A 53292-nucleotide genomic window follows, 5' to 3' on the forward strand; every position below is an offset into this window, starting at 1 on the left:
ATGAAGAGCTTCAGAAGATGGAGCAAACGCTTAGCTACTTTGATATGTCGAAGCACCCTGAATCTATGGCCAACCGTCCTGTCCTGTTCTGGCATGGTAAGAAAGACCATATGGTACCATTTACACCTACATATCAATTTTATGAAACGATACAAGCTGATTATGCAGATCACCCAGAGAATCTTGTTTTCATCATTGATAAGCAAGCGGGGCATAAAGTATCACGTCCAGGAATGATTGCAGCAACCAAATGGCTTGCAGACCATTTGGCATAAGGCAATTCATTTGTTATGATGGGATAAACACTATGTAGAAAGGGGAAACATCATGGATGCAGATATGAAAGAAATAATTTACGGTGCTTTAGAAAACGTAATTGATCCTGAGTTAGGTATTGATATTGTCAACTTAGGTTTAGTATATGATGTAGATTTATCTGAAGAAGGATTATGTATAGTGACAATGACATTAACCTCAATGGGGTGCCCGCTCGGTCCAGTCATTGTAGATCAAATCCGTACAGCACTATTTGAATTACCAGAAATTAAAGACGCGAATGTTAATATTGTATGGAATCCACCATGGAATAAAGACAATATGTCACGCTATGCGAAAATAGCATTAGGCATACGCTAATAAAACAAAGAAAACCCGTTCTGACTGTAAAAAGTCGAACGGGTTTTTAAAATGAAAAAAGGGAATAATAGCTGATGCTAGTCAATTCTACAAATTTGCAGAGGACAGTTTTCACATTCACATTCATCTTTTAAAAATTGTAAATTGAGGACTGTAATTATGCTCTTATCAAAAGTAATGATGTTATTTTTTTTCAGATCATTTAACATACGATTAATGACTTCACGGCTAGTGGCACAAAGATTTGCTAGCTCATTATTCGTTAGAGCATAGTTAATGCTGATCGAGCCATCATCCAGAGTTTCACCATATGTGTTTGCTAATCGTATAAGGGTAGAATATAATGCACCCTTTTTACCATGTAGTAACAAATCGCGAAGTCTAGATTGATTTTTCATATTTTGAAACTGCAACCAGCGCATACATTCAATCATCAATGATGGTTCTTGACTTAAGTAGAGTTCAAGCATATTGTTGTCGATGGCCAAAATAGTAGTCGGTTCCATTGCTGTTGCCGTTGTTGAACTATATCCTATGGAGCAAAAAATAGTACTCTCTCCAATTAGGTTATTACTTCCACAAATACGAATCGTCAGTTCATTTCCACTCTCTGTTTCCTTTGAAATCCTTACTTTACCAGACACAACGAAAAAAACGTCATGTGTACGTTCACCTTCTAAAAAAATATGATTACCTTTTGCAATCTTGAGAAGCGTACCATGTTCTTCGAAAAGCGAATGGATTTTAGTTGGAATAGTTTTAATTGCCTCCAAATATTCACAACCTTCACCGTTTTTTCTCATTATAACATAAGGTTATTGATGAATTAGGGAATATTTGAAGTTCTGTTGTTTCGGAAAATTAAGTAAATGATGTTCATTTTAATTCTTATCAAATGTACTGTTTATATAAGTTGGAAATAGGTCAAAAAAGGTCAAACATATCACTTTACTTTTATAGAAGAACAGTAATATAATGTAATTAATCGAAAGGTCAAAAAAGGTCAAACAAGGAGTGAACTCTTATGCAAATGAAAATGAATAATGAAGAGCAAAAAAGTCCACTTGAACAATTTGGACGGAATTTAGTAGAAGAAGTTAAGAAAGGTAAAATGGACCCTGTTATTGGACGTGACCAAGAAATCCGTAATGTCATCCGAATTTTATCGCGTAAAACAAAAAATAACCCTGTATTAATTGGTGAACCAGGTGTTGGTAAAACAGCGATCGTTGAAGGATTGGCCCAACGTATTGTCAAAAAAGACGTACCAGAGGGATTAAAGGACCGCCAAATTTATGAACTTGATATGAGTGCATTAATTGCGGGTGCCAAATATCGCGGTGAATTTGAAGAACGTTTAAAAGGTGTATTAAAAGAAGTAAAAGAAAGTGAAGGACAAATTATTCTATTCATCGATGAAATTCATACAATCGTTGGAGCAGGTAAAACAGAAGGCGCAATGGATGCAGGGAATATGCTTAAACCAATGCTAGCTCGAGGAGAATTGCATTGTATCGGTGCGACGACTTTAGATGAATACCGTATGTATATTGAGAAAGACCCGGCGCTTGAACGTCGTTTCCAACAAGTTTTAGTTCGTGAACCGTCTGTTGAGGATACGATTTCTATTTTACGCGGTTTAAAGGAACGTTTTGAACTGCATCATGCTGTTAAAATTCATGACCGAGCAATAGTTGCCGCAGCAGAATTATCAAATCGTTATTTAACAGAGCGTTTTATGCCAGATAAAGCAATTGATTTAATCGATGAGGCCTGTGCAATGATTCGTACAGAAATTGATTCTATGCCACAGGAGTTAGATGAAGTGACTCGTCGTACAATGCAACTTGAAATCGAAGAGCAGGCATTGATGAAAGAAAAGGATGACGCTAGTAAAAAGCGCCTCATTGCACTTCGTGAAGAATTAACAGAGCTAAAAAACTCTTCTGCCCATATGCGGGAGCAATGGGAAGCTGAGAAAGCGTCTCTCCATGTTATTCAAGAAAAACGTGAAACGCTAGATCGTTATCGCAGAGAATTAGAAGAGGCTGAAAATGATTATGATTTAAATAAAGCAGCTATACTACGCCACGGTAAAATTCCAGCACTAGAAAAAGAAGTAGTGGAGCTTGAACAAACTATGCACCAAGGTAATGATCGTCTGCTTCGTGAAGACGTTACTGCAGAAGAAATTGCCTCTATTGTGTCAAGATGGACAGGTATTCCCGTAACAAAATTAGTTGAGGGTGAACGCGAAAAACTGCTCAACTTAAAAGCGACATTGCAAGAACGAGTTGTCGGCCAAGATAAAGCAGTTCAACTAGTGACGGAAGCGGTATGGAGAGCTCGTGCAGGCATTCAAGATCCAAACAAACCTATTGGCTCATTCCTATTTTTAGGCCCGACAGGTGTTGGGAAAACTGAGTTAGCGAAAGCATTAGCAGCTCAACTATTCGACTCTGAAGATCATTTCATTCGAATTGATATGTCTGAGTATATGGAAAAACATAGCGTATCTCGCTTAGTTGGGGCACCTCCTGGTTATATAGGTTATGAAGAGGGTGGCCAATTGACTGAGGCTGTTCGTAGAAATCCATATGCTGTTGTGTTGCTAGATGAAATTGAAAAAGCGCATCCAGATGTTGCAAATATTTTATTGCAAATTTTAGATGATGGGCGCATTACTGATAGTCAAGGTCGCATAGTCAATTTCACAAATACAGTAGTCATTTTAACTTCTAATATCGGTTCAAGCTATTTATTAGATATGCCTAAGAATGGTGACCATGCCGTGGAAGATTTAGTAATGGCTTCTTTAAAAGAGCATTTCAAACCCGAGTTGTTAAATCGTCTGGATGATATCATTATGTTCCGGTCATTAACAAACGAGCACTTTTATCAAATCGCCTGGAAATATGTTCAGTTATTAAAAAGACGTGTGGCTGAGCAAGAAATTGAGTTGCAAGTTGATGAAGCGGTAATTGAGTGGGTCGTAGCGGAAGGAATTGATCCAACATTTGGTGCAAGACCTCTAAGAAGATTTGTACAACGTCATATCGAAACGCTTGTTGCAAAAGAATTATTAAAAGGTGATGTGTTATCAGGAGAACGTTTAGTTATTTCAATGGAAGATGGACATGTCGCTATTCATAAAGAACAAGCATAAGTATATATAAGTCTGAGTAGCCTTGGAAAAGGGATGCTCAGACTTTTTGTGTAAATAAAAAATCCCGCCCATTGTGGACAGGATTTTCATTATTGTTGATGACCTACTTGTTTAGGTGATTCGTTCGGAATAACTGCGCTGATAAGTATTAAGAATACAGAGAAAGCTACTGAAATCCCTAATCCAAGGTTTAGGCTAAATTCTACGTTCTGAATAGAAGCTACTACGTAGTTCAATACAGAAACTAATAATGCTGACCATATAAATAGCATAATATATTTCATTAATTTCACCTCTAACTAACTTTTCTACCTGTTCTATCATATCATATTGCCTCATTTAAATAAAAGAATCTTTTCATTATTATGCCCCACTATTTGGCGAAAAATTGACGAAGTGTTGAAAAAATATAAATGTTTCGTTATAATTATTACCAGGTACTAATAATTGATAATAAAAGAAAAGAGGCGCTACGTCATGAACGCTGGAATAATAGGCTTAGGAAGATGTATGCCAAGTCGAGTTGTCACAAATGCTGACCTTGAAAAGACGATGGATACATCAGATGAATGGATTCGCACTAGAACAGGTATTGAAGAACGAAGAATTGCCACAGATGAGCATAATACATCTCATCTAGCATTTGGAGCGGCAAAAAATGCGATTGCTGATGCAGGAATTTCACCCGATCAAATAGGCCTTATTTTAGTTGCAACCGTAACACCTGACCGCCCATTTCCAAGTATAGCGTGTATGATACAAGAGCAGTTAGGTGCGCATAATGCGGCTGCGATGGATTTATCAGCAGCATGCGCAGGTTTCATTTATGGACTAGTAACTGCGAAGCAATTTATAGATTCTAATGCATATGATTATGTATTAGTAGTAGGTGTTGAAAAGCTTTCCAAAATTACAAACTGGGAGGATCGCAATACGGCTGTGCTTTTTGGAGATGGTGCATGTGCAACTGTAATGGGAAAAGTACCAGCTGACCGCGGAATTTTATCGTTTGAGCTGGGAGCTGACGGCACAGGAGGCAAACATTTATTCCAAAATGATGAAGGATTTATTGAAATGAATGGCCGAGAAGTATTTAAGTTTGCGGTACGTCAAATGGGCGAATCTGCGTTAAATGTTATAGAAAAAGCAGGACTTACAAAAGAAGATGTTGATTTCTTAATTCCACATCAGGCGAATATTCGTATAATGGAATCTGCTAGACAAAGACTAGGTTTACCAGAGGAAAAGATGTCAACTGCTATTAAAAAGTATGGCAATACATCATCAGCCTCAATTGGTAATGCACTTATAGAAGAACTTGAAGCCGGTAAAATCCATGATGGTGATTTAATTGTACTTGTTGGATTTGGCGGAGGCCTCACATGGGGAGCCGTTACAATACGCTGGGGAAAATAAAAGGATAGGGAAGAGGGAGAAGAAAATTATGACAAAACGTCGAGTAGTTGTTACAGGTATGGGTGCTGTAACACCTTTAGGAAATGATGTAGAAACAACTTGGAATGCGATTAAAGAAGGGAAAAGCGGAGTAGGTCCATTAACACGTTTGGATGCTGAACAATTTCCGGCTAAAGTTGCTGCAGAAGTAAAGGACTTTGATATAGAAGCATATATTCCACGAAAAGAAGCGCGTAAAATGGATCGCTTTACGCATTACGCATTAGCAGCATCCATTATGGCTGTCAAAGATGCGGCATTAGAAATAACACCTGAAGTAGGCATTCGTACAGGTGTATGGATTGGTTCTGGTATTGGTGGTATGGAAACATATGAACAGCAATTCCGCAATTTCCTTGAAAAAGGACAACGCCGTGTTAGTCCTTTTTTCGTACCAATGATGATTCCGGATATGGCTGCAGGTCAAGTATCGATTTACTTTGGTGCGAAAGCGATTAACTCATGTTCAGTAACAGCTTGTGCATCGGGTACAAATTCAATCGGTGATGCGTTCAAAGTAATTGAACGTGGAGATGCAGATGTTATGATTACTGGGGGAGCAGAAGCACCGATTACGAATATGGCGGTTGCAGGATTTTGCTCAAACACAGCACTTACATTAAACCAAGATCCTCAAACCGCTTCACGTCCATTCGATGCGAATCGCGATGGTTTCGTTATTGGTGAAGGATCGGGTATTGTTATTTTAGAAGAGTATGAACATGCAGTGAAACGCGGTGCGAAAATTTACGGTGAAGTTGTAGGTTACGGTTCAACTGGAGATGCGCATCATATTACAGCGCCAGCACCTGAAGGTGAAGGTGCAGCACGCGCAATGCAGCAAGCTATTAATGACGCTGGCGTTGATGCAACAGAAATTGGTTATATTAATGCGCATGGTACGAGCACACTGTACAATGATTTATTCGAAACAAAGGCAGTAAAGACAGTATTTGGGGAGCATGCTTATAAATTAGCGATGAGCTCAACAAAATCGATGACAGGTCACTTACTTGGAGCAGCTGGTGGGATTGAAGCAATCTTCTCCGTACTTGCACTCAAAGAGGGGATTTTACCACCAACGATGAATCTAGACACGCCAGATTCTGACTGTGATTTAGATTATGTTGCAAACGGCGCAAGAGAAAAAGCTATCACTTATGCGTTGAGTAACTCACTAGGCTTTGGTGGACATAATGCATCAATACTATTTAAAAAATACGAATAACTAACATTTGACCACGGGAATAAAAATCCTGTGGTTTTTTTGCATATATAAACAAATTTATTCGCATAATGCTCTGTCGTACTAGAGTGTAATGGAGTCTATTATAATGGAAGGAAATCCATTATTTTCACATAAAAATGCCCCCGTTAGTTATAACGGGGGCATTTTATCATATAGTAATAAAAACTAGAAAAGGATTTATGCAAATGCGCCTATTACTCTTTTTAACCTGTTACGGTCTTATTGTACTGAGTTCAACACATATGATATTGTATTTAAACTACCGAGCATTAGGTTACACATGGAAGGCTGTTTTTACATTCATCTTGCAGACTGTTGATTTCTCAATCTTCATCGGCGCATGTATTGGACTAGTTATCGTCTATTTCTCCCAAGGCCCATCGCGTCTTCCATTTTCTTAATTGTTTCACTTGCAATGGCATTTGCTTTTTCGGCTCCTGCATCAAAGATATCATCTAATTTTGGAGAATCGATTAAATCGTTGAAGCGTTCTTGAATAGGTGTTAAGTGATTAATGATACTTTCCGCAACGCCAGCTTTGAATGCTCCGTATCCAAGTCCATTGTATTTTGCTACAAGATTATCAATGGATTCGTTTGTTAATGCCGCTTCAATAATAAGTAAATTAGAGACACCTGGTTTAGTTTCAGTATTGAAAGCAACAACGCCTTCAGAATCTGTTACGGCAGATTTGACTTTTTTCTCGATCTCTTTTGGAGTATCAAGAAGGCGGATTGTTGCTTTTTTGTTGTCATCTGACTTACTCATTTTTTTCGTAGGCTCTTGTAATGATTTAATGCGAGCGCCGTTTTTTGGTAATTGGATAGTAGGAATCGTGAATACTTTACCGTAACGTTTGTTGAAGCGTTCTGCTAAGTCACGTGTAATTTCTAAATGTTGTTTTTGATCATCACCAACCGGCACGATATCCGTGTTATAAAGAAGAATATCACCAGCCATAAGTGGTGGGTAAGTAAGTAAACCCGCAGAGACAGCCTCTTTACCAGTAGATTTATCTTTGAATTGTGTCATACGCTCTAGTTCGCCGATGTAAGAAATGCATTGTAGCATCCATCCGGCTTGTGCATGTGCGGGCACTTCCGATTGGATAAATAATGTAGATTTTTCTGGATCAATTCCGGTTGCAAGATAAGTTGCAGCAAGTGTGCGGATATTTTTGCGAAGTTCTGCACTTTCTTGTGGCATTGTGATGGCATGTTGATCCGCAATACAGAAAATACAATCATACTCATCTTGCATAGTTGCGAACTGTCGGAATGCACCAAGGTAGTTACCTAATGTAATAACACCAGTTGGTTGTACACCTGAAAAAATACGTTTCATAATTGAGTTCCTCCTTAGATATAAAAAAACATCATGCGTCTCCTAAATAGGGACGAATGATGTTTGAATCCGCGGTACCACCCAAGCTTGTCGATAAATCGACCACTCACCCTCGTAACGTGAGGTAGACGAACTTAGCTACTGCATAAAGGTTCACAAAGTTAACTCGGAAGCCCATTCCATTTAGCGTATGATCTGTTTGCACCAACCACAGATTCTCTTTGCATACGACATAAATGTACTAATCTTCGTCTTCGTTTTTTTATAATGCTTTCAGTGATTATAATATAGCGGAAAGCCAAAAATCAAGTAACGGTCTACAAATAATAAATAACAAGGGCAATGACCATCAACATAATGGTAGCTCCACCAATTTGTAAAATACCTGTATAGGGCATTGAAACAATTTCAGATGGGGCTCTCATACTTTTAACATCCTCTAATCTAGACGTCCTAACAAAAACCTTACGCATACTAACCGTGAAAATATCAAAAAAGCCTGAGGATAAAATATATGCTGCTAGGCCGAAAAAAAGCACAATAGCTCCTACAATAAATGAAACATTAATGTAATCTATTAATTTCATCACTTTATAATTGAAAAGCATTATGATTACGATTAAAAATTGTAGTGTTATGAAGATAATTCCCTTCTTTTTCAATCAAATCCCCCCGGTTCTTTATTCATTTTAGATGAATAAAGATAAAAAATCAAAAATATCCAACGTCATTTAAAATTCGGAATATTAAAATTTTTATAGGTTAAATACTGTTATTATTGAATTCTTATAATAGATATATATCAAAATAAGACATATATATCAAATAACTACTGTACAACGTTTCGAAATTATGTATAATTAGCAATGTAATGATTTTTCAGAATATTCAAGGGGGTTACATGCACATGAAGAAAAACAAATTAGTATGGCTATCAAGTCTAATACTTGTACTTTCTATTTTCTTAGCTGCTTGTGGTGGAGGAGATGATAAGGATGCAAGCAAGGATTCTGATAGCAAAAAAGATTCAGGAAGCCCTGACGCGACACAAGAACTAAATATTATTGAAAGTGCTGAAATTCCAACAATGGATTCAGTATTAGTAACAGATGTTGTAGGATCTACAGTATTAAACAACGTTAATGAAGGTTTATACCGCTATAACGAGGAAAATGTAGCAGTTCCAGCAATAGCAACTGGAGAACCAGAAGTAAACAAAGAGGGTACAGTTTATACTTTCAAACTTCGTGATTCCAAATGGTCTGATGGATCTACAGTAACTGCCAACGATTTTGAATACGCATGGAAACGTGCGATTGAGCCTAAAACTGGTTCTGAATACGGTCCATATATGATGGCTGGCATTATTAAAAATGCTACTGAAATTGGTAAAGGGAAAGCAAAAGCTTCTGACCTTGGTGTTAAAGCATTAGATGACAAGACGTTAGAAGTAACGCTTGAAAAACCAACACCTTATTTCTTATCTTTAATGGCATTTAGCACATTCTTACCTCAAAAAGAAGAATTCGTTAAAGAGCAAGGTAAAAAATACGCTTCAAACTCAGAAACAACTTTATATAATGGTCCATTCGTTCTTAAAGGGTGGGATGGTACAGGCCTAAAATGGCAATATGTTAAAAACGACAACTATTGGGACAAAGACAATGTGAAGTTAGACAAAATCAATGTTGACGTAGTAAAAGAAGATCAAACTGCAATTAATCTTTATACTTCAGGTAAAAAAGATCGTGCAGGTTTATCAGGTGAATTCGCAATGCAATATGCGAATGATCCAGAAGTATTAAAAGTTGTAGAATCTTCACCTTTCTATTTAAAATTCAATCAAAAACGTGAAGGTAAAGAAGAAACTGTTCTTGCCAATGCGAATATCCGTAAAGCAATTTCTATGGCTTTTAACAAAGAAGACTTATCAAAAGCAGTATTAGCGAACGGTTCATTTGAAGCTAACTACTTAGTGCCAGCTGAATTTGCTTATGATGAAGATGGTAAAGACTTCCGAGAAGTAAATGGAAATATGAATAAATTCAACGCTGAAGAAGCAAAAACTTATTGGGAAAAAGGTTTAAAAGAACTTGGTACTGATAAAGTTGCATTAGAGTTCTTAGGCGGCGATAGCGATTTATCTAAAAAAATGGACGAGTATTTGAAAAATCAATTAGAAAAAAATCTTCCTGGTTTATCAATTAAATTAAAAGAAGTACCTTTCCTTGTCCGTGTGGATCTGGATTCTAAACAAGATTATGATATCCAATTTGCAGGCTGGTCTCCTGATTTCCAAGATCCATACACTTTCTTAAATTTATGGTTAACAGATGGTCAACAAAACAAAATGAGTTACTCATCTGCTAAATACGATAAGTTTATGAAAGATGCAGAAACAACTTTTGCAAATGATCCGGCAAAACGCTGGCAAGCACTTGCAGATGCAGAAAAAGTCTTAATTGAAGAAGATGCTGCAATTGCACCTGTATATCAACGTGGAACGATGGCACTTCAAAAAACTTATGTAAAAGATTTAGTTAAACATAGCTTTGGTGCTCAATATAGTTACAAATGGGCATATATCTCAGGAAAAGAGTAATAGCTAATTTTATAGACTATCAGTAAAACCCTGAATGGGGAGAGTATGTGATTGATATAAATCCACATACTCTCTTTTTACATCAAAATTAAATGTATAGAAAATTCGAACAATTAATATGTTTGTATATTGTTTTATTAGGTTTCATGTATACGAACACTATTTTAGGAGGTGCAAGGATGGCTAAATACGTTTTTAAACGAGTTATTTATATGATATTAACACTATTCTTGATCGCATCATTTACATTCTCCTTGATGAAAATGTTGCCAGGGTCCCCTATTTCTACCTCATCTAAACTAACCCCAAACCAGTTAGCTGCGGTGGAAGCAAAGTATGGATTAGATAAGCCACTGCCAGTTCAATATGGGATTTATATGAAGAATATGGTGAAACTTGATTTCGGTACATCTTTCCAATTCAAAGAAGCTAGCGTTACTGAGCTAATTATTAACAGAGCAGGTCCATCGTTTATTTTAGGTATTCAAGCGCTCATACTTGGAACTATTGGCGGTATTATTTTAGGTATGATTGCAGCTTTAAGACAAAATACAGCATGGGATTACGGAAGTACCTTAATCGCAATTTTCGGCATTTCGATTCCATCATTCGTATTTGCTTCTTTATTACAATATTGGATTGGTGTTAAAGGTGGTTTTCTTCCTGTTGGGCTATGGGAGAATGGCTGGAAATCGAGCATTTTGCCGACAATTGCTTTAGCAATGGGCCCTCTAGCGACATCAGCTCGTTTCATTCGAACAGAAATGATAGAAGTATTAGGAACTGACTATATTACTCTAGCAAAAGCTAAAGGAGCTAGCGGCATTGAAATTGCATTTAAGCATGCATTCCGTAATGCTCTCATTCCATTAATAACAGTAATGGGACCTCTAGCAGCAGGTTTAGTAACAGGTTCCCTTGTTGTTGAACAAATTTTCGCTATTCCTGGTATTGGAGAACAATTCGTTAAAGCGATTAACGTTAGCGATTATTCAGTAATTATGGGAACGACAATGTTCTTTTCTGTATTATTGATTTTAGTTATTTTCATCGTTGATATTTTATACGGTATTGTAGATCCGCGTATTCGTTTAGCAGGAGGTAATAAACAATGACAAAAGAATACCCTAAATTACCGCCTGAAGCTTTTAAACATGTGCACATGGATGGCAGCCAAACTGAGAAAATTTCAAAACCGTCCTTGAACTTCTGGCAGGATGCTTGGTTACGCATAAGAAAAAATAAAGCAGCAGTTGTAAGTATATTTGTACTTACCTTCATCGTCTTAATGTCCTTAGTCGGACCGATGATTAGCCCACACGACTTTGAAACACAAGAAATTACCCATGCGAATTTACCTCCGAAAGTACCTGGACTTGAAAAGATAGGTATCTTTGATGGGACAGGTAAAATGGGTGGTAAAGAGATCAATTTGTATGAAATGAAAAACGTGGATACTTACTACTGGTTTGGTACAGATGGTCTTGGCCGTGATATGTTCTCACGTGTCTGGAAAGGTACTCAAATTTCATTATTAATCGCTCTTATTGCGGCTGTAATTGATATGGTCATTGGTGTGGCTTACGGTGGTATTTCGGCATACTATGGCGGCCGTGTTGACGATGCGATGCAACGTGTTGTAGAAATTTTATATGGTATACCAACACTTGTTGTTGTTATATTAATGATTCTTGTAATGGATCCGGGTATAATGGCCATTATTATTGCCATTTCAATTACCGGTTGGATTGGTATGTCTCGTATTGTTCGTGGACAAGTATTGAAATATAAAAACCAAGAATTTGTACTTGCTGCTAGAACATTAGGCGCAAGTAATGGACGTATTATAAAAAAACATTTATTGCCAAATGTAATGGCGATTATCATTATAAATACAATGTTTACGATTCCAAGTGCGATATTCTTTGAAGCATTTTTAAGTTTCATCGGTTTAGGTTTACAATCACCAAATGCATCACTTGGTACTTTAATTAATGATGGTTATAGGCTAATACAATTCCAACCACATATTTTGGCTATTCCAGCAGCAATTTTAAGTCTATTAATGATCGCTTTTAACTTAATAGGCGATGGCCTACGTGATGCACTTGATCCGAAAATGAAAGATTAATAGGAGGAAAGCAGTTATGGAGAAAATACTTGAAGTAGAAAATCTTGAGCTTTCTTTCCACACATTTGCTGGCGAAGTAAAAGCGATTCGGGGTGTAAACTTTGATTTGAAAAAGGGAGAAACGCTAGCAATTGTTGGTGAATCAGGTTCAGGTAAATCTGTTACAACAAAAGCTATTATGCGTCTTCTACCTGAATCTAGTTCGGAATTTAAAAACGGTCAAATTCTATTTGATGGAAAAGATTTGACGAAGTTAACTGATAAAGAAATGCAGAAAATTCGTGGGAAAGATATCTCAATGATTTTTCAAGATCCGATGACATCATTAAATCCAACGATGACAATTGGCAAACAAATAATGGAGCCAATTTTAAAACACCAAAAATTGTCAAAAATAGAAGCGCAAAAAATGGCCATTTATTTATTACAATTAGTAGGTATGCCGCAACCAGAACAACGTATTAAACAATATCCACATCAATTTTCAGGTGGCCAACGTCAACGTATTGTTATAGCGATTGCATTAGCGTGTAATCCCAAAATTTTAATTGCGGATGAACCAACAACTGCTCTTGACGTTACAATTCAAGCGCAAATTCTTGAACTGATGAAAGATCTGCAAAAGAAAATTGATACATCCATTATTTTCATTACACATGACCTTGGTGTTGTAGCAAATGTGGCCGATCGAGTAGCTGTTATGTATAGTGGAAAAATTGTAGAAATCGGTACAGTAGATGAAATATTCTACAATCCACAACACCCATATACATGGGGACTATTAAGTTCCATGCCTTCGCTAGATGTGCAAGAAGCAAAATTATATGCAATTCCTGGTACACCACCAGATTTATTGGATCCACCAAAAGGAGATTCTTTTGCACTTCGTAGTGAATATGCTATGCAAATCGATTTGGAAGAAATTCCACCATTCTTTAAAGTAAGTGACACGCATTATGCAGCAACTTGGTTATTACACCCAGATGCCCCAGAAGTGACACCACCTGCTACCATAATTGAAAGAATGAAACGATTCCCTAGTAGCCGCTATTACAAAGGCGCTAACGGAGGTGCAACAAAATGAAAATACAAAAGAAATTATTAGAAATCAAAAATTTAAAGCAATACTTCAACCCGGGAAAACCAAATGAAGTAAAAGCAATCGATGATATTACATTTGCTATTTATAAAGGAGAAACTTTAGGTTTAGTAGGGGAATCGGGCTGTGGTAAATCTACGACAGGTCGTACGATTATCCGCTTATACGATGCTACTGATGGTGAAGTTCTTTATGATGGTGTAAATGTTCATGGTCGTAAATCGAAAGCGGAACTAAAAGCGTTTAACCGTAAAATGCAAATGATTTTCCAAGATCCGTACGCATCATTAAATCCACGTATGAAAGTAATGGATATCATTGCAGAAGGTTTAGATATTCACGGCCTCGTGAAAAATGCAAAAGAACGTCAAGAACGAGTCTATCAATTATTAGAAACAGTAGGCTTAAACAAAGAACATGCTAACCGTTATCCACATGAATTCTCAGGTGGTCAGCGTCAGCGATTAGGAATTGCTCGTGCACTTGCAGTAGAGCCAGAATTCATCATTGCCGATGAACCAATCTCTGCACTCGATGTGTCGATCCAAGCACAAGTTGTTAACCTATTAAAAGAGTTGCAAGAAGAAAAAGGCTTAACCTACTTATTTATTGCGCATGACCTTTCAATGGTTAAATATATTTCGGACCGAATCGGAGTAATGTATTTTGGTAAATTAGTAGAGCTGGCACCTGCAGAGGATCTTTACAAGTTTCCTATGCACCCATATACACAGTCACTACTATCGGCTATTCCACTTCCAGACCCTGATTATGAACGCAATCGTGTGCGTAAATCATACGACCCAAAGTCACATAATTATAAAGATGGAGAGAACGTGACAATGCGTGAAGTACGTCCCGGACATTTCGTCTACTGCTCTGATGTTGAATTTGCAGCATTACAGGCAGAACATGCGAATAACTAATCACTATGATTACGTAAAGGCTGCTCCTTTAGTCAATGAAATTAGCTGACTATAGGGGCAGTTTTGTATTTTGTCAAATATGATTTGTAAAATCTATCAATAACTGAAACTTTTCTAGCAGTTTCAACGTATAGATAGTATGAATACAAAGATTGTTTTTTCAATATAAAGAATCTAAATGAGAATGCTTTTTAAAAAATATAGGTTTAACTCACTTCGTTTTGGGGATACTATATATATACGCGCGTATAAGTGGTCGAACCTTTACGAAAAAGCTTTAAATGATAGAAAAAACGGTCATAACTTACGATGGAAATTTTTCTTAATAGCATATATTCAAAATGACCAAAATGTTGTATAATATGCTTACAGTTCTTTTTTTAAAGTCATTCTAATTTAGAAGTGTTAATATACTCGCTACACATTTTGAAAGGATGTGTTTTATATGATGGTGACATTATTTACTTCACCAAGTTGTACATCTTGTAGAAAAGCAAAAGCATGGTTAGAAGAACATGATATTCCATATACAGAAAGAAATATTTTCGCAGAGCCTTTAAGCATAAGTGAAATTAAAGAAATTTTACGTATGACTGAAGATGGAACAGATGAAATCATCTCTACGCGTTCTAAAATTTTCCAAAAATTAAAAGTTGATGTGGAAACTTTACCATTACAACGTCTATATGAGTTAATACAAGAACATCCTGGACTTTTACGCCGTCCAATTATTTTAGATGAAAAACGTTTACAAGTAGGTTACAACGAAGATGAAATTCGTCGTTTCTTACCACGTAAAGTCCGTGCGTATCAATTACAAGAAGCCCAAAAGATGGTCAACTGATCGTAAGTGCAATCTTTAACAGCATGACTGACTTAAAATAGTCAGCAGTCTGTACATATATTATAAGCATGTTGAACAATAATTGTTTAACATGCGCCCTTAGAGCCAGTTGTTGCTGATTGTTACATAACCATCAACTGGTTTTTTATTATGCCCTAAAAGGGTGCGTTTTTTATGATATTAAAGGAATAAGTTCGCTTGTACATAATAGCGCTACGGCTTGCATTTCTAGTCTCTGTCTACTACAATTCATATACTGTTGTAATTTTCCGAGTTATTTCCTTTCCATTTTCAACAAACTCATCATACAATAGTGTTAGACACTGTATTATCAAGAAATTTTAAAGACTTGTTCCTAAGTGGACTCGATGCATCTATTAGTAGTGACCGAAGGGAGTTGTGTAATATGGACATCGAACGCATTAATGAGAATACACTTAAACTCTTCATTTCTTATCATGACATTGAAGAACGCGGATTCACAAAAGATGAAGTGTGGTATAACCGAGAAAAAAGTGAAGAACTCTTTTGGTCTATGATGGATGAAGTCAGCGACGAAGAATATTTTGAAGTTGAAGGACCATTATGGATTCAAGTGATAGTTCAAGAGAATGGTCTAGAATTAACTATCACACATGCCAAAATTTATAAGGACGGCCAGCATATCGAACCGCCCTTCGATATAGAAGACAAACACCGATTGATATCAGCTGCATTTGGTGGGGATGAACTAAAACCACATGAATTTGACGATTTTGATGATCTTGAGAATAGTACGATTGATGAGAATTCCGATTTTATTTTTAAATTACAGGAATTTGATGATATCATTGCACTCGCTAAAAGAATACAGGAACCGACATTATTCCATAATGCTCTGTATGAATGGGAAGGCGGCTACTATTTACAGATTCGCTTTAAAGAAGAGACGTTACATGATGAGGCTGAAGATATCTTCAGTGTTATTACTGAATTTGCTTCAGACGCAGACGTAACGATTCACATTCTTCAAGAATACGGCAAAACAGTAATGGAAAAAGACTGCTTTGAAACAGTATTAAATTATTTTGCGTAACCGACTTTGGAAACTCCTCGAATTTTGAGGAGTTTTTTTCTTGCCTTTTACCATGAAAATTCTTAAAATAGGTAAAAATAGGAGGTGTTAATATTTTAACTGCTTTGACTATAAAGAATGAGTTATTTATATTGTCTGCTACACATACTAGAGATATGCTGAAGCAATTAAGAAGGACTAGCAAATTTTACTGTCCACAATGTAAAGAGGAGCTTCAGCTTAGAATCGGTGAGCTTGTAATTCCTCATTTTTCTCACAGAAAGGATTCAAATTGCCAGCAGTTATTTTCAGAAGGTGAGTCAAAGGAGCATTTAGTAGGGAAGCGACAACTGTATTCTTTTTTTGAAAGCAAAAGAATAACTGTTCAGCTAGAGCCTTATTTAAAAGAATTATCTCAGCGTCCGGATTTATTAGTGACAGCTCAAAATGAGCAATATGCAATTGAATTTCAGTGTAGTAATATTCCGCTTAAGGATGTACAAGCACGTACAAAAGGTTATATGAATGCAGGTATTCATCCTTTATGGCTTCTTAAAACCCCTAATTTAGAGAAGCAAAAAACCGCACGCATACAACTTATTCAACTCTCTCCATTTCGTCAGCAATTTATCACAAGTCATCCCCAACATGGTTCAACCCTTCTCACTTATAATCCCATAACATCTATGTTTATGTATTATTCGCATTTATTATTCGTCCAAGGTTACCGTTTTATTGCCAAAGTTCAGCAGCTCCCGATTGCTCATCAGCATTTTCCTTTTTTGCATTTAAAAGAGCCGACAAAAGAGGAATTTCAACAGTATTGGCAATTGCATTTACAAATACGCCAACGCTTTTTAAGGCAACGCTTGTTCTTAAGTAGGAAAGGCGTACAGGACACACTCTTAAAGCGGTGTTACAGCATTCGCATATCACTTGAACAATTACCTTTATACATTGGTTTACCTGTCCGATATGCCCAGGATATTGATGTCTACATCGTAGAATGGCAGGCATGCTTATTATTTTTCTTACGAGATTGTAACTTGAGTACATCACAAGTTGATGATGAGATTATTTCAACATTTATGAAGAAGTATCCGGATTATTTTCAAGGTGATCGGGGACGAACGGCTATTATTCACTATATTTCACTATTAAAGAAGTTACGCATTCATTCGATTCAATCCACTGAAGATGAATCTAAAATTTTCCATTTGTTGCATAGGGAATTCCTTGCAAAGTGTTATGAAAATTGAGAAAATAAGTAAGTAATAGTTTCTCAGTGTATATAAATTAGGAGGTCATAGAAAATGACAACAAAATCAGAACATAAAGTATTAACGAGACAAGAGGTACCTGTTGAATTTACTTGGCGCCTTGAAGACATCTTTCCAACAGATGAAGCTTGGGAAGCAGAGTTTAAAGAAATTAGCGCTTTGGGTGAAGAAGCAGCAGGTTATAAAGGTACAGTTCAAAACGGAGCAGATGCGTTATTAGCAGTGCTACAATATTGTGATAAAGTGTTTTCAAAACTAATGCGCCTTTACACATATGCACATATGCGTTTAGATCAAGATACGGCTAATAGCTTCTATCAAGCAGTGGATAGCCGTTGCAAATCACTTCTTGCGAAAATTTCAACAAGCTTATCCTTTGTAACACCAGAAATTCTAGCTTTAGATGAAAATACAATTGAACAATATTTAGCTGAAAATGAAGAATTACAACTATATAAACATGATTTATATAAAATCAATCTTCAGCGTCCACATGTTTTACCAGCTGAGCAAGAAGCAATTCTTGCTCAAATGTCAGAGGTGGTGAGCGCATCATCTCAAACTTTCAGCACATTAAACAACGCGGATTTGCAACTCCCGGCGATTGAAGATGAAAATGGTAATCAAGTGCAATTAACACATGGTAACTACACGCATTTCTTAGAAAGCGGTGATCGCAAAGTGCGTGAAGCGGCTTTCCGTGCAATGTACAAAACATATGGTGATTTCCGTAACACATTTGCGACAACATTGGCTGGTAATGTTAAAAGCGATAATGTCAATGCACGTATACGTAAATATGACTCAGCTCGCCAAGCGGCAATGGCAGAAAATCATATTCCAGAAAAAGTGTACGATCAACTAATCTCAACAATTCACAAATACCTACCATTAATGCATCGTTACATTGCATTACGTAAAAAGGTACTTGGCGTAGATGAACTTCATATGTGGGATATTTACACACCACTTGTACAAGAATCGAAAATGGATATGCCTTATGAAGAAGCAAAAGAGCATATGCTAAAAAGCTTTGAAGTGCTTGGCGATGAGTATGTAAGTATCGTTAAACAAGGTTTAGAAGATCGCTGGGTAGATGTTCTTGAAAACAAAGGGAAACGTAGCGGTGCGTATTCTTCAGGTGCATACGGAACAAATCCATACGTTTTAATGAATTGGCAAAATAATTTAGATAATTTATTTACGCTAGTTCATGAGTTTGGTCATAGTATGCACAGTTATTACACACGCAATAACCAACCATACGTATACGGCAATTATTCTATTTTCGTTGCCGAAGTGGCATCTACTTGTAACGAGGAATTATTGAACCAATATTTATTAAATACAATTGAAGATCCGCAACAACGTATTTATTTATTAAATCACTGGTTAGAAGGCTTCCGTGGTACAATTTTCCGTCAAACAATGTTCGCTGAATTTGAGCATATTATTCACAAACTAGACCAAGATGGTGAAGCATTGACTGCTGAAAAAATGACAGAAATCTACTATGATTTAAATAAACAATACTATGGCGACGCAATCGTTGTAGATGAAGAAATCGGCTTTGAATGGGCTCGTATTCCTCACTTCTACTACAATTACTATGTGTACCAATATGCAACAGGTAAAAGTGCTGCTACCGCTCTAAGCGCACAAATCCTAGAAGAAGGACAGCCAGCCGTAGAGCGTTATATTAACAAATTCCTAAAAGCTGGTTGCTCAGACTTCCCAATCGAAGTACTTAAAGCAGCAGGCGTTAATATGGAATCTGCTGGACCAATTGAGGATGCATGCAAAGTATTCGAGAAAAATCTAGATGAACTTGAAAAATTATTGAATGTATAATAAGAGATAACAGAAGAAGCCGAGGAGAAACAATCGTTTCCCTCGGCTTTTATTCGTTTAAAAACGGGGTATTTAGGACGTGAATTTTCAGATAAATAACAAAGAGTAGGAGTTCCGCAACAAAGAGTGAGAGTTCCGCAACAAACGCAGAAAGTTCCGCAACAAACAATAATTCGACCTAATAATTCGACAAAAGTATGTGAATTTTAAGCTAAAAATACTTTAGAAAGCATGGAAACGCTTTCCTTATGACAACTTTGTGAAATCAATTCTGAATCGTTGCTATATCAATTTTTCCATGCTAAAGTGTTAGATGTGAAATAAATCACAAACAAACATACACCCCTTTGTTTGAACGTGAACATTTCTCCCATCCCCTTTGTGAAAAGGAGGCGTCTCTCGTAGAGGCGCCTCTTTTATTTTTTTATACCTTCAATTAGTAACTGTCATCAATATGTTAACTAAAAATTTGGTTGAAACGAACAAAATTTCCTAGCAATCAATTAAAAAAAGACTAGTAACGACAATTTGTCATTACTAGTCTAAATATAATTTATTTTAAGCGCCATAGCGATAATTCTTCACAATGTATGCGGTCGATTTTTTGTTGCAGCATTTTCTTTTTTAACTCCCGTTCAGCAGTTTGTACAGATATATTATAGATGGAAGCAACTTCTTTAGTTGTTAATGTATGATACCGTTTAAATAATTCATCTACTGATGGAGGCTGCTGACAAATAAGCTCGCCGTCTAATAATTCTTCTAATATTTGTTCATAAACTTCATATGAATAATTGCCACATACTTTTAAACCTTCATCTTCAATGTTTTCATTGAAAAAGACAAAGCTTGGTACTTCTTCAACATCCATTTCACGAGTAATACAAAGGTCACTTTGGAATGCACGTGCTGCTTCAATTGATCTGAAGTCAGTTTGGAATTCTTGTGTATCTAATTGGACCTCTTCAGCGATTTCGACTAGTGTAGCACAAGAACGAACGTTTTTCATATTCAACAAGGCATATTCTTGCAACTTCACTAAATAACGATAGCCTGCTTTTTTTCCTTGTAATTCAGCCGCCTTTACTGCGATCGAAGGTAGTACGGGGTGAGAAACATCAATCTCTTCATGATCACTATTACAGCTATTTACACGTTGACAATCGACATTGAGTGAAGCTAATTCTGTACTAAGAACAAAACGTAATGTAAAGTACTGATCATAATTCACTTGGAGTTTACGGATAATCGATTGTAAATTCCAACTACCAGGGTCAAGCGGATCGACAAATACATACAGTTCAATCGGCTTACTTAGAGTAGTAGTTGGTGCAACTGGAACCGGCATGACTTGAATATTATTCACTCTAATACCTCCTCGTCATTATCAGGTGAATTAATCATGTGGTGCGCTGTAAGGACGAGTCGTTTATAGTATATTTCTCGAATCTTGCCATCTAGTCCCACTTCATCCATAGCTTCAGCCATACATTCTAACCATGCTTGTGCACGTTCGGGTGTAATTTTGAAGGGCATATGGCGGGCCTTCATCATTGGATGCCCGTGCTCCTCAGTAAATAGATTAGGACCACCTAAATATTGAGTTTGAAATTGAATTTGCTTGCGGGCTGTTTCAGTTAAGTCATCAGGAAATATCGGCTTTAGCTTCGGATTTTTAGCGACTTTGGAGTAGAAAATCTCAATCATTTTAGATAGTGTTTCTTCGCCAATTTCCTCATAAGGAATAATAGGTTTTTGCGTCATTGATGATGCTCCTTTGCTTTAGCTGTAATTCTATTCTATCAACCAATAAGTTTTTTCTCAAACAAATCGATTGTTTTACATTACTTTTTTCATATAATTTTATAAAAAAAGACCACAATAGTAGATATTAGTTGTGAATAAACGTACTGCCATAAATAATTGCTAACTACTAAAATCGACATAATTTTAGTTTGAAGTCGATTTTAAGTATTATTTGCCTAGCAATATTAAGTCTAGTACTTGTCCTATCCACAATTTAATCAACCATTGTAGTCTTGAAGTTATGCTTGGTAGGTGTTCATGATTTTAGTAACATAGTTTGTTGTTTCTTTAAATGGTGGAATACCGCCATATTTGGATACATTTCCAGGTCCCGCATTATATGCAGCCAGCATTAGCCTCGTGTTGCCCCCAAATTTATCAAGCATTTGTTTCAAATATTTTGTCCCACCCATAATGTTTTGCTCTGGGTCATGGACATTTGAAACGCCGAGGAATTTTGCAGTACCTGGCATTAATTGCATAAGACCAGCAGCACCTGCATGACTAACGACGGAGTTATTAAAATTCGATTCTTGTTTAATAACCGATTTAATCAGTTTTTCAGGTATCCCGTAAGTTTCAGAAGCTTTTTTTATAATGGCATCGTACTGCTTATTTGAAGTGACGCTAGTTGGCCCAGGAATAGCATTAAATCCGGTTAATTCTTGAGTCAAAGGTGATGGATTATATGTATTATTAGACATTGAAGATGGTCTATAAACAGGTGATGTACCGCTGTAGTATAAGCTTGAGGGTGCATTACCTGAGCCTGTAGTCGATGAATTCATCGAGCCACTGCCTAATAATGAAGCATAGTCCGTACTATCGGAATTGTTTGAGTCATTTAAAAGTTGAGATAGCTTGCTATAATCTGTACCTGAGCTTGATAAGGAACTAGTTAAGCCAAGTAATTGTGACGTGTCAGTTTGAGACGTTGATGTAGAAGATGTCATCATTTCATTCATCAATTGCGTGAACATGCTTGATGAAGAGGAGGATGAATCTGTTGCTGTTAAACTGGTTGATCCCATTGATTGGAGTCCTTGAATTTCAAGGAGTGTTTTTAAAGCCGAGATATCCATCTATTAACCTCTTTTCTTATTGACGGCGGCCATGAATCGCGCAATTTTTTTATCTGCTACTCGAACGGGTATCGAATGCGCTGCTAAAAATTCTTCGAAAATCACTCTACCTGTCTCCTCATTTGTCACTTCAAATTCAAGTTCATAATCATCCGTGTCCAAATAGCGAGAATGGTCGAATACGAGAAGCCCACCATTATATTTTATTTCGGCACGTTTTGTGAAAAGTGTACCTAATAGTTGTAGCTCTTCGGGGTTAACTTGTAATTTTTTAAATCGAGTATCGACTTCTCCTGCTTTTAAAGTACCGCCATTTAGAACTGTATGCACATGCTCTTTAGTTAATAAATCTGTAGTTTCGATTAACCCAATGCCTGTTGCGGGCTCTTTTAATGTACATTCAAAGCGGCTCTGAACTTCGCGAATACGTAGGCCTGAGCATGCATTTTTTAATTGGAAATCAGCTGTATCGAAATAATGATTCGTCTGTTCGTGAAAACCTTCAGCTGGAATAGCAAAAGCGAGGCAAAGTGCCACGTATTCATTCTTCGTCAGTAGATTTTTGAACTCAATCTCTAGTTGCTGTACCATGCAAATCACCTTCTGTTTTTATGATTTTGTATAAATTAATTATAGGTGAAGTATACTCAGCATTGCAATGATTGTCGAAATGGCAAAAAGCAGAACAATTCTCCGAAAAAGTGGTTAGAATCGAGACTTACTATGATAAAATAATAGGAGATTCACGGAAAGGAAGATTGGCTTTGCGTAAAACTTATACAGTAGAAAATGGAACACAACTAGAAAATCAAATTCATTTACAATTAAATGGTGAAATGCCTAATTGTAAATGGAAAGCTGCGGGTCAGGTTATTACTGATTCAGACGAAATGGCTTTCGTCTATTTAATGGATGCAGGAGAAGGCTATCAATATATAAAATTTCCACAAACTATTTGGCCATTATTAGTCAAAACGTTACAATCTGATTCGGAGCCATTATTAACTTGGGGTGAAGAGCAGATTGAATTGGTCAACTTCCAGGATGAACTTAATGCACTTATATTTAATATTGAAGGAAATCATAATTATGGAGTAGACTTTTCAACTGCTGTTGAAGAGGCCTTTGCTGAAATATTGAACGAAGCCTGAGAAGGTTAGGGGGACTTATCGTGGGACAATGGGAACGCTTTTTACAGCCCTATAAGCAAGCCGTCGATGAATTGAAAATTAAGCTAAAAGGAATGCGTGCGCAGTTCGAGAAATCGAATGAAACGTCACCAATCGAATTCGTAACAGGACGAGTGAAACCACTGGCGAGTATTTATGATAAGACGTTAGAAAAAGGCCTAGTCTTTGAGCCGTCAGATATGCTTGCACATGAACTACAAGATATCGCTGGGGTACGTGTTATGTGCCAATTCGTAGATGATATTCCAACTGTTATTGAATTATTACGCCAACGTAACGACATAATAGTAGTAGAAGAAAGAGATTATATCACGAATGTAAAAGTTAGCGGATATCGTTCCTATCATATGATTATTGAATATCCGGTCGCGACAATCCACGGAGAAAAAAGAATTTTAGCTGAAATTCAAATTAGAACACTAGCAATGAACTTTTGGGCATCTATTGAGCATTCATTGAACTATAAATATAAGGGCATTTTTCCTGAGGAAATAAAAAATCGCCTACAAAGCGCAGCGGAGGCAGCATCCCGCTTAGATGAGGAAATGTCTTTAATTCGCGAAGAAATACAGGAAGCTCAAAAGTATTTTACGGAATACAAGGAAGCTTCCAATCCAAAAGTCAGAGATGACAATTCGAAGGGAGTCCATAAAAATCTATGAAATTTGCCGTTCAATCACGTAATGATCCTCAATCAAATGAATTAATGGAAAGAGCAATCTCTTACTTAACAGATTTTGGTTTAGAGCTAAATGAAGAAAAGCCGGATATTGTGTTATCGATTGGTGGAGATGGAACGCTACTTCATGCATTCCATCGTTATAGTCATGTATTGTCGGATGTTGCGTTTGTCGGTATTCATACGGGACATCTGGGGTTTTATGCAGATTGGAAGCCAATTGAAATAGAGAAATTGGTCATTTCTATAGCAAAGAACGATTATAAAGTAATCGACTATCCACTATTAGAAGTAACGATTAACTACCAAAATTCAGATGATAAATACACTTATTTAGCAATGAATGAATCTACTGTGAAATCATCTGAAGTGACTCTTGTTATGGACGTTGAGTTAAATGGGCGACTATTTGAACGTTTCCGTGGTGACGGTCTCTGTGTCTCTACACCTTCAGGAAGTACGGCATACAATAAAGCGCTTGGTGGTGCCATTTTGCATCCATCAATAGAAGCCATTCAAGTGACTGAAATGGCTTCTATTAATAATCGTGTGTTTCGTACAGTCGGCTCCTCACTAGTATTGCCAGCGCATCATAATTGTGTACTAAAGCCTGTGCAGGCAAAGGATTTCATGGTAACAGTCGACCACTTACAATTATTGCATAAAGATGTAAAATCAATTCAATACAAAGTGGCAAAGGAAAAGGTTCGTTTTGCTCGTTTCAGAGCATTTCCTTTTTGGCAGCGTGTACATGATTCATTCATCGATAGTGATTTGAAATAAGATGAACGATTCAAGATATCGCTTAACATTTAAAGTAGAGCAGGAGCAATTATTTAGAGATGCATTAGCTATGTGGGATATTTCTAAGCGAGCTTTAACTGCTATAAAGTTTCAAGGAGGACAACTTTTAGTAAATGATGCGGAGCAAAACGTTCGTCACATGCTACAAGTGAATGATTTGGTCACGATCATTTTTCCACCTGAGGAAATTAGTGACGGATTAGTGCCTGTGAGCGAGAAGCTAAATATCATTTTCGAAGACCATGAACTACTCGTTATTGCTAAACAACCTTATCAAAATACAATTCCTTCACATGATCATCCTACAAGAAGCGTTGCAAATTTTGTAGTCGCTCATTTTCAACAGCAGGATTTGGCTTCAACTGTGCATGTCGTCACACGTTTAGATCGTGATACATCTGGGCTCATGTGTATCGCAAAACATCGTCACATTCACCATTTAATGAGTGAAGCACAAAAGAGACATGATATTCACCGAACATATGAAGCGATTGTACATGGACATATGGAGTTACACCAACAAGAAATTATAGCCCCAATTGGTCGTAAGGAAGGCAGTATTATCGAACGTGTTGTGCGTGATGATGGCCAATTTGCGCATACAGATGTATACGTGTTAAAACGTACAACGATACAGGGTGAAGCTATTACACATATTCGTTTGAAGCTACATACAGGACGTACTCATCAAATTCGTGTACATATGGCATCTATAGGTCATCCACTCGTAGGAGATACTTTATATGGTGGCAACCGAGTATTAATAAATCGCCAAGCATTACATTGTGTAGAACTTCAACTACATCACCCTATTACAAAACAATATTATAGCTGGCAGATAGCTTTACCTAAAGATATGCAATCATTATTAATAGAACAAATGTCGTAAGGTGCTTATATTCCATAAGCACCTTATTATTAATTTCCTGGGAAATATCCTGAATGGCATTTGTAGAAAAGTACTCGCAAGTGTTAGTATTAGGGATGTTCACAGGGCTGTAACAAAAAAAATACAAAAAAGTAATTGCTCTTTTGAATGTCTACGCTCTATTATAGTAAGGTATTATTTTAACTTGATTCTGCAGAAGTCTCTCACTTCTATAAGTGGTGAGATGAATGCAACAAATGTATACAATTCAGTGGGGATTCAAACCCTAGTTGAAACTCGATAAAAAATCTGGACGCTAAATGCGCCAAGGCGAATTTGATATGACTTAACGAGTCGAGAGGAGGGGACATGCATGATAGAAGAAACAAAGGAAAAAGATGAAGTACAATTCGATGAGCAACATCTGCGTCAATTACTAGAGAACCATGAGACAGATAATTTTCGCGAAGAATTTTTAGCACTTCATCCGTATGATCAGGCACAGTTTTATGAGAAGGTGGAACCAGACATACGCCAGATTATCTATCAATACCTCTCCCCTAAAGAGATGGCTGATATTTTCGAAGCAATCGAACTCGATGATGATGAATATAAAGGCATTTTAGAGGAAATGGATACGACATATGCAGCACAAATGTTAGCAGCAATGTATACCGACGATGCGGTTGACGTTCTAAATGAATTAGACAAAGACCAAATTAGTCATTTCCTTAAAATTATGGATAAAGACTCAGCTCAGGAAATTAAAGAGCTGTTGTACTATGAGGAATATACGGCCGGTTCTATTATGACGACGGAATATGTAGCAATTCCAGAAAATTCTACGGTGCGTTCTGCTATGACGATTTTGCGCAACGCAGCCCCTGATGCGGAAACGATTTACTATTTGTTCGTTGTGGATGATTCGAATCATTTAACAGGTGTCGTTTCTTTGCGCGACTTAATCATTGCAGAAGAGGATACATTAATTCGCCAAATTATGAATGATCGTGTTGTGAGCGTAAGTGTGACGGATGACCAAGAAGCAGTTGCACAAATTATGAAGGATTATAACTTTTTAGCAGTACCCGTAATTAATTCGAAAAATGAAATGCTTGGTATTATTACAGTCGATGATATTATCGATGTAATCGATGAAGAGGCATCTGATGATTACTCTAAACTTGCTGGGGTTTCTGATATGGTAACATTTGATAAGAGTCCGTTTGCAGCAGCGAAAAAACGGTTACCTTGGCTTGTTGTATTATTATTTTTAGGTATGTTAACCGCTAATTTAGTAGATTTATTTACAGGTACTTTAGAGAAAGTGGCGGTACTTGCTGCCTTTATTCCGCTCATTGGCGGGACTTCAGGCAATAGTGGGACACAAGCATTAGCTGTTGCCGTTCGAGGAATTGCAACTGGTGATGTTGAAGATGAGAGCAAGATGAAATTATTATTAAGAGAAGCAATTACAGGTATCATTACAGGTGTTGTTTGTGGAGTTATCGCATTTGGTATCGTCTTCTTTTGGAAGCATATGTGGTTATTAGGTGCGTTAGTCGGTGCAGCAATTTGCTGTTCAATTTTCGTTGCAACAATTGCGGGCTCATTTATCCCTTTATTAATGCATAGGTTGAAAATTGACCCTGCTGTTGCATCCGGTCCATTTATTACAACATTAAATGATATTACGAGTATTTTGATTTATCTTGGAATCGCAACGATGTTCATAAGTAAATTAATGTAACTTGTTTTGTTGGTGGAGCATAGAATATGAAAAAAGGATGTGTATACATGGGGACTCGCCCACTCCTTTTTATCAAAGCTCCCCCAGCTTTTTTTATTGATATTGAAAATACCTCTGTCTTTCAAATAGTTGCTGAGGCGGTAGTAGAAGAAAATATTGAAGAAGTTATTGAAGACATGGTAACAGAAGAAGCAGTCGAACCAATACCAATCGTTATTAAGGATTCTGAAATACGCCGCAAAATTGAACGATTGCAATTTTTGTCAGCACCATTTCAACAACACGCATACAGACCATTGCAATTTAGACTAACAGATGGACGTATTATAGAAGGTATCGTCGATCTCGTATTGCAAGACGAAGTACTTTTGAAAAGCTATAGTGGTGTCGTACATCCAACGAAAATAACTGAGCTTATGGAAATTAAATGGCGTGGAAAAACATTTTAATGGCTATCCCTTTTATAGGGATAGTTTTTTTTGCAAAAAATATCTGATATTGCATAAGCTAATAAAAAAATAACACAAAAAGCCCCGAAAGTTAGCTTGCCTAACTTTGGAGCTCTTTGCCTGACACTGCTATCATCCATTTTAAAATAAAGACACTACTGTTAAGTCCTTTAACTTGCGATTAGTCACAAATACCTAAAAAGACATCTTTAATGCATTGAACTGCGCAGAAGCAATTTAAATCTACGGTAACACAGCTAGTAGACGCTTCCCAGTCTACAACTTTACATATATTTGTTAAGTCTACTTCAGTACCGCAATCCGTTAATAAGTTAGCTATATGACCACCATGTTTTATAGGAATTAATACGCGTAAAGTAGCGCAGCAACTATCGAAAATATCCTCTACTCTGAAAAAGACTGAGAAACAGTGGCGATCACCGTGTTCTGAAGTTCTAAAAAATGCTTTGAATGGTGTGCCGTCTTTGTTTAAAAGCATAAATACACGTGTATCTGAATGGTTACGTGCAGGACTCATTAATCCACCAAGAGGCTCTAAGAAACAGTTAGTTGGACATTGGCCACAACCTTCATCAATATCTTGATCTTGAATGTCTTTAATGGCGCGAACAACGTCACAAACACAACCCTTTGAGTTTTTATGCCCAACCGCATCATCATTTCTTCCACATCCCATTTTTATTTCACCTCCTTTTCAATACTCCTTATACAATATGTCACTTTCAAAATTGAACTAGGGCAACTGCCTTAGATAATGCATAATTTTTCATGAAAAACCCATACTGTTTAAAAAAAGGTGAGTATATGAAAAAACATGTCTTACGTTTCGTAACTTTAGTGTGCGTTATTCAGCTATTGGTTGCTTGTAATGGAGCGCAGAAAGAGAAATTCGCAACATTTCATGGTGAGGAGGATACAGAGTCGCAGTCAAAAATTGAAAAGCTTTTGAAAGATGAAAAGTCAATTCAAAAGGGTACTGCCGTCTTCATTGACGATATTGTATTAGTTGGTGTTGAAGTAAAACCTTTTTCAAAAATGAGAAAAGCCAAAATTGAAAAGGCTTTGCAAAAGAAATTTGAGAAGGAATTTCCGGATAAAGAAATACTAGTCAGCACAGATTTGAAAATTGCTTGGGAAGCACAGAAGCTTATGAAAAAAGAATTATCTGAAGAAGAATTGAAAAAGAAAGTTAAGAAATTACAAGAACTTGCAAAGGAAGAAACATAATGAACCCAAAAGATTATGAGCAATTACAGACGCAACTATCACCTAAAACGCCAATTCTCAAAAATGTACTGAAAGCTTTTTTAGTTGGAGGTATCATTTGTACAATTGGCCAAGCAATTACGTTTTTCTATATGGCTAATTTTGATTTTACAGAACGTACGGCCGGCAATCCGACCGTTTCAACGATGATTTTCATTGCGATGCTATTAACAGGATTTGGTCTTTATAAAAAGCTAGGTCAATTTGGTGGGGCAGGTTCAGCAGTACCAGTTACAGGTTTTGGGAACGCAGTTATTTCAGCGGCAATCGAACATAAGACGGAAGGTTTTGTTCTTGGGGTCGGCGGAAATATTTTTAAATTAGCTGGTTCTGTTATTGTGTTCGGTGTTGTGTCAGCTTTTTTAGTAGCACTTATCAAATTAATACTAGTAACGATTGGGGTGACTGACTGGTGATGGATAAAGGTGTTATTTATTTTCCTTCTAAGCCATCCATATTGGCAGCTGGAGTCGTAGTTGGTCCTTTAGAGAAGAGAAGTGTGTTTGTGCAAAACTTTGATTTAGTATATGACGATGAATTGGCAGACCAAAAGACAAATGAGCAAGGACATCAGATTATGATTGAAGAAGCTGCTCAAATCGCATTACAAAAAAAGAAGCTGACAAAAGATTCGCTTGATTTTTTTATCGGAGGAGATTTGGTTAATCAGATGACACCGACGAATTTCGCGGCTGCCACTATTGCAAGTCCTTTTATCGGTATGTACTCGGCTTGTGCAACTTCTACATCATCCGTTATTATCGCTAGCTTATTAACTGAGTTAGGAGGTAGCCAATATGCACTTGCTGGCGCCGCAAGTCATCATAACGCCATTGAAAGGCAATTTCGCTATCCAGTTGATTATGGAGGACAAAAGCCAGCAACGGCACAGTGGACTGTAACAGCTGCTGGTTATGCACTTATTGGCAAACATCAAGAAGGGGAACCATGTATTGAAGCCGCAACTATTGGTAAAGTGGCAGATTTTCAGCAATCGGATCCATTTCATATGGGGGCTGCAATGGCACCGGCAGCATTTTCAACCATACAACAACATTTAAAGGGTAGAGGCCAAACGGTGCAAGATTACGATGTCATTATGACGGGCGATCTTGGTAAAGTAGGTTTACCTATTTTAAAGGAAATGTTGAGACAAGCTGGTTTGACGACAAAGCAGCTAGAAACAGTTCGGGATGGCGGAGCAGAATATTATGGTGATAATCCGTTATTTTTAGCCGGGGCAAGCGGAGCAGGCTGTTCTGCTTCCGTATTTTTTAGCGAAATATTAGCTGAACTAAAAAGTGGACGGATGAAACGGGTACTTTTAGTAGCAACAGGTGCTTTATTATCTCCGTTATCAGTGCAGCAGAATCAATCGATTCCAACCGTTGCACATGCAATTGAAGTAACGATGAAATGAGGGAATAAAATGATTGCTTCTTTTATAATGGCCTTTGTTGTTGGTGGACTTATTTGTGTTATTGGCCAATTACTTATGGATGTCGGCAAACTAACACCAGCACATACATTAAGCATTCTCGTCGTAACAGGTGCCATATTATCTGGTTTTGGTTTATATGAACCACTTATTGATTTTGCCGGAGCAGGTGCAACTATTCCTATTACATCATTTGGCAACTCGTTGGCACATGGTGCACTAGCAGAAGCAGAAAAGCATGGCTGGATTGGTGTTTTAACAGGAATGTTCGAAGTTACAAGTTCAGGAATTAGTGCTGCAATTGTGTTTGGATTTATCGGAGCTTTACTTTTCCGATCAAAAGGAAATATAGATTAGTGCAAACGCCCTCCACCTTTTTCACACCGTTGCATAGAATACGGTGAAAGAGGGGAGGGATTTTCTATGTCAGGATTTCAACAAGGGTATGGTTACGGCGGTGGCAATTTCGGAGGCGGCTGTGGAGGAGAAGGCTATTATGGCGGTTGCCGTAATAACGGATCAACATTTATTTTAATCGTTGTACTTTTCATTCTACTCATTATTGTCGGCACAAGCTTTATCGGTTAATAGGGGGGAACTAAATGCAAAGCTCATTCTTTAAGAAAATTGAAGGAAAAACAGGTGTACCAATGGAAGATGTATTTGCATTAGCAAACGCTATTCAATATGTAGATTTTCAGGATGAACAGCAAGTACGCAAAATTATTCGTAAAGTATCTAAACTTGCAAATAAACCAGTATCAAAAGAATTAGAAGAGAAAATCGTCGCATCTATTATGAAAGACGGTAAATCTTTAGATTTAAGTAAAATTCAAAAAATGTTATAGCATAAAAATGTTCTTTGAATAGTATAATTCTTTAGGTTTTAAAAAGGACTATACAGGGAATAGTTACAATATAGGAGGTGGTTTTGATGGGCTATATTTTACCAATTCAACCTTTGCAAGCAACGCAATATGCAGAACGTATGAACATGAAAAAATTTAATTTCGCTTATGTGAATGCAGTGTCAAGTGTGAAAATGCAAACTCGTTTTGAACGGGAGCTTAATAAGCGTGCAGAACATGCCGATGACAAATTGAAACATGATAAAAAGAAAAGTCGCAGAAATTCGCTTCAAGTTCATCAACAATTCATCCATCCTAACCCAGCAGAGTACCAACCTATTAAACTAAAAATCACAGACAAAAGTAAGTATTACAGTAAGTATGTATAATGATTACTATGGATGATTTGCCAATTAAATGCTGAAAATTGTAGAGAAGAGCCATCCTTAGGTTGAGCGTGCACCCAACCTTTGGAGGGTTTTTTTATGTGAAAAATAGGCATTTAGATTATAGACATGGGAGGTTGCTAGAGAAGGGGGTGAAAGTTGCCAGTAAACCAATAGACAGCAATCAATAATGCAGAAAAAAGCTGCTACAACGCCGTTTAAACGATGCGTTGTAGCAGCTTTTTATTGGAATACCTTTTCCATTGCGCGATGTGGAATGCCAGAGTCCAAAAATTCTGGTGATGTAATAACGTAACTTTGTCTTTCGTAGAATGGAATAGCATGTGTTGGAGCACTTAACTTGACCTTTTCTAACTCGAGGCCTTTTGCATACTTTTCTAAGTGCGCCATCATTAGTACACCGATTTGTTTTCTACGATAAACAGGTAATACACAAACACGGTCTACTTTTGCAATTTTCTCGTCTACAATTCGAACGCGACCTGCGGCAATAGGATTTCCACCTTTATATGCTACGAAATGTGTCGCCTCTTTATCGTATTCGTCTTTCTCTAATGGTAGAGGAATACCTTGTTCTTTTACGAAAACCTCCTGCCTTACATAGAAAGCATCTTGTAATTCTTTTTCTGATTCAACAATTTTAGCAAAAAACAAAAATTACTCAGCTCCAGACAAGCGGAAAGTTTCGTAAACCGTCCAAGAGCCATCCTCTAATTGATAGAGTAAATGAATACGATCGATTGTTTCTTTAGAATCGACGTTTGTCATACGTAGTTGGCCGTAAATATCATCATGTTCACCTGATGACATGCCTTGTGCAAGTGTAATATGGGGCACAAATTTATATTCTGGCCCATTTCCGAAAGTGTTAGCATGCAATGCATCATGAATGTTTTGCAATTGTTCTGCCGGTTCCACTTTTAAATAGATGGCATTGTTCACTGGCGCAAATGAACTTACTTTTGATACGTGAATTGAAAGTGGTTTGAATTGCTTACTAACTTCCTGAATCATATTAACAACTTCGTCTACTTTAGAATCGTCCACTTCAAAAGCGCCCTTTAGCGTAATATGAGGTGTGATTTTAGCGAAATGTGTGTCATATCTTTTTCTATATGAATTCGCGAAATCTTGTAATTTCTTTGATGGGAATGCAACGATACCGTATTTCATCATTCCGTACCTCCTAAGTCTTTTTATATAGTATTTCTTAATTTTCAGTATAACAGAAAATAGAGAATATTAATTGTAATATCCATGTTAAATACCAAAATTTTGTTTTATGGCACGTTTCAAATCAGGTTGCCAGAACTTCCATGAATGATTTCCGTTGAATTCATCGTAGAAAGTGGAAAAGCCCTTTTTGTCCATTAAATTATGCAATGCACGATTGGGTGTCAAAAAGTCTTTAATAGTTTTATTCATTGTCATTACTTCATTTTCTTTCGTTCCAATAATATGGTAAATAGAGAATGCGTGAACATCTTGCATCTGTTGAACTTTTTCTAGAATATCATCATTTACTTGAGGAGACTGCATTAATACTTTTCCGAAAATATTCGGATATCGAATGGCCGCAAGTAGAGATACAGTAGCAGCTTGTGAATCCCCAATTAATGCACGGCCCATGCCAATTTGGTATGTGGAGTAATGCTCATCCATATAAGGTACGAGCTCATTTGCTAAAAAACGTAAGTATGCATCGTGTTTTTCCCCGTTTGGCAAATATTTTTGTCGACGATCCTCTACACTTTTATATGGCACACCGACAATAATTAAATTTTCGATTTCCCCTTGATCTAAATAATCGTCAACTACGCGAGAAATGCGACCAAGTTGGAAATAATCCTTGCCATCAGATGCGATTAGCACTGAATATTTATATAGTGGTGAATAATTTGCAGGTAAGTAAATTAACAGGTGCATGTCCTCTTGTAAGGCTTCACTGAAAAATTCTATATCTGTGATTGTACCGCGATTCAAAATAATCACTCCTTCAGTATTCTGTACGGAGATTGTAACATATACGCAAGTAAAGGTATAATAGTAATCATAAGGAACTATAAATTTGGAAATGAGGATTGGTTATGAATAAAAAAGAACTTCAAGTTTCTTCAGAAGTAGTTGCTAAAGCGGCACGCGATGCTTTAGAACGCCGCGGTGTTACATTAAAGGATATAGCGGAAATTGTTTATGAAATGCAATTCGCATATAATGATGGACTTACTATAGAGCATTGTATTGAGTCAGTTGATAAGGTACTTTACAAACGTGAAATTCAACATGCCCTTTTAGTTGGAATCGAATTAGATGAATTAGCGGAGAAAAAGTTGCTTTCAGAACCATTACAACAATTAGTTGAATCAGATGAAGGGCTATTTGGGGTAGATGAGACAATTGCACTAGGAGCGGTATTTACATACGGTAGTATTGCTGTAACGACTTTCGGACATTTAGATAAACAGAAAATCGGTATTATTCAGAAACTAGATACTAAAGTTGGAAATGGTGTTCACACATTCCTTGACGATTTAGTTGGTAGCATCGCTGCGTCTGCTGCATCACGTCTTGCACACCGCATCCGTGATTTAGAAGAGCAAGGCAAATCAATTAAAGACATTAATCCAAATGGTACAACTACAGTTTAACGAAATATGAAATTTGCCCAGTCAGCCATCTAGGACTGGGCATTTTTTGTGCGTAAAATGAAGATGGATTATGAAAGTAGACAGCTAGCTAGCAGTATATGTTAAGATTACGATGGTGATGACAATGAAAAAATGGGGACTATTTGTAATCGGCTGTCTAGTATTTTTACTACAAGCATGTACGGAGGCCGAAGAAACTAAAACGGATGAATCTAATAATCGCATCCAGGTAGAGGTCGTCAGCATTATGGACGGCGATACGATAAAAGTGAAATATGACGGGGCAACGAAAAATGTACGCTATCTATTAGTAGATGCACCCGAAATGTACCATAAACAATTAGGCGAACAGCCAATTGGACGTGAAGCACAAGCACGTAATCGTGAAATATTGAACAATGCAAAAAAAGTTTCAATTGAATTTGACGTTGGCGATCAAGAAGATAAATATGGACGTTTACTTGCCTATATTTATGCGGACGGAGAGAGCGTACAGGAGCAGTTAATCCGAGAAGGACTTGTGCGTGTCGGCTATATTTACGAGCCAAATACGACAAATGTAGAGGCTTATGAGGCCATTCAAGAAGAAGCAAAGGCTGCCAGAAAAGGTATTTGGCAATACGATGGTTATGTAACAAACCGTGGCTTTGATAAATCGGCTGTGAAGGGCTTGACTCCTAACGAAACGCTTTCTAAGAGCACGAATAAAGCGAATAGCGGAGATCAATCCAATAAAGCAGATTGCTCTATTAAAGGAAATATTAACAATAAGGGCAATAAGATTTACCATATGCCAGGCTCCAATAACTACGATGCTGTAAAAGAAGAAAAAATGTTCTGTACTGAAAAAGAAGCGGAGCAAGCTGGTTTTCGGAAAGCTAGTTAATAAAGGAAAGGACTTTTCATAAATTCGGAAAGTCCTTTTTAATTTATCGAGAAAACAACTGAGTAGGTTAAAACATCTCGTGAGTAGAAAAAATCCCATCTTGAGTAGGTTAAATCAATCCCCGAGTAGGTTAAATAGTCTCTTGAGTAAATCAAATTCCAGCAGGTAGTCTATATCCCGCACCAACAGAAGATTATTTGCTTGTGCTTATATACTCAATCATCAGCAGAGTGGGTGTATATATGGGAGTTTAAAAGTATTAGGGTTTGGTGTAGTTGAGTCAGAAAATCCTTATTGGGCAGAAGGCTTCTTTACAATTGAAGATTCTGATGGCTGGAGAGATGTGTTAATGAACACATCAGGAATCTAATATGATACGATAAAATGAACAACGATTTAGGGGGTGCTCACATGACAGAAATTTGTGTGGTGAGGCACGGGGAGACAGATTGGAATGCACTTGGTAAATTGCAAGGCGTAACGGATGTGCCACTCAATGACAGAGGCATCCAACAAGCAAAGGAATGTGGCCAGTTTTTAAAAGAAAGTGAGTGGGCTGCAATTTTCACAAGTCCGCTAACAAGAGCAAAACGAACAGCAGAGATTATTAATGAACAATTACAAATTCCACTAATTGAAATCGATCAATTTAAAGAACGTGCTTTCGGTGACGCGGAAGGTATGGATCCGGAAGAACGTCTGAAAGCTTTTCCAAATAAACAATATACAAATCAAGAACATTTTGACACGGTACTCGCTAGATTACGAGATGGTCTTGCTGAAATTCACGAGCAGTATCCAAATGATCGAGTTATTCTTGTCGCCCACGGAGCTGTCATTCATTCGCTTTTCACATTACTTGAGAACGGCGATATTTTCCCGCAGCAAGTTCGATTAGCAAATGCTGGTGTCAGTTATATTACGATTCAAGAAGATAGATGGCTACTCGGTGATTTTAACCAATCATCACATTTATCGCAGGTAAGTGAAATAGGGAAGGTGTGAGATGTGTATGATTTTATACACATCTTTTTTTTTGAAATTAATTGAAACGAAATGGTACGTTCGGTTGTCTAACGTTTGCCTATGAGAGGGGGAGGAAAATGTTTCGAAATACATTAGTAAAAAAAGCATAGCATGGTAATGATCAAGCATTTTAAAACTAATACATGATGAAAAAGATAAGCTATATAAAATGGCTTTCTTGTATGTCAAAAATGAAAATGATGCTTTAGATGTTGTGCAAGAAGCAGTTTATAAAGCGTATATATCAATCGAACAGCTGAAAGAACTGAAGTATTTTTCTACTTGGATTACACGGATTTTGATTAATGTTGCACTGGATTTCATTGAAAAATCAACGAAGGTCATTTCCATGGATCAAGAGGTTGTTGAGCGAATTGAGTCGCATGCTAAATTTCCGTTAGAAGATAAGATGGATTTACTACAAGTGATTGAACAGTTAGAAGAAAAATATAAAACAGTCATTATCCTTAGGTATTACGAAGACTTCTCTGTCAAACAAATAGCAGAACTACTCGGCTATCCAGAAGGAACAGTCAAAACAAATTTACATCGTGCTTTGAAGAAACTAAAACTGGAATTCAAGGAGGCGTGTGTTAATGAATAAACAATCACCAGACATAAAAAAAGTGATTGATGATATGAAAGTGCCTACTGAAAAACTAAATCGAACCATTGAAATGGCGATGAAGCGTGGGGAAGCAAGTCGGAAAATTCGCAAAAGCAAATGGAAACCAATCGTTGGTGCAGCTGTAACAGCAGGATGTCTTTTTGTCGGTTCAGCATTTGTTTCTCCAGCGATGGCTAAAGTTCTATCTTCCATCCCTTTAATTGGCTCTATTTTCGAATCCACAGGAGATAAGGGTTTAAAAAAAGCAACTGATCAAGGTTTATCAAATACAGTGAACATAACGAGTACGGATCAGGATATTACCCTCACTATTCAAGATGTTTTCTATGATGGCACTAGGTTTTCTATTAGTTATTTACAAAGTGATCAACAAACATTGGGTGAGCTTGATTTAAAAGTAAATGGGAAACGTATTAACTTTGGGGATGGTCGTCAGGGTGAAAAACTCACTAATGGTCAATATGCAGGCATTCTGAATATTAAAACATTAGAAGCTTTACCGAAGTCATTTGATTTAAGTATGGACTTAAAGATGATAGGAGAAACAACCGGCAATTGGCATTTTGATGTGCCGGTTACGAAATCTAAAGCAAAAGTTAAAGAGATTGTTGTTAATAAGACAGGTATTATTAATGATACAAAATACAAAGTAAAATCGATTCAAATAGGGCCCGCAGGAGTTAAGGCCAAAATTGATATATTTACAGAAAAAATTGAGGAGAAAGTTTTAGAATTTGAATTTTATTTATTAGACGATCATGGAATACCCCTCGAAACAATTCAAGACTCAGGGTCTGGAGATAATAATGTGATGCATATGGAATATCTATTTGCACCACTAGAAAAAGAAGTATCGACTTTGACCTTTAGCCCGTTTTATATAAAAATGCCGGTTGATGGGGAACCAAGTGAAAAGCCATTAAATGAAAAGCAGTTACCAATTACATTAAATCAAGGGAAAATGGGTAATATAGTTGTGACCGATTTGAAAAAAGAGAACAGTAAAATGCATCTTTATTTTGAAGCACAAAGTGATTTTCCTTATGGAGCCCATTTTGACTACAATCGTATTTGGGTTGAAGATGCTAAAGGAAATGATTTAACAAGTGATATTACTGAACGAATTTCAGGCAATCGATACGTCAAAACATTTGATTTGCCAGATGAAGACGGAAACTTGACAGTAAAGGCTGTGCAAATGCCATTTATGGAATTGAAAAAAGAAGCACAAGTAAAAGTCCCGCTTAAGTAATTATATTTGATATAATAAAATTGAACTAGAAAACTGTAGCTAGGGTTCCGCTTTTACAAGGACTGTGACCGAGGGCTACATCTTCTGCCATATGCAGAAGGCACCTATTGACATAAAAGGTCCGAGGGGAAAGGTTCAGTGTATTTCGTATGCACTGATTTTTTCCTGCTCGGGCTTTTTTGTATTTTAAGGAGGAGAAAAGGATGGAAATTGATAACATTTATCCGGGCGTAGCGATGCTTTTATTCGATCAAGTAGGAAGAGTGCTGTTGCAAAAACGTGCAGATGTTGGACTATGGGGCATTCCATCGGGCCATGTAGAGATGGGAGAAACGGTTGAGAAGGCAGCCATTCGCGAAATGCTTGAAGAAACTACCTTACATGTGAAAGTGAAAAAGCTTATTGGTGTCTACTCAGACCCAGCGTCTCAAGTATTTGCCTATCCAAATGGTAAAAGGGTTCATTTTATTACGACTTGTTTTTTAGTAGAAGCTATTGCTGGGGAGTTGTATTGTGATGAGCAGGAATCTGATGGGATGAAGTTTTTTGCGCCGCATGAATTGCCAGAGAATTTATTGAATATGGATCCAAATTGGCTAAAAGATGCGCTAGCAAATGAAGAGAAGGCATTTATCCGATAACAAGCGAAACAAAATAGTTACTCAAACGTATATGGAAGGAAGAGGAGTTGAATGATAGGTGATGAATAAGTGGACGCTGTATCAAGTAGTCGTGCTTGTGATATTGAGCATTTTCATGGCAGTTGTAATTCAATATCGAGAATTATTTGTTGTCGATATGTCAGCAAGTGCTGGTTTCATGTCGTTTGTACCTATGCTTTTGCAATTTGTCTTTATAATGGTTCTCGTTGGATGTTTTAGCTATATACTCGTTTTTCAATCGTATAAAAGTGAGACGTTTTTGAAGCATCCGATTTGGATGAAGATGTACATAATTATTCCAGGTGTGCTATTGCTATTCACGATTGTTTTTATAACAACGGTTTTGATGAGTAATAATGTACAAAATTTCTTTAGCGAAAATCATTGGACGATGGATGTTTTTATTGCGAGTTGTATCTTATTAATGAACTTATTTGTTGTGTCAGTTATTCATAAAATAAAAGGAATCAGTATCTCCGCAGTCAGTAAAATTTTTCGGCTTATATTTGGACAGCGTTAATATTGTTTGTCCTATTATTTTTATTGCCGTAAAGGAAACTCCTCGTAACTGGGGAGTTTTTTTATGTGTAAAATATGTTTGACATAACCCGTGAAACCACATTATAATTTACATGTAAAAGATATTTGACACCTTATGAGGAAAACGGTGGTGTAATAAATGGAAAATCATATTAAAAGGCTCCGTGAAGAGAAATCATTGTCACAAGGAAAGCTTGCGGAATTATGTGAAGTGAGCAGACAAACGATTAATGCAATTGAAAATAATAAGTATGATCCAAGTTTGCAGCTTGCTTTTGATATGGCAAAGCATTTAGATGTCATGATGGAGCAATTGTTTATACCAAAAAAACAGGGGGAATGAAGATGGAGAGTGCACAGAAAAAGTTAGTAGTCGTGACATTCATGATTGCAATTTTAGTTGTTGGTTATACTATTGTGAAATGGATTCGTTTCGATTCAATTTCAATTAGCGCCATTTTCTTTAGCTTTATTACAGTCTCATATTTTTTAACTGCGTTAACATGGGGAAACCATACAAGTAAAAAAGGTTCAGATGAACTTGGTAAACATATTAAAGCGCAAAGTTCGAAAATTGCCTATTATGTACTAATGTTTGCAACTGGCGCTGTACTATTTATTTCGGAAGGTACTCAATCCTTTAACCAAATTACAAATTACCCATTGATGATTGTTGTTGGGCTTACATTTGTCGTTTTACCAATGACCGAGTTTATTTACTCCCGAAAATACCGCTAGTTTTTGTGAATTGTAAAAAATACCTACCAATTAAATTAAAATGGTAGGTATTTTTGTCGAAAAATAAATTACTTACTAAAAAAGTTGGTGTTGACACGGATACGTAAGATTTGTAAGATATTTAACGTACTATCTACAAGCTTTATTACGTAAAAAAAAACGATTTATCGACAAAATACGACAAAAAACAACGGTAGATTTTTCACATTCGGACAAAGTTTTAACGAAATTGTGAACGCTAATATTACAGCATTGTAAAAATTGATTTAGATTATGTAAAAATAGCAGAAATTCTATTAAATTATTGTTAAGCTATTCTAGCGCTCAGAACAATCTATGTTTTGACACTAACTTTTTCAGGAGGAATTTATGTTTAATCGAAAAAAGCCAGATCCATTCTTTGAAACTTTAGCAAAAATTGCCGAAAATGTGCAGGAGGCCATGCATTATGCCAATGATTTCCGCATTCAGAGCTTGGAAGACTTAGAAGAAATCAGCATACGAATGAAAAAATATGAAACGGATGGGGATTCACTCATTCATGAATTGATCGTCATGCTGAATAAATCATTTATGACCCCAATTGAAAGAGAGGATATTCTAGCACTTGCCAACAGTATGGATGACGTTCTTGATGGTATGGAAGAATGTATCGCACATTTCGATATGTTCACGCTAATTGATATCGATGAATCAATGAATACATTTATCAGCTATATTGTGAAAAGCGCTGATGAAATTGTAAAAGCAATGGAATTATTGAAAAAGAAAAACTTAATAGGTATGCGTGATCATGCCATTCTTATAAAAGATTATGAAAGTAAATGTGATGAAGTTCTTCGTACATCCATTAAGCAACTATTTTTGCATGAAAAAGATTCAATCCGTATCATCAAGTTTAAAGATATTTATGAAAAACTAGAGGATATTGCGGATGATTGCCAAAATGTAGCGAATACTATGGAAACTATTATTATGCGTAATGCATAGGAGCAGGAGTTACGAATGGATACAATACTCTTATTAACAGTTCTAGTTATTATCTTTGCCCTGACATTTGACTTTATCAATGGTTTCCATGATACGGCGAATGCCATTGCTACTTCAGTCTCAACACGAGCTTTGCCACCAAAAGTTGCTGTTATGATGGCAGCAGTGATGAACTTTATCGGGGCAATTACATTTACAGGTGTTGCAAAAGCAATTACGAAAGATATCGTAGATCCTTTTGCATTATCAAACGGTTCTTTAGTTATTTTAGCGGCGTTACTTGCGGCAATTATTTGGAACTTAATTACTTGGTATTATGGTATTCCGTCAAGTTCATCGCATGCAATTATCGGTGCTATTGCAGGTTCGGCTATTGCAGCAGCAGGTTTTGGTATTCTGAACTACCAAGGTTTTATAAAAATATTACAAGCATTATTAATATCACCATTTATCGCCATGGCAGCTGGTTTCTTGATGATGTCTTTATTTAAAGTCATTTTCAGAAAAGCAAATCTGTATCGTACGAATAAAGGAATCCGCTATTTACAAATTTGTACGGCGGCACTTCAATCGTTTACACATGGTACGAATGATGCGCAAAAAGCGATGGGTATTATGACAATGGCTTTAATCGCTGCTGGTTGGCAAGCGGGTGACGATATTCAAGGTTGGGTACGTGTTTCTGCAGCATTAGCAATGGGACTTGGTACGTCAATCGGTGGTTATAAAATCATCAAAACAGTTGGTGGTAAAATCATGAAATTACGCCCTGTTAACGGTGCAGCAGCTGACTTAGCTTCTGCTTCAGTTATCTTTGGTGCAACACTAATTCATCTACCAGTTAGTACAACACATGTTATTTCTTCCGCTATTATGGGGGTTGGATCTGCACAACGTGTGAAAGGTGTAAAATGGGGAGTAGCTCGTAAAATTATTCTGACTTGGATTATTACAATGCCAATTGCAGCAACAATGGCTGGATTACTATATTTCTTCTTAGATTTATTTTTCTAATAACAGCTAAAAACTGCCTGACAGTCGATCTCAAATCGATTGCAGGCAGTTTTTTTATTCTTATATAATTATTTGAAAGTTCTGTATATGGGTATATAATTTAAAGAATGAAGAGAATGTAAAAATTTAATATGACAAAAGGGGATGTTTTAAGAAGAAAAGGCGATTGGGATGTATTTTTTTAGTAGCTTGTCTGATGTTTGTACTCACGGCATGCTCGTCTAATGATTCAAAGAGTGGGGAATCATCAGATGAAAAAGGAAATAAATCGGATGAGCACTTCGTTATTTATGGTCGAGGAGCGGATTCGGTGTCACTTGACCCGATTACGGTAACGGACGGGGAATCATTTAAAGTAGCGCGTAATATTTTCGAGACATTATTAGTATTTTGATTTAAAGAAAGTTTCTGTAGAATAATCAAAAAAAACAACACGCCAACCTTTTCAATTGGCGTGCTGTTTTTTAAATAGCTCGGTATTTTTTCAAAGCGATGAAATTTAATAAAATGAATAGTACAGAAAATAACAGCAATACACCTAGGTCGATCGCGATATCGCTAAACGTAAAACCTTTATACATAACACCGGTTAAAGCATCTGCGGCGTAGTAAAGCGGCATAATTTTGCCGATTGAAAGTAACCAATCTGCCATGCCCTCCAGTGGAAATAATCCTGTAAAGAAAATTTGCGGTACGATGACGAGCGGGATAAACTGTACCATTTGGAATTCTGAAGAAGCAAAACTTGATAATAAAATACCTAGTGATAAAGCGATTAATGCTAACAATAAATTTATTAGTAGAACATACCAAATGGAGCCAACTAGAACAATATCAAGCACGTTTACGGCATATAATACGACGATTAATGTTTGAATTATAGCAAATAACCCGTAGCCAACTAAATAACCAAGAACAACTTCATGACGGCGAATAGGCGTAGCTAATAGCCTCTCTATAGTGCCTGTTGTGCGTTCCTTTAATAACGCAATTCCTGCAATTAAGAATACAAAAAAGAATACGAAAAAGCCGACTAGAATCGGGCTAATGACATCAAATAACTGAGTATCCTCATTACCGTATACATAATCAGTTGTTACTGCTAAAGTAGGTGCATTACTTGGAGCATTATCCATTTGCATCGTTGTTAGTGCTTGCTTAACCTGCAGCTGAAGCGCCTTTGCTTTACTCGGCGAATCATTTTGTAATGTAACTAATAGTTGCCCATCATCAACTACGAGCCAGCCATCTAGATCATCAGTAAGTGCCTGTTTTTTTGAAAGATGGTCATACTTCTCCACATCTATATTCGCTTTTTGTAAAGCATCGACAATTTTCAAATCCATTCCAACTACCCCAAGCTTCGGGGAGGTGTCATCTGTATGAAAGATAAAGTACATTAAACTCAAAATAAGTAATGGTGCAAGAAATAATAGTGCAAGCGTACGTCTGTCTCTTAGCATTTGCTGAATAATTCTTTTCACTAAAGCAGTGATTCTCATAGCTTAGCACCTCCAGCTTGTAAAAAGACTTCATCAAATGTTTTTGCATTATAAAGTGTTTTTAATTCTGTAGGTGTACCATGTGTGATAATTTTCCCTTCCCGCATTAAGGCAAGTTCATCGCATTTTTCTGCTTCATCCATCACATGAGTCGTAATAAGAATGGTTTTCTTTTCTACTTTTTTCAAGCGTTCAAGCTCTTGCCAAATTGTGAGTTTTAATGCGGGGTCTATCCCAACAGTTGGCTCATCTAAAATAAGAATATCCGGGTTTTGAATGAGTGCAATGGCAAGTGATAATCTGCGCTTCATACCACCAGAATATGTTTCTACCTTTTGGGAAAGAGCATTTGTAAGTTGGACAATGTCCGCTGCATAGGTAATTCGTTTGGCTCTTTCTACTTTATTAAATGAATAAAGCTTCGCGAAAAATTGCATATTTTCTATCCCGGTTAAATCAGTGTATAGCGCATCCGATTGTGCCATATAGCCAATTTTTTGGAGTAAATTGTAGTTGGGTACAGCTTGCTGTAAAACTTCTATGTGGCCAGCATCAGCTTTTAACATTCCTACCATCAATTTGATTAATGTCGTTTTACCACAGCCAGATGGCCCGATAAGACCAAAGATTTTACCAGAATCAATCGACAGGCTAACATTTTGAATAATAGGTCGTCTTTGAAAATGTTTTTGTACATCCGTTAATTGAATAGTAGACATATGATTCACTCCTTTTTAACGATCTTGTAAAGAGAGTTGATTGTACAAATAGTCTAATGTAGCTCGGAATACATTACAATATTTATTTGTTCCTAGGGGGATTACTAAGTGGGAGAAACAATGATAGGTGAAATTGTAAAATGTATGGCCATTTATGGAGATGATAGTACAATCCAAGAAATCCAAACGGCCCATCGGTTAAAGTTAGCTAAGTTTTGGGAAATAGAGAAGGGTATGCGAATACTTGAAATAGGATGTGGACAAGGGGATACCACAGTTGTATTAGCACATTTAGTAGGAGAAACAGGTTTCGTACATGGTGTGGATATTGCAACCGCGGATTATGGCAGTCCGATTACATTGGGACAAGCAGCTTCGCATTTGAAAGCTTCCAAGCTAGGTCAGCAAATTCAAATGGATTTAGCAGTAGATGTGTTATCAGATGACATCGAGTTTGCAGAAAAATCATTTGATGTTGTTGTGCTGTCTCATTGCTCCTGGTATTTCCAATCAGCCGATCAGCTAGCTGCAGTATTAAAGAAGGCAAGAAAATGGGGTAGAACATTGTGCTTTGCAGAATGGGATGCAAGAGTAACAAGTATTGAACAATATCCTCATTTTCTAGCGGTCTTAATTCAAGCTCAATATGAAGCGTTTAAAGAAACAAGTATTTCTAATATCCGTACATTATTTACAGTAGAGGATATTAAGGAAATAGTTTCGCACACGGGTTGGCAAATACAACGAGAGGATTCAATTTATTCTCCTGAATTACAGGACGGGGAATGGGAAGTGGGTTTTACTTTACATGATTATGCCATGGAGCTTGCGGCTGTAGACGGAATCCCTTCGAAATTAGTAAATTTAATTCAATCTGAAGTTACTTTATTAACTACTATAACTACTGAAGGAAGTATTAAACCAATGTCCACATACGTATTAAAAGGGAATTAATATAAGGCATTTTCCTAATGGGGAACAGTGTGGCGACTCCAATCATTTCTTTAAAGTTTTTATTCATCGCATCACTTTTCATAAGGCCATTTTATACTGGTCCATAGCTGCCTTACAGCATCAGTTATTTGATATATGATAAAATAACAAAAAACCTTACAGCAACCTCATAGATAGAGGAACAGAGTAAGGTTTCTTGTTTGAGATTATTGAGTCTTTTGTAAGAATCATTATTCATCATAGTTGTCGGACGGATAAAAGTCAATATGACTGAAGACTTTTAGTACAAACGTGATAGTTTAAATAATGTAAAGAAGGACGACTCGTCATAAAGACAAAGCCAACCCCAACCATCTTTTTTATTTTCTTACAGTAATTCTTTGCGAAGCTCTGCTGCAGATTTTGGTGATAACAAACCAAATGGGATATCGAATACAGTTTTCGCACCGTGATCGCCTGTTTTGTTCAGTTTGTAAGCCGCACGCGCAAAGGCAACAAGAATACTTGATGTGAAAAATGGATTACTTTCTAAGTTTAAAGAGAACTCCATAATTTGCTTGTGCTCAGCTTGAGATTCACCACTGCGAATAACAAATCCACCATGAGGCATGCCACTATGATTTGCAGCAAGCTCTTCTTCAGAGATGAAATTCACTGTTGTATCATAATCTGCGAAGTAGTTTGGCATTGTTTTAATTTGATCTTCAATTTTTTCTGCATCTACGCCTTCTTCTAAAACTACGAAGCATTCACGCGCATGTTTTTCACGTGTTGTAAGTTCGGGATTTTCACCATTGCGTACGCGGTTTACAGCTTCTTCGATTGGTAAAGTGTATTGTACCGCATTTTTAACACCTTCAATACGACGAACTGCATCCGAGTGACCTTGGCTCAAGCCATCGCCCCAAAAAGTATAAGTATTTCCAATAGGTAAAACTGCTTCACCTAAAAGACGATTTAATGAAAATAAACCTGGATCCCATCCAACTGAAATGATACTTACTTTGTTTGCAGGTTCAGCCACCGCATTTACTGCATCAAAAAATGCTGGAATTTTCGCATGTGTATCATAGCTATCGATTGTATTAAACCATTGCGCGAAATGAGGTACTTGTTCAGGTAGATCAGTTGCAGATCCACCACATAAAATCATGACATCAATAGCATCTTTATATTGTTCTGCATCGGCCACAGCATATACCGGAACATTTGCACTCGCAATTTTTAATGAAGACGGATCACGACGAGTAAACACCGCCACTAGCTCCATATCATGATTTTGTGCAATTGCTCCTTCCACGCCACGCCCTAAATTACCATAACCTACAATACCAATTCGAATTTTGCTCAAAGTCGTTCCCCCTAGAAATATGTATAGTACCAACAAATATACTACCAATTGTAAAGTTTATTTAGAAAATTCACAATGCTTTATGCTAGATTATTAGAAAGCGTATGCATTACGTGATATTTAAACCATATGCAAGAAGATATCATGAACTTTCTATTAACCGCATAGAATATTCTACGCGTATGTATCAAATATTATATGAAAATAAAGAATTAATGTTTCTAGATGAAAAATCTCCAAATAATATCGAATTGAGAAAAAATCTACATACGCTGCCAAGTGGTTTCAAAACATACTACAACGAAATCCGTGTTAAATAAAAATAGCTCCCTCAATTTTGATTGAAAAATAATTTTATTTTTCTGACAATATTGTTGACGGAACAGAAAACAGCGTGTAGAATCAGTTTTAATCAAATAATTAGTAAGCAATGATTGGAAATAGTAAGAGGATAAATGAGCTTGTCAGAGAACCGGTGGGTGGTGAGAACCGGTAGTTATTTACCTTTGAACTCGTCCAAGAGCTACTCCGTGAATGAATAGTAACGGATGTCGGGATTCTGCCGTTAAAAGAATAGGTGGTAATAGCCACCGAAGTGAGTGGGTTCATGTTATATGCATGGATCAATTAGAGTGGTACCGCGAGCACAGCCTCGCCTCTATAGTTTCTATAGAGGCGGGGCTTTTTATTATTTCAAAAAAGAAAAGGAGTGTATGTGAGATGTCGAGAAAAATATGGGTGTTTGATACGACTTTACGTGATGGGGAGCAAGTACCGGGGGCGAAACTAAATTTATATGAAAAGTTAGAAGTAGCTCATCAATTAAAAAAATTACAAGTAGATATTATTGAAGCTGGTTTCCCAGCCTCTTCAGCTGGTGATTTTAATGCGGTAAAAGAAATTGCGATGAAAGTCGGCAATACGGATCATCTTATGATTACAGCTCTTGCACGTGCTGTGAAAGCGGATATTGATGCCGTTTATAATAGTGTCAAATATGCTGAAAAACCGTTAATCCATATGGTTCTTGGCACTTCAGATATTCATGTTGAGAAGAAATTTGGTAAATCTAAAAATCAAATTTTAGATATAGGAATAGAAGCGGTTAAATACGCAAAAACGTTATTACCGGAAGTACAATATTCTACCGAAGATGCATCTCGCTCTGATTTTGAATACTTATGGTCGACAATTGAAGCTGTCGTAAAAGCGGGTGCTACGATGATAAATGTCCCAGATACAGTAGGTTTTGCAGTGCCAGAGGAATTCGGTGAATTAATATTTAAATTAAATGACCGTCTAAAAAATCTAAATGACAAAGTGCTTCTAAGTGTACATTGTCATAATGATTTAGGAATGGCTACGGCAAACACTTTAGCTGCTATAAAAAATGGAGCAGATAAAGTGGAGTGTACGATAAACGGTATCGGCGAGCGCGCTGGAAATGCGGCATTAGAAGAAGTGATTATGGCTTTAAATACACGCTCACCGTTTTATAACGCAAACACGAATATCAATACAAAAGAAATTATGAATACATCAAAGCTAGTTAGTAGCTTAATGGGACTTGATGTACAGGTGAATAAAGCAATTACAGGAGATAATGCTTTTGCACATTCGTCGGGCATTCATCAAGATGGCTTGCTAAAATCACGTGATGCCTATGAAATTATTAGTCCTACAGAGGTCGGCTTAGATGATATGGAGCTTGTCTTAACAGCCCGTTCTGGTCGCCATGCAGTGAAAAATGCGCTTGAAAAATTAGCCTTTAATCAATTAACAGGAGAACAATTCGAAGAAGTTTTTGCTGATTTCTTAGTATTAGCTGATGCGAAAAAAGAAGTATATAATCACGATCTATATATTATCGTAGAGAAATATTTCGCACGCCATGATATGAATGAAGAAATTCAACATCATAGTGACAATTTCTATGAGCTGTTGGATCTGCAAGTAATTAGTAATACCATCTTCCCCTCAGCAAGTGTCAAAATTAAAAAGGGTGACCAGATATTTAAAAGCAGCACAGTAGCATCTGGCCCAATTGATGCACTCTACTCATCGATTAAAGAAGTCATCGATATCGATATAAAATTGTTAGAGTACAAAATTAGCAGCGTATCAAGAGGGAAAGAAGCGTTAGGAAAAGTGAAATTACAAGTAGAATATAAAGGTGAAAAATACATTGCGAAAGCAACGGATACAGATGTCATCAAGGCAAGTGCATTAGCTTATATTAATGCAGTGAACAGCATTATTGTGGAGAATTTATTACCTAAAATAATTAAAGAACCTGTTACACAAACACTTTAGTTACCAAGAACAACTTCTGCATAATACGGGAAGTTGTTTTTGCTTGTGTAAAAATTATGTAATTGCAAAAAGAGAGCAATAAAATGAATGTTTATCAAGCAAAGCAAAGCAATTTGATATGGAAGGCGTAGCGAAGTTGTTCAATTTGTATCGTCAATTTATTGAGGAGAGCCTTTTTAATAAGGATTCAATTATCTTTGTTGCTAAAAAAGGCAGAGAGTACATAGGTTTCACACATATTTATTCAACCTATTCTTCAATTTCGACAAAGAAAGCATGGGTATTAAATGATTTATTTGTAAAGGAGAGCAATAGAAAAGAGGGTGTAGTCAGCAATTACTAGAGTCAGCAATGTATTTGGGTACGAACAAATGCTAGTTATTTAATATTAGAAACAGCTCCAATAAATTAAAATGAAAAAGCGTTATATGAAAAGAATGGTTTTGTCCATTAAATTGAATTTAAGCATTACACATAGAATTTTGTTACTACAGATATTTGAAGTCAATTAGTCTACTTTCGCACCAAAAAAATTATTGCAATAAGTTGACGGTATCAATTTATATCAAAGGTTATTTGCTGATTTCTGTTTATGAAAGTTGAGGTAATTAATAGATAAGTCCTCATTTAAATTTCAACATTAAATAAATTCAATGTGATTTCTAAATGAGGACTAATTAGATTAAGTGAGTTCGTGACATGACCAAACGATACCAGCTGAAGTGGATCCACCTAAAATAAGTGAAATTGATAAACCATTTGCTTGATAGAATAATCCAACTACATCCCCTGCATTTAGTGCAACATCTCCTGTTAATGTTACCGTTCCTGCTCCAAGAATTGCTCTCAAATTCAATACTAGTGCAACGTTTACATCTAATATTGGTATTAATCCACTTATTAGATTAGTCGGTGGTGGAGAAGTTCTTTGAATGACAAATGAAGGATTTACACCTGCACCTAAGGATACTGTTAAACTTGCAGTTGTTGAGTAGTTGATAGTCGCTTCGAAAGTATAATGCCCTGTTGTAGGTGCCGTGAAGTTTCCAGTAGCTGGATTGAAGCTTGCGGTTGTATAATGAGGACTTGTTGTAGTCCAGCCGGTAATTTGACCGCTTGCAGAAACAGTTAAAGCATTATTGAAAGCCGAAAATCCAACAGCAAGAATATTTGGTCCAGTAGGTCCAGTAATGCCGGTAGCGCCAGTAGGTCCGGTAATGCCGGTAGAGCCGGTAGGTCCGGTAGCTCCGGTAGAGCCAGTAACGCCAGTAGGTCCGGTAGCTCCAGTAGAGCCAGTAGGTCCAGTAACGCCAGTAGCTCCGGTAGGTCCAGTAGAGCCGGTAACGCCAGTAGCCCCGGTAGGTCCAGTAGAGCCGGTAACGCCAGTAGGTCCAGTAGAGCCAGTAGCCCCGGTAGGTCCAGTAGAGCCAGTAGCCCCGGTAGGTCGAGTAGAGCCAGTAACGCCAGTCGGACCGGTAGCTCCAGTAGAGCCAGTAGGTCCGGTAGCTCCGGTAGAGCCCGTACCGCCAGTAGCCCCCGTAGGTCCAGTAGAGCCAGTAGCCCCGGTAGGTCGAGTAGAGCCAGTAACGCCAGTCGGACCGGTAGCTCCAGTAGAGCCAGTAGGTCCGGTAGCTCCGGTAGGTCCAGTAGAGCCGGTAGCTCCGGTAGCTCCGATAGGTCCAGTAGAGCCAGTAGCTCCAGTAGGTCCAGTAGATCCAGTAGATCCGGTAGGTCCGGTAGCTCCGGTAGAGCCAGTAACGCCAGTAGCCCCGGTAGGTCCAGTAGAGCCAGTAGGTCCGGTAGCTCCTATAGGTCCAGTAGCTCCAGTAGGTCCAGTAGATCCAGTAGATCCAGTAGATCCGGTAGGTCCGGTAGCTCCGGTAGAGCCGGTAACGCCAGTAGCCCCGGTAGGTCCAGTAGAGCCGGTAACGCCAGTAGCCCCGGTAGGTCCAGTAGAGCCGGTAACGCCAGTAGCCCCGGTAGGTCCAGTAGAGCCGGTAACGCCAGTAGCCCCGGTAGGTCCAGTAGAGCCGGTAACGCCAGTAGCCCCGGTAGGTCCAGTAGAGCCGGTAACGCCAGTAGCCCCGGTAGGTCCAGTAGAGCCGGTAACGCCAGTAGCCCCGGTAGGTCCAGTAGAGCCAGTAGGTCCAGTAACGCCAGTAGCTCCGGTAGCTCCTATAGGTCCAGTAGAGCCGGTAACGCCAGTAGCCCCGGTAGGTCCAGTAGAGCCAGTAACGCCAGTAGATCCGGTAGGTCCGGTAGGCCCAGTAGAGCCAGTAACGCCAGTAGCCCCGGTAGGTCCAGTAGAGCGAGTAACGCCAGTAGAGCCGGTAGGTCCGGTAGGCCCAGTCGAGCCAGTAACGCCAGTAGCCCCGGTAGGTCCAGTAGAGCGAGTAACGCCAGTAGAGCCGGTAGGTCCGGTAGGCCCAGTCGAGCCAGTAACGCCAGTAGCCCCGGTAGGTCCAGTAGGTCCGGTAGCTCCTATAGGTCCAGTAGAGCCAGTAGAGCCAGTAGCTCCAGTAGGTCCAGTAGCTCCGGTAGAGCCAGTAGGTCCAGTAACGCCAGTAGCTCCGGTAGGTCCAGTAGAGCCGGTAACGCCAGTAGCCCCGGTAGGTCCAGTAGAGCCAGTAACGCCAGTAGCTCCGGTAGAGCCAGTAACGCCAGTAGCCCCGGTAGCTCCAGTAGAGCCAGTAGGTCCAGTAACGCCAGTAGCCCCGGTAGCTCCAGTAGAGCCGGTAACGCCAGTAGCCCCGGTAGGTCCAGTAGAGCCAGTAGGTCCGGTAACGCCAGTAGCCCCGGTAGGTCCAGTAGAGCCAGTAGATCCGGTAGGTCCGGTAGAGCCAGTAACGCCAGTAACGCCAGTAACGCCAGTAGCCCCGGTAGGTCCAGTAGAGCCGGTAGGTCCGGTAGCGCCTGTAGAGCCTGTATCGCCAGTATAGCCAGTATCTCCAGTAGCTCCGGTAGGTCCGGTAGCGCCTGTAGAGCCTGTATCGCCAGTATAGCCAGTATCTCCAGTAGCTCCGGTAGGTCCGGTAGCGCCTGTAGAGCCTGTATCGCCAGTATAGCCAGTATCTCCAGTAACGCCAGTAGCCCCGGTAGGTCCAGTAGAGCCAGTAGGTCCGGTAGAGCCAGTAGGTCCGGTAGAGCCAGTAACGCCAGTAGCCCCGGTAGGTCCAGTAGCGCCAGTACCGCCAGTAGCCCCGGTAGGTCCAGTAGAGCCCGTAGGTCCGGTAGAGCCAGTAGGTCCGGTAGAGCCAGTACCTCCAGTAGCCCCGGTAGGTCCAGTAGCGCCAGTACCGCCAGTAGCCCCGGTAGGTCCAGTAGAGCCCGTAGGTCCGGTAGAGCCAGTAGGTCCGGTAGAGCCAGTAACGCCTGTAGCCCCGGTAGGTCCAGTAGAGCCAGTCGGTCCGGTAGCTCCTATAGGTCCAGTAGAGCCAGTAGCTCCAGTGGCTCCAGTAGGTCCAGTAGCTCCGGTAGGTCCGGTAGGTCCAGTAGCCCCAGTAATTCCATCAGAACCGGTAGGTCCAGTAGCCCCAGTATTTCCATCAGAGCCGGTAGGCCCAGTCATGCCGGAAGAGCCAGTAGGTCCGGTAGGTCCAGTAGCCCCCGTAAGCCCGTCAGAGCCGGTAGGTCCAGTAGCGCCAGTAACGCCAGTAGCCCCGGTCGGTCCAGTAGAGCCAGTAGGTCCGGTAGCACCTATAGGTCCAGTAGAGCCAGTAGATCCGGTAGAGCCAGTAACCCCGTCAGAGCCAGTAGGCCCAGTAGCCCCAGTTATTCCATCAGAACCGGTAGGTCCAGTAGCCCCAGTAACCCCGTCAGAGCCG

The 53292-nt window shown here is 37.9% G+C and carries 57 protein-coding genes, 1 pseudogene and 2 other annotated features (1 of these 60 running past the window's edge); of the genes and pseudogenes, 42 read left to right on the forward strand and 16 right to left on the reverse strand.

Annotated features, from left to right (window positions below):
* Positions 1–275, forward strand: partial view of a prolyl oligopeptidase family serine peptidase gene (locus JFL43_RS08425; RefSeq protein ID WP_100794663.1) — the 3' portion only. Its footprint begins 493 nt before the window's first position; the window shows 275 of its 768 coding nt (coding positions 494–768); its start codon lies off the left edge, out of view; the stop codon is at positions 273–275.
* Between the two features lie 52 nt (positions 276–327).
* Entirely contained in the window at positions 328–636 is a 309-nt protein-coding gene (locus JFL43_RS08430; protein ID WP_100794662.1) for a metal-sulfur cluster assembly factor, read from the forward strand.
* Between the two features lie 77 nt (positions 637–713).
* On the opposite strand, the gene JFL43_RS08435 is transcribed toward JFL43_RS08430, so the two are convergent.
* Entirely contained in the window at positions 714–1409 is a 696-nt protein-coding gene (locus tag JFL43_RS08435) for a Crp/Fnr family transcriptional regulator (RefSeq protein WP_234447667.1), read from the reverse strand.
* Positions 1410–1660: 251 nt separating this feature from the next.
* Here JFL43_RS08435 and JFL43_RS08440 point away from each other — a divergent pair, with 251 nt between their 5' ends.
* Positions 1661–3802, forward strand: coding sequence for an ATP-dependent Clp protease ATP-binding subunit (locus tag JFL43_RS08440; protein WP_200748680.1), 2142 nt, complete (start codon positions 1661–1663; stop codon positions 3800–3802).
* Positions 3803–3891: 89 nt separating this feature from the next.
* Here the strand turns inward: JFL43_RS08440 and JFL43_RS08445 are convergent, their stop codons facing one another.
* Positions 3892–4086, reverse strand: a complete 195-nt coding sequence (locus tag JFL43_RS08445) for a YjzD family protein (protein ID WP_200748681.1) — start codon at positions 4084–4086, stop codon at positions 3892–3894.
* A gap of 193 nt (positions 4087–4279) precedes the next feature.
* On the opposite strand from JFL43_RS08445, the gene JFL43_RS08450 reads away from it, so the two are divergent.
* Positions 4280–5218 carry a beta-ketoacyl-ACP synthase III gene (locus JFL43_RS08450; RefSeq protein WP_200748682.1) on the forward strand — a complete coding sequence of 313 codons (939 nt, stop codon included), beginning with the start codon at positions 4280–4282 and terminating at the stop codon, positions 5216–5218.
* Between the two features lie 28 nt (positions 5219–5246).
* Positions 5247–6485, forward strand: coding sequence for a beta-ketoacyl-ACP synthase II (gene fabF / locus JFL43_RS08455; protein WP_200748683.1), 1239 nt, complete (start codon positions 5247–5249; stop codon positions 6483–6485).
* Between the two features lie 375 nt (positions 6486–6860).
* On the opposite strand, the gene trpS is transcribed toward fabF, so the two are convergent.
* Together trpS and JFL43_RS08465 are read right to left on the reverse strand one after the other, a co-directional pair.
* Positions 6861–7850 (reverse strand): tryptophan--tRNA ligase, encoded by a 990-nt coding sequence (gene trpS / locus JFL43_RS08460; protein ID WP_200748684.1) that lies wholly within the window; start codon positions 7848–7850, stop codon positions 6861–6863.
* 45 nt (positions 7851–7895) lie between these two features.
* Positions 7896–8114, reverse strand: a binding site (T-box leader).
* Positions 8115–8167: 53 nt separating this feature from the next.
* A complete protein-coding gene (locus JFL43_RS08465; protein WP_200748685.1) occupies positions 8168–8512 on the reverse strand; it encodes a DUF3899 domain-containing protein in 345 nt (114 codons plus the stop codon).
* A gap of 245 nt (positions 8513–8757) precedes the next feature.
* Between JFL43_RS08465 and JFL43_RS08470 the strand changes: the two genes are divergently transcribed.
* The 9 genes from JFL43_RS08470 (at position 8758) to pepF (ending at position 19637) form a co-directional block, all read left to right on the forward strand.
* The gene (locus JFL43_RS08470) at positions 8758–10452 is read left to right on the forward strand and encodes a peptide ABC transporter substrate-binding protein (RefSeq protein WP_200748686.1); all 1695 of its coding nucleotides are present in this window, start codon (positions 8758–8760) and stop codon (positions 10450–10452) included.
* Positions 10453–10631: 179 nt separating this feature from the next.
* Complete coding sequence (gene opp3b / locus JFL43_RS08475) at positions 10632–11567, forward strand: oligopeptide ABC transporter permease (RefSeq protein WP_100794652.1); 936 nt, start codon at positions 10632–10634, stop codon at positions 11565–11567.
* The gene (gene opp3C, locus JFL43_RS08480) at positions 11564–12583 is read left to right on the forward strand and encodes an oligopeptide ABC transporter permease (RefSeq protein ID WP_100794651.1); all 1020 of its coding nucleotides are present in this window, start codon (positions 11564–11566) and stop codon (positions 12581–12583) included. The genes opp3b and opp3C overlap by 4 nt, the downstream gene beginning before the upstream one ends.
* Positions 12584–12599: 16 nt before the next feature.
* The gene (locus JFL43_RS08485; protein WP_200748687.1) at positions 12600–13667 is read left to right on the forward strand and encodes an ABC transporter ATP-binding protein; all 1068 of its coding nucleotides are present in this window, start codon (positions 12600–12602) and stop codon (positions 13665–13667) included.
* A 2-nt stretch (positions 13668–13669) separates the two neighbouring features.
* Positions 13670–14608: an ABC transporter ATP-binding protein gene (locus JFL43_RS08490; protein ID WP_200748726.1), complete on the forward strand. Its 939-nt coding sequence runs from the start codon at positions 13670–13672 to the stop codon at positions 14606–14608.
* A gap of 448 nt (positions 14609–15056) precedes the next feature.
* A complete protein-coding gene (gene spxA, locus JFL43_RS08495) occupies positions 15057–15452 on the forward strand; it encodes a transcriptional regulator SpxA (RefSeq protein WP_179078282.1) in 396 nt (131 codons plus the stop codon).
* Positions 15453–15858: 406 nt separating this feature from the next.
* A complete protein-coding gene (gene mecA, locus JFL43_RS08500; RefSeq protein WP_200748688.1) occupies positions 15859–16527 on the forward strand; it encodes an adaptor protein MecA in 669 nt (222 codons plus the stop codon).
* Positions 16528–16658: 131 nt separating this feature from the next.
* A complete protein-coding gene (locus JFL43_RS08505; RefSeq protein ID WP_200748689.1) occupies positions 16659–17765 on the forward strand; it encodes a competence protein CoiA family protein in 1107 nt (368 codons plus the stop codon).
* Between the two features lie 54 nt (positions 17766–17819).
* Entirely contained in the window at positions 17820–19637 is a 1818-nt protein-coding gene (gene pepF / locus JFL43_RS08510; protein ID WP_200748690.1) for an oligoendopeptidase F, read from the forward strand.
* 553 nt (positions 19638–20190) lie between these two features.
* Here pepF and JFL43_RS08515 read toward each other — a convergent pair.
* The 4 genes from JFL43_RS08515 to JFL43_RS08530 form a co-directional block, all read right to left on the reverse strand.
* Positions 20191–21003, reverse strand: a complete 813-nt coding sequence (locus tag JFL43_RS08515; RefSeq protein WP_100794645.1) for a DsbA family protein — start codon at positions 21001–21003, stop codon at positions 20191–20193.
* Positions 21000–21401: a globin domain-containing protein gene (locus JFL43_RS08520; protein WP_100794644.1), complete on the reverse strand. Its 402-nt coding sequence runs from the start codon at positions 21399–21401 to the stop codon at positions 21000–21002. Before JFL43_RS08520 ends, JFL43_RS08515 begins: the two co-directional genes overlap by 4 nt.
* 281 nt (positions 21402–21682) lie before the next feature.
* Positions 21683–22525 carry a lytic transglycosylase domain-containing protein gene (locus tag JFL43_RS23170; RefSeq protein WP_200748691.1) on the reverse strand — a complete coding sequence of 281 codons (843 nt, stop codon included), beginning with the start codon at positions 22523–22525 and terminating at the stop codon, positions 21683–21685.
* Positions 22526–22528: 3 nt separating this feature from the next.
* Positions 22529–23116: a CYTH domain-containing protein gene (locus JFL43_RS08530; RefSeq protein WP_200748692.1), complete on the reverse strand. Its 588-nt coding sequence runs from the start codon at positions 23114–23116 to the stop codon at positions 22529–22531.
* A 173-nt stretch (positions 23117–23289) separates the two neighbouring features.
* Between JFL43_RS08530 and JFL43_RS08535 the strand changes: the two genes are divergently transcribed.
* From JFL43_RS08535 to JFL43_RS08560, 6 genes are all read left to right on the forward strand, one after another.
* Complete coding sequence (locus JFL43_RS08535; RefSeq protein WP_200748693.1) at positions 23290–23676, forward strand: UPF0738 family protein; 387 nt, start codon at positions 23290–23292, stop codon at positions 23674–23676.
* 20 nt (positions 23677–23696) lie between these two features.
* Positions 23697–24377, forward strand: a complete 681-nt coding sequence (locus JFL43_RS08540; RefSeq protein ID WP_100794640.1) for a GTP pyrophosphokinase — start codon at positions 23697–23699, stop codon at positions 24375–24377.
* Complete coding sequence (locus JFL43_RS08545) at positions 24374–25177, forward strand: NAD kinase (protein WP_100794639.1); 804 nt, start codon at positions 24374–24376, stop codon at positions 25175–25177. The genes JFL43_RS08540 and JFL43_RS08545 overlap by 4 nt, the downstream gene beginning before the upstream one ends.
* A gap of 1 nt (position 25178) precedes the next feature.
* A complete protein-coding gene (locus JFL43_RS08550; RefSeq protein WP_200748694.1) occupies positions 25179–26087 on the forward strand; it encodes an RluA family pseudouridine synthase in 909 nt (302 codons plus the stop codon).
* A 352-nt stretch (positions 26088–26439) separates the two neighbouring features.
* Positions 26440–27816, forward strand: coding sequence for a magnesium transporter (gene mgtE / locus JFL43_RS08555; protein ID WP_200748695.1), 1377 nt, complete (start codon positions 26440–26442; stop codon positions 27814–27816).
* 26 nt (positions 27817–27842) lie between these two features.
* Positions 27843–28265, forward strand: coding sequence for a hypothetical protein (locus tag JFL43_RS08560; protein WP_200748696.1), 423 nt, complete (start codon positions 27843–27845; stop codon positions 28263–28265).
* A 181-nt stretch (positions 28266–28446) separates the two neighbouring features.
* Here the strand turns inward: JFL43_RS08560 and JFL43_RS08565 are convergent, their stop codons facing one another.
* On the reverse strand, positions 28447–28962 hold the full coding sequence (locus JFL43_RS08565; protein WP_200748697.1) for a CotY/CotZ family spore coat protein: 516 nt from the start codon (positions 28960–28962) through the stop codon (positions 28447–28449).
* Between the two features lie 128 nt (positions 28963–29090).
* Here JFL43_RS08565 and JFL43_RS08570 point away from each other — a divergent pair, with 128 nt between their 5' ends.
* The 7 genes and pseudogenes from JFL43_RS08570 to JFL43_RS08600 all read left to right on the forward strand — a co-directional run bounded on the left by JFL43_RS08570 (position 29091) and on the right by JFL43_RS08600 (position 32227).
* Complete coding sequence (locus tag JFL43_RS08570) at positions 29091–29513, forward strand: hypothetical protein (RefSeq protein ID WP_200748698.1); 423 nt, start codon at positions 29091–29093, stop codon at positions 29511–29513.
* Positions 29513–29968, forward strand: coding sequence for a stage V sporulation protein AC (gene spoVAC, locus JFL43_RS08575; RefSeq protein ID WP_200748699.1), 456 nt, complete (start codon positions 29513–29515; stop codon positions 29966–29968). Before JFL43_RS08570 ends, spoVAC begins: the two co-directional genes overlap by 1 nt.
* Positions 29968–30972, forward strand: coding sequence for a stage V sporulation protein AD (locus JFL43_RS08580; protein WP_200748727.1), 1005 nt, complete (start codon positions 29968–29970; stop codon positions 30970–30972). Before spoVAC ends, JFL43_RS08580 begins: the two co-directional genes overlap by 1 nt.
* A 9-nt stretch (positions 30973–30981) precedes the next feature.
* Positions 30982–31347 carry a stage V sporulation protein AE gene (gene spoVAE, locus JFL43_RS08585; protein WP_200748700.1) on the forward strand — a complete coding sequence of 122 codons (366 nt, stop codon included), beginning with the start codon at positions 30982–30984 and terminating at the stop codon, positions 31345–31347.
* Between the two features lie 165 nt (positions 31348–31512).
* A pseudogene (locus JFL43_RS22440) lies at positions 31513–31578 on the forward strand (YjcZ family sporulation protein); the annotation flags it as partial.
* Positions 31579–31592: 14 nt separating this feature from the next.
* Positions 31593–31838 (forward strand): stage VI sporulation protein F, encoded by a 246-nt coding sequence (locus JFL43_RS08595; RefSeq protein WP_200748702.1) that lies wholly within the window; start codon positions 31593–31595, stop codon positions 31836–31838.
* Between the two features lie 86 nt (positions 31839–31924).
* Positions 31925–32227 (forward strand): hypothetical protein, encoded by a 303-nt coding sequence (locus tag JFL43_RS08600; protein ID WP_200748703.1) that lies wholly within the window; start codon positions 31925–31927, stop codon positions 32225–32227.
* Positions 32228–32467: 240 nt separating this feature from the next.
* On the opposite strand, the gene JFL43_RS08605 is transcribed toward JFL43_RS08600, so the two are convergent.
* From JFL43_RS08605 to JFL43_RS08615, 3 genes are all read right to left on the reverse strand, one after another.
* Positions 32468–32899 (reverse strand): GNAT family N-acetyltransferase, encoded by a 432-nt coding sequence (locus tag JFL43_RS08605; RefSeq protein ID WP_200748704.1) that lies wholly within the window; start codon positions 32897–32899, stop codon positions 32468–32470.
* Between the two features lie 3 nt (positions 32900–32902).
* Positions 32903–33418 carry a YjcG family protein gene (locus tag JFL43_RS08610; RefSeq protein ID WP_200748728.1) on the reverse strand — a complete coding sequence of 172 codons (516 nt, stop codon included), beginning with the start codon at positions 33416–33418 and terminating at the stop codon, positions 32903–32905.
* 87 nt (positions 33419–33505) lie between these two features.
* Positions 33506–34228 carry an alpha/beta hydrolase gene (locus JFL43_RS08615; RefSeq protein WP_200748705.1) on the reverse strand — a complete coding sequence of 241 codons (723 nt, stop codon included), beginning with the start codon at positions 34226–34228 and terminating at the stop codon, positions 33506–33508.
* A gap of 104 nt (positions 34229–34332) precedes the next feature.
* Between JFL43_RS08615 and JFL43_RS08620 the strand changes: the two genes are divergently transcribed.
* The 13 genes from JFL43_RS08620 (at position 34333) to JFL43_RS08675 (ending at position 43023) form a co-directional block, all read left to right on the forward strand.
* Entirely contained in the window at positions 34333–34893 is a 561-nt protein-coding gene (locus JFL43_RS08620; protein ID WP_100794625.1) for a phosphatidylglycerophosphatase A family protein, read from the forward strand.
* 124 nt (positions 34894–35017) lie between these two features.
* A complete protein-coding gene (locus JFL43_RS08625; RefSeq protein WP_100794624.1) occupies positions 35018–35779 on the forward strand; it encodes a thermonuclease family protein in 762 nt (253 codons plus the stop codon).
* A 211-nt stretch (positions 35780–35990) separates the two neighbouring features.
* On the forward strand, positions 35991–36149 hold the full coding sequence (locus tag JFL43_RS22445; protein ID WP_407701968.1) for a hypothetical protein: 159 nt from the start codon (positions 35991–35993) through the stop codon (positions 36147–36149).
* A gap of 41 nt (positions 36150–36190) precedes the next feature.
* Positions 36191–36784 carry a histidine phosphatase family protein gene (locus JFL43_RS08630; protein ID WP_200748706.1) on the forward strand — a complete coding sequence of 198 codons (594 nt, stop codon included), beginning with the start codon at positions 36191–36193 and terminating at the stop codon, positions 36782–36784.
* 190 nt (positions 36785–36974) lie between these two features.
* Complete coding sequence (locus JFL43_RS08635; RefSeq protein ID WP_234447669.1) at positions 36975–37409, forward strand: sigma-70 family RNA polymerase sigma factor; 435 nt, start codon at positions 36975–36977, stop codon at positions 37407–37409.
* On the forward strand, positions 37402–38685 hold the full coding sequence (locus tag JFL43_RS08640) for a DUF4179 domain-containing protein (protein ID WP_200748707.1): 1284 nt from the start codon (positions 37402–37404) through the stop codon (positions 38683–38685). The genes JFL43_RS08635 and JFL43_RS08640 overlap by 8 nt, the downstream gene beginning before the upstream one ends.
* A gap of 203 nt (positions 38686–38888) precedes the next feature.
* Positions 38889–39326, forward strand: a complete 438-nt coding sequence (locus tag JFL43_RS08645; protein ID WP_200748708.1) for an NUDIX domain-containing protein — start codon at positions 38889–38891, stop codon at positions 39324–39326.
* A gap of 58 nt (positions 39327–39384) precedes the next feature.
* On the forward strand, positions 39385–39867 hold the full coding sequence (locus JFL43_RS08650; RefSeq protein ID WP_200748709.1) for a hypothetical protein: 483 nt from the start codon (positions 39385–39387) through the stop codon (positions 39865–39867).
* 159 nt (positions 39868–40026) lie between these two features.
* The gene (locus JFL43_RS08655; RefSeq protein WP_100794618.1) at positions 40027–40230 is read left to right on the forward strand and encodes a helix-turn-helix transcriptional regulator; all 204 of its coding nucleotides are present in this window, start codon (positions 40027–40029) and stop codon (positions 40228–40230) included.
* Positions 40231–40232: 2 nt separating this feature from the next.
* On the forward strand, positions 40233–40625 hold the full coding sequence (locus JFL43_RS08660) for a hypothetical protein (RefSeq protein ID WP_200748710.1): 393 nt from the start codon (positions 40233–40235) through the stop codon (positions 40623–40625).
* A gap of 369 nt (positions 40626–40994) precedes the next feature.
* The gene (locus JFL43_RS08665) at positions 40995–41615 is read left to right on the forward strand and encodes a DUF47 domain-containing protein (protein ID WP_200748711.1); all 621 of its coding nucleotides are present in this window, start codon (positions 40995–40997) and stop codon (positions 41613–41615) included.
* Between the two features lie 15 nt (positions 41616–41630).
* Positions 41631–42629, forward strand: a complete 999-nt coding sequence (locus tag JFL43_RS08670) for an inorganic phosphate transporter (protein WP_200748712.1) — start codon at positions 41631–41633, stop codon at positions 42627–42629.
* Between the two features lie 196 nt (positions 42630–42825).
* Positions 42826–43023: a hypothetical protein gene (locus tag JFL43_RS08675; protein ID WP_200748713.1), complete on the forward strand. Its 198-nt coding sequence runs from the start codon at positions 42826–42828 to the stop codon at positions 43021–43023.
* A gap of 70 nt (positions 43024–43093) precedes the next feature.
* On the opposite strand, the gene JFL43_RS08680 is transcribed toward JFL43_RS08675, so the two are convergent.
* Both JFL43_RS08680 and JFL43_RS08685 read right to left on the reverse strand, forming a co-directional pair.
* On the reverse strand, positions 43094–44131 hold the full coding sequence (locus tag JFL43_RS08680) for an ABC transporter permease (RefSeq protein WP_200748714.1): 1038 nt from the start codon (positions 44129–44131) through the stop codon (positions 43094–43096).
* Positions 44128–44850, reverse strand: a complete 723-nt coding sequence (locus JFL43_RS08685) for an ABC transporter ATP-binding protein (protein WP_200748715.1) — start codon at positions 44848–44850, stop codon at positions 44128–44130. The genes JFL43_RS08680 and JFL43_RS08685 overlap by 4 nt, the downstream gene beginning before the upstream one ends.
* Before the next feature lie 108 nt (positions 44851–44958).
* Here JFL43_RS08685 and JFL43_RS08690 point away from each other — a divergent pair, with 108 nt between their 5' ends.
* A complete protein-coding gene (locus tag JFL43_RS08690; RefSeq protein ID WP_325166653.1) occupies positions 44959–45804 on the forward strand; it encodes a class I SAM-dependent methyltransferase in 846 nt (281 codons plus the stop codon).
* 367 nt (positions 45805–46171) lie between these two features.
* Here JFL43_RS08690 and JFL43_RS08695 read toward each other — a convergent pair whose 3' ends face one another.
* Positions 46172–47155 carry a diaminopimelate dehydrogenase gene (locus JFL43_RS08695; protein ID WP_200748716.1) on the reverse strand — a complete coding sequence of 328 codons (984 nt, stop codon included), beginning with the start codon at positions 47153–47155 and terminating at the stop codon, positions 46172–46174.
* Between the two features lie 421 nt (positions 47156–47576).
* Positions 47577–47818 (forward strand) — a binding site (T-box leader).
* 57 nt (positions 47819–47875) lie between these two features.
* Here JFL43_RS08695 and JFL43_RS08700 point away from each other — a divergent pair.
* The gene (locus JFL43_RS08700) at positions 47876–49468 is read left to right on the forward strand and encodes a 2-isopropylmalate synthase (protein WP_200748717.1); all 1593 of its coding nucleotides are present in this window, start codon (positions 47876–47878) and stop codon (positions 49466–49468) included.
* Positions 49469–50150: 682 nt separating this feature from the next.
* On the opposite strand, the gene JFL43_RS23450 is transcribed toward JFL43_RS08700, so the two are convergent.
* On the reverse strand, positions 50151–53292 hold a 3142-nt coding region (locus JFL43_RS23450; protein WP_200748718.1), incomplete at its 5' end, for a beta strand repeat-containing protein.

It is taken from the genome of Viridibacillus soli, from assembly GCF_016612995.1.
Taxonomy (GTDB): Bacteria; Bacillota; Bacilli; order Bacillales_A; family Planococcaceae; genus Viridibacillus; species Viridibacillus soli.

Excerpts from the sequence above, each read along its gene's own strand:
- JFL43_RS08430 (WP_100794662.1), top strand. The coding sequence starts at position 328 with ATGGATGCAGATATGAAAGAAATAATTTACGGTGCTTTAGAAAACGTA.
- JFL43_RS08440 (WP_200748680.1), top strand. The coding sequence starts at position 1,661 with ATGCAAATGAAAATGAATAATGAAGAGCAAAAAAGTCCACTTGAACAA.
- JFL43_RS08445 (WP_200748681.1), bottom strand. The coding sequence starts at position 4,086 with ATGAAATATATTATGCTATTTATATGGTCAGCATTATTAGTTTCTGTA.
- JFL43_RS08450 (WP_200748682.1), top strand. The coding sequence starts at position 4,280 with ATGAACGCTGGAATAATAGGCTTAGGAAGATGTATGCCAAGTCGAGTT.
- fabF (WP_200748683.1), top strand. The coding sequence starts at position 5,247 with ATGACAAAACGTCGAGTAGTTGTTACAGGTATGGGTGCTGTAACACCT.
- trpS (WP_200748684.1), bottom strand. The coding sequence starts at position 7,850 with ATGAAACGTATTTTTTCAGGTGTACAACCAACTGGTGTTATTACATTA.
- JFL43_RS08470 (WP_200748686.1), top strand. The coding sequence starts at position 8,758 with ATGAAGAAAAACAAATTAGTATGGCTATCAAGTCTAATACTTGTACTT.
- opp3b (WP_100794652.1), top strand. The coding sequence starts at position 10,632 with ATGGCTAAATACGTTTTTAAACGAGTTATTTATATGATATTAACACTA.
- opp3C (WP_100794651.1), top strand. The coding sequence starts at position 11,564 with ATGACAAAAGAATACCCTAAATTACCGCCTGAAGCTTTTAAACATGTG.
- JFL43_RS08485 (WP_200748687.1), top strand. The coding sequence starts at position 12,600 with ATGGAGAAAATACTTGAAGTAGAAAATCTTGAGCTTTCTTTCCACACA.
- spxA (WP_179078282.1), top strand. The coding sequence starts at position 15,057 with ATGGTGACATTATTTACTTCACCAAGTTGTACATCTTGTAGAAAAGCA.
- mecA (WP_200748688.1), top strand. The coding sequence starts at position 15,859 with ATGGACATCGAACGCATTAATGAGAATACACTTAAACTCTTCATTTCT.
- pepF (WP_200748690.1), top strand. The coding sequence starts at position 17,820 with ATGACAACAAAATCAGAACATAAAGTATTAACGAGACAAGAGGTACCT.
- JFL43_RS08520 (WP_100794644.1), bottom strand. The coding sequence starts at position 21,401 with ATGACGCAAAAACCTATTATTCCTTATGAGGAAATTGGCGAAGAAACA.
- JFL43_RS23170 (WP_200748691.1), bottom strand. The coding sequence starts at position 22,525 with ATGGATATCTCGGCTTTAAAAACACTCCTTGAAATTCAAGGACTCCAA.
- JFL43_RS08530 (WP_200748692.1), bottom strand. The coding sequence starts at position 23,116 with ATGGTACAGCAACTAGAGATTGAGTTCAAAAATCTACTGACGAAGAAT.
- JFL43_RS08545 (WP_100794639.1), top strand. The coding sequence starts at position 24,374 with ATGAAATTTGCCGTTCAATCACGTAATGATCCTCAATCAAATGAATTA.
- JFL43_RS08550 (WP_200748694.1), top strand. The coding sequence starts at position 25,179 with ATGAACGATTCAAGATATCGCTTAACATTTAAAGTAGAGCAGGAGCAA.
- mgtE (WP_200748695.1), top strand. The coding sequence starts at position 26,440 with ATGATAGAAGAAACAAAGGAAAAAGATGAAGTACAATTCGATGAGCAA.
- JFL43_RS08560 (WP_200748696.1), top strand. The coding sequence starts at position 27,843 with ATGAAAAAAGGATGTGTATACATGGGGACTCGCCCACTCCTTTTTATC.
- JFL43_RS08565 (WP_200748697.1), bottom strand. The coding sequence starts at position 28,962 with ATGGGATGTGGAAGAAATGATGATGCGGTTGGGCATAAAAACTCAAAG.
- JFL43_RS08570 (WP_200748698.1), top strand. The coding sequence starts at position 29,091 with ATGAAAAAACATGTCTTACGTTTCGTAACTTTAGTGTGCGTTATTCAG.
- spoVAC (WP_200748699.1), top strand. The coding sequence starts at position 29,513 with ATGAACCCAAAAGATTATGAGCAATTACAGACGCAACTATCACCTAAA.
- JFL43_RS08580 (WP_200748727.1), top strand. The coding sequence starts at position 29,968 with ATGGATAAAGGTGTTATTTATTTTCCTTCTAAGCCATCCATATTGGCA.
- spoVAE (WP_200748700.1), top strand. The coding sequence starts at position 30,982 with ATGATTGCTTCTTTTATAATGGCCTTTGTTGTTGGTGGACTTATTTGT.
- JFL43_RS08595 (WP_200748702.1), top strand. The coding sequence starts at position 31,593 with ATGCAAAGCTCATTCTTTAAGAAAATTGAAGGAAAAACAGGTGTACCA.
- JFL43_RS08600 (WP_200748703.1), top strand. The coding sequence starts at position 31,925 with ATGGGCTATATTTTACCAATTCAACCTTTGCAAGCAACGCAATATGCA.
- JFL43_RS08610 (WP_200748728.1), bottom strand. The coding sequence starts at position 33,418 with ATGAAATACGGTATCGTTGCATTCCCATCAAAGAAATTACAAGATTTC.
- JFL43_RS08620 (WP_100794625.1), top strand. The coding sequence starts at position 34,333 with ATGAATAAAAAAGAACTTCAAGTTTCTTCAGAAGTAGTTGCTAAAGCG.
- JFL43_RS08625 (WP_100794624.1), top strand. The coding sequence starts at position 35,018 with ATGAAAAAATGGGGACTATTTGTAATCGGCTGTCTAGTATTTTTACTA.
- JFL43_RS08630 (WP_200748706.1), top strand. The coding sequence starts at position 36,191 with ATGACAGAAATTTGTGTGGTGAGGCACGGGGAGACAGATTGGAATGCA.
- JFL43_RS08635 (WP_234447669.1), top strand. The coding sequence starts at position 36,975 with ATGGCTTTCTTGTATGTCAAAAATGAAAATGATGCTTTAGATGTTGTG.
- JFL43_RS08640 (WP_200748707.1), top strand. The coding sequence starts at position 37,402 with ATGAATAAACAATCACCAGACATAAAAAAAGTGATTGATGATATGAAA.
- JFL43_RS08645 (WP_200748708.1), top strand. The coding sequence starts at position 38,889 with ATGGAAATTGATAACATTTATCCGGGCGTAGCGATGCTTTTATTCGAT.
- JFL43_RS08655 (WP_100794618.1), top strand. The coding sequence starts at position 40,027 with ATGGAAAATCATATTAAAAGGCTCCGTGAAGAGAAATCATTGTCACAA.
- JFL43_RS08660 (WP_200748710.1), top strand. The coding sequence starts at position 40,233 with ATGGAGAGTGCACAGAAAAAGTTAGTAGTCGTGACATTCATGATTGCA.
- JFL43_RS08665 (WP_200748711.1), top strand. The coding sequence starts at position 40,995 with ATGTTTAATCGAAAAAAGCCAGATCCATTCTTTGAAACTTTAGCAAAA.
- JFL43_RS08670 (WP_200748712.1), top strand. The coding sequence starts at position 41,631 with ATGGATACAATACTCTTATTAACAGTTCTAGTTATTATCTTTGCCCTG.
- JFL43_RS08675 (WP_200748713.1), top strand. The coding sequence starts at position 42,826 with ATGTTTGTACTCACGGCATGCTCGTCTAATGATTCAAAGAGTGGGGAA.
- JFL43_RS08680 (WP_200748714.1), bottom strand. The coding sequence starts at position 44,131 with ATGAGAATCACTGCTTTAGTGAAAAGAATTATTCAGCAAATGCTAAGA.
- JFL43_RS08685 (WP_200748715.1), bottom strand. The coding sequence starts at position 44,850 with ATGTCTACTATTCAATTAACGGATGTACAAAAACATTTTCAAAGACGA.
- JFL43_RS08700 (WP_200748717.1), top strand. The coding sequence starts at position 47,876 with ATGTCGAGAAAAATATGGGTGTTTGATACGACTTTACGTGATGGGGAG.